Source organism: Arenimonas sp., assembly GCF_035721105.1.
Lineage (GTDB): Bacteria > Pseudomonadota > Gammaproteobacteria > Xanthomonadales > Xanthomonadaceae > Arenimonas.
The window spans coordinates 57,199-109,977 of sequence record NZ_DASTNG010000021.1; the positions used below are offsets into that span (position 1 = coordinate 57,199).

The following is a 52,779-nucleotide window of genomic DNA, read 5'->3' on the forward strand; positions in this document are numbered from 1 at the left end:
CGGCTGGTTGGGCCGGTGCACGGCCTGTCGAAGAACCACTGCCGGGTCTGCTGGACCGCGCCGCTGGCGCCGGACCAGGTCGACGCATCGCTGCAGGCCGAGTGGCGGGCGCTGGACGCGCCGCGCCGCATCGCCGATGGCCGCTTCCTCAGCCGGCCGGGGCTGTTCGCCTGGGATCGCATTGATGCCGCTTCGGCGCTGCTGGCCGACAGCCTGCCGGTCGACCTGGCCGGGCAGGGCGCCGATCTCGGCGCCGGTTTCGGCTACCTGGCCAGCGAAGTGCTGGCGCGCTGCCCGGGCGTCACCGGCCTCCATCTTTACGAGGCGGAGGCGCGCGCCCTGGCGCTCGCGCGCGAGAACCTCGCGGGGGCCCGGGTGCCGGTGGCCTTCCACTGGCACGACGTCACCCGCGGCCTGGGCGAGCGCTTCGACTTCATCGTCAGCAACCCGCCTTTCCACCAGGGCCGTGCGGATGATCCGGGCCTGGGCCAGGGCTTCATCGCCGCGGCCGCGGGCGCGCTGCGCGCCGGCGGCCGGCTGTGGCTGGTGGCGAACCGGCACCTGCCCTACGAAGCGGCGCTGGCGCGCGGCTTCACGGCGGTGCGCACGGTGCGCGAGGACGCGGGATTCAAGGTGATCGAAGCGATCAAGGCGGGCGTCTGATGAAGCTGGTGAAGCTGATCGCGAACCTGGGCTACGGCAGCCGCAAGCAGGTGCAGCTGATGTTCCGCGAGGGCCGCGTCACCGATCCCGCCGGCGACGTGCTGTACGCCGACGATGCCGTCGGCCACGACCAGGTGCGGATCGACGGCGAGCCGCTCGATCCGCCGCAGGGCCTGCTGGTCCTGCTGCACAAGCCCACCGGCTACACCTGCTCGACCAAGGACCCGGGGCGGGTGGTCTACGACCTGCTGCCGCCGCGCTTCCGCCTGCGCGACCCGCTGCTGTCCACCGTCGGTCGCCTGGATCGCGACACCTCGGGCCTGCTGCTGATGACCGACGACGGCGCGCTGCTGCACCGGATCACCTCGCCCAAGGCCCAGCTGGCGAAGGTCTACGAGGCAACGCTGGCGGCCGACCTGCGCGGCGACGAGGCCGCGGTGTTCGGCAGCGGCACGCTGATGCTGGAGTCGGAGAAAACGCCGCTGGCGCCGGCCGGTTTCGAGGCGCTGGGTCCGCGGCGCGCGCGCATCACCCTGGTCGAGGGCCGCTACCACCAGATCCGCCGCATGTTCGCGGCGGTCGGCAACCACGTCGAGACCCTGCACCGGCACACCTTGGGGGGGCTGGGGCTGGGCGAGCTGGCGCCGGGTGCTTGGCGGATCCTGGATGCTTCGGATCGTGAGCGCGTATTCGGGGGCTAAGGCCCGTTGGGGTAGTTGGCGTGTCCAACACGGATCAAAGCGGACAGAGCGGATAAGAGCCGATAAAGCAAAAGCTTTTGAGTGGATTTTCGCCGCTGGCATCACCCGGCGAAGACCCCAACCCATCCGCTCTTGCTCTATCGGCTTTTATCCGCTCTGTCCGCTTTGATCCGTGTTCAAAAAAAAAGCCTGCCCCGCCCGCCGTCAATCGCGGAAGTTGTCGAACTGCAGCGGCAGCTCGATGTCCGACTTGCGCAGGAGGGCCATGGCGTCCTGCAGGTCGTCGCGCTTCTTGCCGCTGACGCGGAGCTTGTCGCCGTTGATCTGGGCCTCGACCTTGAGCTTGGCTTCCTTGAGCGTGGCCACGATTTTCTTGGCCAGTTTCTGCTCGATGCCCTGCTTGATGGTGACCTTCTGGCGCGCGCCGGCCAGGTTCACCTCCGGCTCGGCCACGTCCAGGCAGCGGATGTCGATGCCGCGCGCGACCAGTCGGCCTCGCAGGATGTCGAGCATCTGCTTGAGCTGGAAATCGCTGGGGGCGTGCTGGGTGACGACGAATTCGCTGAGCTCGAACTTGGCGTCCGTGCCCTTGAAATCGAAGCGGGTGGAGAGCTCGCGGTTGGCGGTGTCCACGGCGTTGGTCAGTTCGTGCTTGTCGACTTCCGAGACGACGTCGAAGGAGGGCATGGCGAGGGCGCTGGCAGTGGGGATGGGCGGATTCTAGCCCAGGCTCGCCCCGGGGTCAGTCCTCACGGCGCTGACTGGATCCCGAACGGGGGGCGCCACATTCAAGACGAATTCAGATCCGCGGGAGCGATGATTCGCCCCGTGGAACGCTCCCGTCCACGGACCTGCCGAGGTACACCATGTCCCGTCTCAGACTTGCCACCGTGGCCCTGCTGCTTGCCGGTGCAACCGCCCTGCCGGCCGATGCCCAGAACAGTCGCCTGCCGGGCGCCGTGCGCGATGCCCAGGCCGCCGCCGAGACCCGCGAGCGCATCACCGTGCGCGAGGATCGCCGGGAACAGCGCCGCGAAGACCGTGGCGAGCAGCCCGGCGGCCGCACCGGCATCGTCAGCGATGGCCGCCGCGATGACCGCCAGGCGCGCCGCTCCGATCGCCGCGACGACCGCCGCGACTGGCGCGATGACCGCCGCGATGACCGCCGTGACTGGCGCGCCGACCGCCGCGATGACCGCCGCGACTGGCGCGACGACCGCCGCGATGATCGCCGCGACTGGCGCCACGACCGCCGGGACGACCGCCGCGACTACTACGTCCGCCATGACGATCGCCGCTGGAACGGCTATCGCTGGCAACCGCAGTACCGCTACCGCGCGCCGGTCCGCTACGTCTATCCGCGCGGCTACGCCCCGTACCAGTGGCGCGTCGGCCATCGCCTGCCGCGGCACTACTACGAGCGCAACTACTACGTCGACTACCGCGCCTACCAGCTGCCGCCGCCGCCCTACGGCTACCACTGGATCCGCGTCGACCACGACGTGGTCCTGGTCGCCCTGGCCACCGGCCTGATCCGCGACGTGCTGTACGGGCTGTACTACTGAGTCCCAGCGCGACGATGCACTGCCCGAGGGGCCGGCCATGCCGGCCCCTTTTTCATGGGCCCGCCCAAGTCCCTGTTCGACCCCGGCCATGCCGCGAGCCGGTCATCTGGCGCCGGCCCCACCGCGAAGACGAGGGTCACTTCCTGCTCAGTGAAGCCTTTTATTTCGCAAGAAGTGACCCTCGTCTTCGCGGCGCGTCCGGTGCGGAGCGTCCGGTGGGTTGGACGGAGTGCCCGTGACTGGAAGGCTCCGATGCTTGCGCGTGTCGATCCGGACCAAGGCGGGGCATTTTTCTTGCGGATCCGGCCTGGCTAACCCGGTCGAGGCCTTTCGCCAGAGCTCGCCTCCTATTCGCGTCCCTTCGGACACGGGCTGCGGCGCCGAGGCCAGCTTGGAAGACGGCCAGTTCGAAACGGCTCGCCGCCCGGCGGCGGGTGTGGGAGCAAGGCGAAGGGCGGCCCGCACTAACGAACCGTTTTGGCAGGCGGCTGCAAAGAGCCTTGGCGCTAGGAGGCGAGGTGCAAACAAGGGCCCCAGACGGGTTAGCCAAGCCGGAACCGCAAGAAAAATGCCCCGCTCCCGACCCGGATCGACACGCGCAAGCACCAGAGCGCGCTCCCACCTGCCTTCCGTCACGCGCGCAAACAGCCACGTACCGGCGGTGCCGTGGAAGCGAGGGTCACTTCCCGCGAAATAAAGGCTTCACTGAGTGGGAAGTGACCCTCGCTTCCACGGTGCCGACGGCGCCAGATCCCTCGCTCGAGCGGTGTCGCCGCCGCCCTGCTGGACTCAGGCGCCGAACAGCTCCGGCTGCGGCGGCAGTTCGTCGTGGCGACGGAAGTTGGCCAGGCCCACGCCCACCAGCCGGTAGCGGGTGCGTGCCGGCAGCTCCACCCGCGTGCGCAGCTCCAGCGCGATGGCGACCAGCTGCTGCAGCGAGGTCGGCGGCGACGGCGGCGTGTGGCTGCGGGTGAGGATGCGGAAGTCGGCGGTCTTGAGCTTGAGCACGACGGTGCGGCCGCTGCGGTCGCCCTCGCGCGAGGCCGCGGCCCAGGCCTTCGCGGCCAGGCGCTCGATCGCTTCGGTGGTCTGTTCCAGCGGCAGGTCGCGCTCGAAGGTGTCCTCGGCCGAAACCTGGGTGGTGGGGCGCTCGGATTCCACCGGGTGGTCATCGATGCCCAGCGACAGTTCGTGCAGGCGCCGGCCCCAGCGGCCGAAGCGTCGCTCCAGCTCGCGCAGGCCGTGTTCGCGCAGCTGGCCAACCGTGCGCACGCCCAGCGCCTCGAGCCGGCCTTCCATGACCTTGCCCACGCCCGGCAGCTTGCCGACCGGCAGCGGCGCCAGGAACGCCAGCACCTGCGCCGGCTTCACCACGAACTGGCCGTCGGGCTTGCGCCAGTCGCTGGCGATCTTGGCCAGGAACTTGTTCGGTGCGATGCCGGCCGAGGCGGTGAGCGCGGTCTCTTCGCGGATGGCGGCGCGGATCGCCTCGGCCACGGCGGTGGCGCTGGCCAGGCCGGTCTTGTTCTCGGTGACGTCGAGGTAGGCCTCGTCCAGCGACAGTGGCTCGATCAGGTCGGTATGGCGGGCGAAGATGCCGCGCACCTGGCGCGACACCGCCTTGTAGCGCGCGAAATCCGGCGGCACGAACACCGCCTGCGGGCACAGCTTCTCGGCCCGCAGCGCCGGCATCGCCGAGCGCACGCCGAACGTCCGCGCTTCATAGCTGGCCGCGCACACCACCGAGCGCGCCCCGCGCCAGGCCACCACCACCGGCCGGCCGCGCAGCGACGGGTCGTCACGCTGCTCCACCGACGCGTAGAACGCATCCATGTCCACGTGCACGATCTTGCGGGGCGGGGCCATGGCGCATTGTCGCCCAGCGGCGACGCGGCCGCAGCGGGCGGTCAGGCCGTGCGTTCGCGCAGGGCCGCGCGGTAGCGGCGGCTGCAGGGCAGGGTGCCGCCGTCGCGCAGGTGGATGCGGGCGTCGCCGGTGTCCAGCGGTTCGATGCTGGCCACGTGGTCGAGGTTGACGATGTGGCTGCGGTGCACGCGCTGGAAGCGGGCCGGGTCGAGCCGCGACTCGATCGCCGAGATGGTGCTGCGCAGCGGGTAGTCGCGGCCGCGCACCCGCAGGTTCACGTAGTTGCCCGAGGCCTGCAGCCATTCGATGTCGGCCGCCGCCACCAGGAACTCCCGGCCCAGCTTGCGCACCAGGAAACGCTCGGGCCGCTCGATCGGCTCCACCGGCGCGGCGTCGTCGTCCGGCGCCGCCAGCAGGCTGGCTTCGCCCTGCAGCCGGCGCAGCAGGAAGCGGTAGCCGGCCATCAGCAGCACCATGCCGGCGAAGGTGCGCACGTCCTTGAGGTATTCGTAGGCGAACTGCCGGCCCCAGGGGCCGAAGTCGTAGTGCTCGCCCGCGCTGGCGTAGATGGCCATGCGCAGCGCCACCATGCCCGCCACGTGCAGCCCGCTGAAGGCCACGCTGGCCAGCAGGTAGGCCGGCAGTCGCCGGCGCCAGGTGTCGAGGTGCAGCGGATAGCGCCGGGTGAACCAGGCCACCAGCGGCACCAGTACCAGGAACACCAGGTTGCTGCTGCCTTCCCAGATCCAGGGTTCGGCCGGGTGGTGGGCCAGGCCGGCCCGGCGCATCTCCATGCCCGTAGTCAGCGCATTGCCCACGATGCTCACCAGGACGGCGCCCAGCCAGTACCCCCACTCGACCCAGCGTCGGTAGGGCAGGAAGCGCTCGTAGGCGCCGGGGGCGGGGGGCGTGTTGGCCATCATCCGATTCTAGACAGCCCGTGGCACCGGTAGGCCACCCCCGTTCGTCCCCGCGGTCCGCGGTTCGTCCCCGGCCGTCCCCGACGCGTCCCTTTGCGCTGGCCGGGCGCGCCGCCCGGGCGCCAGGCTGGCCCCGAATCCACCGGAGCCGCCCATGGAACGCCGCCACGACCTCGACGCCCTGCGCGTCCTCGCCTTCCTCCTGCTGATCGCCTACCACTGCGCCATGCTCTACGTGGCCGAGTGGGACTGGCACCTCAAGAGCACCCACCTGGCCGAATGGCTGCAGTGGCCCATGCTGGCCATGAACCGCTGGCGCATGGCCCTGCTGTTCCTGATTTCCGGCCTGGCCATCGGCCTGTACCAGCCGGCCCGGCACCCCGGGCGCTTCGCCTGGGACCGCACCTGGCGCCTGCTGCCGCCGCTGCTGTTCGGCATGTTCGTGGTGGTGTCGGTGCAGGCCTATTGCCAGGGCGTGGTGAACGGCACCGTGCGCCCGGGCTACCTGGAATTCCTGTGGCGCTACTGGCAGGTGAAGCCCTGGCCCGAGGGCGGCTTCGACGGCGCCGAATACGGCATCACCTGGAACCACCTGTGGTACCTGGCCTACCTGTGGCCCTACAGCCTGCTGCTGGCGGCGCTGCTGCCGCTGCTCGAGTCGGGACCGGGCCGGCGCCTGCAGGCGGCCTTCGGCGGCCTGCGCGGTGGGGCCCTGGTGCTGCTGCCGGCGCTGCCGCTGGTGGTTTACCTCAATGTCCTGCTGCCGCGCTTCGAGCCCACCAACGACTTCATCCACGACACGTTCCAGCACGCCCAGTTCTTCACCGTGTTCCTCTACGGCTACGTGCTGGCGCGCTCGCGGGCCTTCTGGGACGAAGTGGTGAGGCTGCGGTGGCCGCTGGGCCTGGCCGCCGCCTCGATGTGCGTGGTCTACGTGGGCGGGCTGAAGTCGGACCTGGCGTTCGGCGAACCCGGGCTGGCGGCGATGCGGAGCCTGCGCGGCCTGCGCGGCCTGTTCGTCTGGACCACCCTGCTGGCCATCCTGGGCTGGGCGCGACACGGGCTGGACCGCCCGTTCCGCTGGCTGCCCTACGCCAGCGAGGCGGTGTTTCCCTGGTATGTCATCCACCAGAGCGCCACCGTGGTGGTGGCCTACTGGCTGGTGCCGCGGGCGCTGCCGGCGTGGCTCGAGGCCAGCCTGGTGGTGGCGGGCACGGTCGCGGCCTGCCTGCTCGGCAACGAGGTCGTGCGCCGCATTCCCTGGCTGCGGCCGCTGTTCGGGCTCAAGCGCCGGCCGCGCTCAGGCGGCGCGCAGCCGGAAGCGGTCGCGGTACTCGGCCGGGGTGAGTGAGGTCGCGCGCTTGAACAGCTTGCGGAAGCTGGACGCATCGCTGTAGCCGCAGCGCTCGACGATCTCCTCGAAGCTCAGCAGCGTGGTCTCGAGCAGCGCCTTGGCGCGTTCCACCCGCAGGTGCTGCACGTGCCCCAGCGGCGTGCTGCCGTAGTGCTGGCGGAAGTGCCGGAGCAGGCTGCGCTCGCTGGTGCCGCAGGCCTCGGCCAGTTCGGCGATGCTCAGTTCGCGGTGGAGTTCGCGGTGCAGGAAGTGTTCGGCCTTTTCGCTCAGCGAGTGCCGCGGCCGCTCGGTCAGCGCCAGGCTGATGTAGGGCGCCTGGCTCTGTCGGTCGGGGTCGATCAGCATCATGCGCGCGGTGTGCTGGGCCAGGGCCGGATCGACGCGCTTGGCCAGCAGCTGCAGGATGTAGCTCAGCACCGCGGTGCTGGCGCCGGTGGTGGTGACGCCGCCGTCTTCCACCACCATCCGCTCCACGTCGAGCTTCACCCGCGGGAAGCGCTGGCGGAAGGCGGCGTCGAGCCACCAGCTGGTGGTGGCGTGGCGGCCGTCGAGCAGCCCGGCCTCGGCCAGCAGGAAGGTGCCGCAGCAGTTGGCGGCGATCGGCACGCCGCGCAGGTGCATCGCGCGCAGCAGCGCGATTTCCGGGCCGAAGCCGGCGAGCTGGCCCACCATGTCGTCGGCGTTGGAGTGCATGTAGCCCGGCACCAGCAGCAGGTCGAGTGCGACGTCGGGCGAACGCACCGGGCCGATCGACAGCCCGCCGCTGCCCGTCACCGTGGCCTGGCCGCGGGCGCCGACCAGCACGGTTTCGAGCCGGAGGCGGGTGCCGGGGTCGCGCACTTCGGCCAGCTTCTGCGCGATGCGCAGGATGTCCATGGGCCCGGTGAGGCTGGACAGCACGGCGCCTTCGAGCGCCAGCAGGCCGACGGTGAAGCGCTGCTCATCGCGTGACATAGATGGCTCCGGAATGCTGGCGCAGCCAGTCGGCCAGGGCCTCCGGCACCGGCAGCGCGCCGGCGACGGCGTCGTCGCAGCCCACCAGCGCGATGCGGCCCGGGTGCCCGGCCGGCAGCGGCGTGGCCGAAGGCGCGACCAGCTCCGGCCGGCCCTGGGCGTCTTGGCTCAGCAGCCAGAGGCCCGGCGGCGGGACGGCGTCGCCGCGGCAGTGCGCGGAAAGGTGCAGGCGGACGTCGGCGCCGGTGAGCGGCAGCAGCCGCCAGTCGCCCCGGCTGGCGCTGAGGACGGCGTCGTAACGGCTGCCCTCGACGAAGACGGCGTCGTCGGCGGGCGGGGCGGCGCTGGCGGGGGCCAGGCCGGCGAGGGAAAGGAGGGCGACCAGCAACAGGCGCTTCATGGGTGGCTCCGTGCGAATCGGGCGTGGCCCGGGGTAGGCACAGCGTCCTCCCGCGCCTCCCCCCGGGGCAGTGGCGAAAACGACACCTTCCGGGTGAAAACGGACTTTACGCCTCCGGCGGGCGAAATCCGACCGGAAAATCACCGGGAACGCATTGGCCGGGCGGCCCGTTGCGACGCCCGGACAAGACACGGGCCGCTTGCGCGGCCCGTCGGGAGGAAAGCGGTGTGCAGCCTCAGTCGCAGCCTTCCGTGTAGTGCAGGTAGCCCACCACCGCGTCGCCGCCCAGCATCACCCGTTCGACCCGGCCGCAGTCGAGGATCGGCGGGCCGTTGCCGGCCGGCAGCCACAGCGGCTCGCCTTCGCCGGGCTGGCGGTCGTCGGCCGCCACGGCGGCGACGTCGTCGATCTTGCCGCTGCCCAGGTCGACGGTGCAGTCGAAGCGCGCATCGCCCGGATCACGCAGGCGCACGCCGGCCTTGCCGTGGTTCATCGGCCAGGCCGTGGTGACCGCGACGGTGACCACGCCGGCATCCTGCACGCAGCGCCCGATGGCTTCGTCCAGGTCGTCCAGGCGACGGCTCCAGTCGGTGTCGGGCTTGCCGGCGGCGTCGAACACCGGTGCGGCGTCCAGGTCCAGGCCCATCTCGGCGCTGCAGCAGCCGTTCACCGGCTCGCCGCCCGCGAAGCTGGCCTGGGCGATGAAGGGCAGGGCCGGCCCGTCGGCCATGGTGTCGAAGCACTGGCCCGGGGTGATCAGCGTCGCGACGGCTTCGGCGGGGCTGCCCTCGGGCGCGCCGGTGAAGCGATAGCTGCCGCCGTCGGACGCCAGCAGGCGGCCGTCGAGTTCGGTCTCGGCGTCGGGCGTCTTGAGCAGGGCGCTTTCGGCCGTGATGTCGAGCGACCAGAAGGGTTCGTTGCCGCGGCAGAGGAAGGCGCGCGGCACCATGGCGACGGCTGGCGCGGCGGGCACGGGTTCGGCGATCGGGGCCATCGGCGGCGGTGGCGGGACGTCGGCCGCGGGTGCGGGCGCCTCCTGTTGGCAGGCGGCAAGCGGGACCAGCAGGGCCAGGGTCAGCAGGCGCAGTTTCATCGGGGCAGTCTCCGGGGGGGGGGCGGGTCGCGAGCGAACCATGCCGCAGCGCCCCGGCCGCAGGCAAGCGAGCGCGACCGTCGCGGCAACCTCCCGGCCGCTGAACGGACCCGGATCGCTCCGCGGCGGCCGTCAACGCGGCGTCGGTCGGCGCGTTCTTGCAGGCATGGGCGGAATGGACCGCCCCGGATGGAGACGAACATGTTCAAGCCCCTGATCTGCACTGCCCTGGTCCTGGCCAGCGGCTTCGCTTTGGCCCAGGACGCCGGCGGTGACCGTGAGGCGCGCCGCGCCGAATGGCAGGCCAAGGCCGAGGCGCGCTTCGCCGAGGCCGACAAGGACCGCGATGGCCGGCTCGACAAGATCGAGGTCCAGGCCTTCGGCGACCGCATGGCCCGCAATTTCGACCGCATCGACGCCAATCGGGACGGCGAGCTCGAGCGCAGCGAGCTGGCCCAGGCCCGCCGCCATGCGGCCGCGCACCAGGGAGGCCAGCGCATGCGGACGATGCGCGCCTACCAGCGCGGTTTGTTCAAGGGAATGGACGATGACGGCAATGGCGCCATCAGTCGCGCCGAGCTCGGCGACAAGGCGCCGCGCCTGGCGCAGGAATTCGCCCGCATCGATGCCGACGGCAATGGCGAGATCACGGCGGAAGAGATGAAGGCGCATCGCCAGGCGATGCGGGCGGCCCACCGGGCCGCGCGCGCCCAGCCCAAGGGCTGAGTCGCGCGAACCCGGGGCGGCCGCAGGGCCGCCCCGGGACGTGTCGCGAACGCTTAGAAGCGGAGACCGGCGCTGATGCCGTAGATCAGCGGGTCGACCTCGGCGGTGCCGACGTTGCCCAGGGTCTCGACGGTCACCTCGGTGTCGAAGTCGAGCTTGCGGACGTCGGCGCGCACGAAGAAGGTGTCGGTGACGTACCAGTCGGCGCCGACGCTCAGGCTCAGGCCGTTGGCGGTGTCGCCATCGATGCCCAGGCCGGCCAGCGCGCCGCGGGTGCGCTCGCCGAAGACGTCGACGGTGCCGTAGCCAGCGCCCACGAACGGACGGATCGCGCCGTCGGTGTTGAAGTGGTAGTTCAGGCTCAGCGTGGTCGGGCGGTGCTCGACCGAGGCGATGGTGCCCAGGCCGTCGAGCGTGACGTTGTGGTCGAACGACTCCAGGCCGCTCCACAGCTCGACCGACAGGTTGTCGTTGAAGAAGTACGAGAAGCTGCCGGTGACCGCGAAGTCATCGTTGATGCTGGCGCCGGCGCCGGCCAGGGTGCCGTTGTCGGACTTCGGGTCGGTGTTCTGGTAGCCGACGGTGGCGGTGAAGGACTGGGCGTTGGCGCCGGTGGCGGCGAGCGCGCCGCCGAGGGCGAGGGCGATCAGGGCAAGACGGGACATGGGTGAGCTCCTTGCGAGGGTTATCGGGGGGCCGGTCATTACCGGTGCGTGAATGTTGGCCAGTGCCCCTTCAAGCCCCGGTGAGGCCCGCGTACAAGCCGCGTGAACCTTTTGGCCGGCTCGGGAACTTGGCCCCGGATCCGTGGTCCATGACCCAAGTCACTGTCACCAACCGCACGCGCAGGGCGTGCCGGCGGCCGCCAAACTGGCGTCGCTCTCCAAGGTGTCATTGCGCTCGGGCCAGCCTTGGCCTCGCCGGGATGTGGACAGCACGCATGTCCCGGATGTTTGCGCGCCCACAAGGCCCCCGTTAAGACGGGGGTTTTTTTTGGCCCCGGCGCCGTGCCGGAGCCCATGCCGGGGCCGCGCGGGGCCAGCGGTCCGGCCCGGCGCTTGGCCCGCATGGGGTAACGGGGGACAATGGCCGCAGACCCTTTGCAGACCCCCAGGTGGACCATGGCCGAGCTCAAGGAAGCGCGGGTGCCGGATATCGGCGACGACAAGGATGTGCCGGTGATCGAGCTGCTGGTGCAGCCGGGCGACCGGGTGAAGAAGGACCAGGGCCTGGTGACCCTCGAGTCGGACAAGGCGACGATGGAGGTGCCGGCGCCTTTCGACGGCGTCGTCCGCGAACTGAAGGTCAAGGTCGGCGATGAGCTGTCCGAGGGCTCGGTGGTGGCCTTGATCGAGCCGGCCGACGAAGCCGGGGCCCCGGCGCCGGCCAAGGCCGCGTCCGCCCCGTCGCGTCCCGCCCCCGAGGCCGCTCCCGCCGAGCAGGCGCCCGCGCCGCCGGCCGCGCCGGCTGCGCCCGCCCGCACGGCCCCGGCCGCGACCCCCGCGCCGACCCGCAGCAGTCCCCCGGTGCGTTTCGACGCCGACGCCCTGATGCCCGAGAAAGTGCCGCACGCCAGCCCGGCCGTGCGCCTGTTCGCGCGCGAACTGGGCGTGGACCTGGGCCAGGTCACCGGCAGCGCCCGCGCCGGGCGCATCAGCAAGGAAGACGTGCAGGCCTTCGTGAAGGCGGCGCTGGCCGGCGGCGGCGCGCCGCGTGCGGCCGGTGGCGGTGGCCTCGACCTGATCCCGTGGCCGAAGGTGGACTTCGGCAAGTTCGGCCCGGTCGAAAGCAAGCCGCTCTCGCGCATCCAGAAGCTCAGCGGCGCCAACCTGGCGCGCAACTGGGCCATGATCCCGCACGTCACCCAGTTCGACGACGCCGACATCACCGAGATGGAGGCCTTCCGCAAGAAGCTGGGCGAAGAGCACAAGGACACCAAGGTCACGCCGCTGGTGTTCCTGATCAAGGCCGCGGTCGCGGCGCTGAAGAAGTTCCCGAACTTCAACGCCTCGCTCGACGGCGACAACCTGGTGCTCAAGCAGTACTTCCACATCGGCATCGCGGTCGACACGCCCGATGGCCTGGTGGTGCCGGTGATCCGCGACGCCGACCGCAAGGGCCTGCTCGAGCTGGCGCGCGAACTGGGCGAGATCAGCGCCAAGGCCCGCGACAAGAAGCTCACCTCGGCCGACATGCAGGGCGGCTGCTTCTCGATCAGCTCGCTGGGCGGCATCGGCGGCACCGCGTTCACGCCGATCATCAATGCGCCGGAAGTCGCCATCCTCGGCGTCTCGCGCAGCGCGATGAAGCCGGTCTGGAACGGCAAGGATTTCGACGCCCGACTGGTGCTGCCGCTGAGCCTGAGCTACGACCACCGCGTCATCGACGGCGCCGCCGCCGCGCGCTTCACCGCCTACCTGGCGCAGGTGCTGGGCGACTTGCGCCGGCTGCTGGTCTAAGCGCGACGGATGCGGATGTCCGCCGCCACCGCTGCCGCCGACGCCCCCGCGCGCGGCTGGATGGCCCGGGAGCTGTTCCAGGCAGGCGACGTGGTGGTCACGACCGGAGGGCTGGCAGCCGCGGTGGCCGCGCTGCTGGCGGCCTGGCTGCTGTCCTGGCTGTTCCGGCGCGCGCTCACCCGCCTGTCCGGACAGGCCGCGGCGCGCGACCGGCAGGCGGCGATCTACACCGTCGGCCGCATCGTCCACTACCTGCTGCTGGTCGTGGGCCTGCTGTTCGCGCTCGAGTTCATCGGCCTGCCGGCCAGCCGGTTCGCGGTGTTCGCCGGCGCGGTGGGCGTGGGCCTGGGCTTCGGCCTGCAGGCGATCTTCAACAACTTCATCTCCGGGCTGATCCTGCTGTTCGACCGCAGCCTCAAGGTCGGTGACTTCGTCGAGCTCGAGTCCGGCGTGCACGGCGAAGTCAGCGACATCAACATCCGCGCCACCCGGATCACCACCAACGACAACATCGAAATCCTGGTGCCGAACTCCGAGTTCGTCACCGGCCGGGTCGTCAACTGGACCCACAACGAAGTCTCCCGGCGCCTGCGCATCCCGTTCGGCGTGGCCTACGGCAGCGACAAGGAAACGGTGAAGGCGGCCGCGCTCGAGGCCGCGTCCGCGGTGCCGTTCACGCTGTCGCAGGACGGGCCGCGACGGCCGCAGGTGTGGCTGGTCGGCTTCGGCGACTCCAGCCTCGACTTCGAACTGGTGGTCTGGCTGACCGCCGAAGCCACCAAGCGGCCGTCGGCGGTGAAGGCGGCCTACAACTGGGAGCTGGAATCCGCGCTGGCCAGGCACGGGCTGGAGATCCCGTTCCCGCAGCGCGACCTGCACCTGCGCAGCGCCTTCGGCCTGCAGGACCAGCAGGCCTGGGCCGCGCTGGGCCGCGCGCCGCCGCGGCCCGGCCGGCCGCCAGGCAACGAACCGGCGCCGCGCGCCGGCGGCAATGACGCCAAGGAAGAGGTCGAGCGCGAGATCGCGCAGGCCCCGTCCGATCCCGACGACGAGGGTGGGTCCACGCCGCCCTCCACGAACAGGAGCCCCTGATGTCCTCACGAGATCCCAGCCGCACCCGACTCGCCGTCCGCAAGGCCACCCGCGCCGACATCCCCGGCATCGTCGCGCTGTCGGCCCGCACCTACGGCGAGCGCATGGCCTACACGCCCGAGATGGTCGGCGGCCAGCTGGCGCAGTTCGCCGAAGGGCAATACGTGGCCGAGTACGACGGCGTGATCGTCGGCTACTGCGCCACCTTCCGGATCGACGGCAAGTCGGCGCTGGCGCCGCACGCCTGGCGTGAGATCACCGGCAGCGGCTTCGCCTCGCGGCATGCGCCGGACGGCGACTGGCTCTATGGCATGGAGGTCTGCGTCGATCCCGAGCGCCGCGGCCTGCGCATCGGCCGTCGCCTGTACGACCGCCGCAAGCGCCTGTGCCTGCAGCTGGGCCTGAAGGGCATCGTCTTCGGCGGCCGCCTGCCGGGGCTGGCGCGACGCATGAAGCAGTACGGCAGCGCCGAGGCCTACGTCGCCGCGGTGCGGGAAGGCCGGCAGCGCGACCTGGCGCTGTCGTTCCAGCTGGGCAATGACTTCGAGGTGATCGGGGTGTTGCCCGACTACCTGCCGTCCGACCACGAATCGCTGGGCTACGCGGCGCACCTGGCCTGGCGCAATCCCAGCTTCTCCGACCACCCGGCCATCCGCAGCGCCCAGCGCAGCGGCGACCTGCCCGACGCGGTGCGGGTGGCGACGGTGCAGTACCAGCAGCGCAGGATCCGCAGCTTCGAGGAATTCGCCACCCAGATCGAATACTTCGTCGACATCGCCGCCGACTACCGCAGCGACTTCGTGGTGTTCCCGGAGCTGATCACGCTGCAGCTGCTGTCGATCGAGAACCAGCCGCTGTCGCCGGCCGACTCCATCCGCACGCTCACCAAGTACACCGCGCAGTACCGCGACCTGATGCACCGGCTGGCGGTGTCGTACAACATCAACATCATCGGTGGCTCGCATCCCACGCAGATGGACGACGGCGACATCCACAACATCTGCTACGTCGCGCTGCGCGACGGTTCGGTGCACGAGCGCGAGAAGCTGCACCCGACGCCGAACGAGGTGCACTGGTGGAAGATCGCCGGCGGCGACAGCGCCGAGGCCATCGCCACCGACTGCGGCCCGATCGGCGTGATGATCTGCTATGACTCCGAGTTCCCCGAGCTGGCCCGGCACCTGGTGGACCAGGGCGCGATGATCCTGTTCGTGCCCTACTGCACCGACGTGCGCCAGGGCCACCTGCGGGTGCGCTACTGCTGCCAGGCGCGCGCGGTCGAGAACCAGGTCTACGTGGTCACCTCCGGCAACGTCGGCAACCTGCCGGGCGTGAACAATTTCGACATCCAGTACGCGCAGAGCTGCATCATCACGCCCTGCGATTTCCCGTTCGCGCCCGAGGGCATCGCCGCCGACACCACGCCGAACGCCGAGCAGGTCGCGTTCGCCGACCTGCGGCTCGACGACCTGATGCAGGCGCGCGCCTCCGGCACCGTGCAGAACCTGCGCGATCGCCGCCACGACCTCTACCAGACCAGTTGGAAACGCCGCGGCTGAGCCGCGGCAGACAAGGACATCCCATGGCCAAGACTTTCGAACTCAAGGTGCCGGACATCGGCGACGACAAGGACGTGCCCGTGATCGAGCTGCTGGTGCAGCCCGGTGACGTGGTGAAGCAGGACCAGGGCCTGGTCACGCTCGAGTCCGACAAGGCCACCATGGAGGTGCCCGCCAGCGCCGGCGGCCGGATCACCGCGCTCAAGGTGAAGGTCGGCGACACCGTCTCCGCCGGCGACGTGATCGCCATCGCCGAGGCCGAAGCCGAGGCGCCTTCAGGCGCCAAGCCTTCGCCCTCCGCCCCGGTCGGAACGCCTTCAGCCGAGAAGTCTTCGCCCACTCCCCCTGTAGGAGCGCCTTCAGGCGCGAAGCCTTTGCCTCCGGCAAAGCAGGGATCCGCGCCTGAAGGCGCTCCTGCGTCGGGGGTCCCGGCGGACGTCGAGTGCGAGATGCTGGTGCTGGGCGCCGGCCCGGGCGGCTACACCGCGGCCTTCCGCAGCGCCGACCTGGGCCTGGACACCGTGCTGGTGGAGCGCTACGAATCGCTGGGCGGCGTCTGCCTCAACGTCGGCTGCATCCCGTCCAAGGCCCTGCTGCATGCCGCCGAGGTGCTGGTCGAGGCCCGCCATGCGGCCGACTTCGGCATCGACTTCGGCACGCCCAGGATCAACCTCGACAAACTCCGCGGCCACAAGGACAAGGTGGTCGGCCAGATGGTGAAGGGGCTGGCCGGCATGGCGAAGCAGCGCAAGGTGCGCACGCTCACCGGCGAGGGACGCTTCGTCTCGCCCCACGAGCTCGAAGTGCGCACGCAGGAGGGCGTCAAGCGCGTGCGCTTCGGCCAGTGCATCATCGCCGCCGGTTCGCAGCCGGTGAAGCTGGGCGGGTTCCCCTGGGACGACGCCCGCGTCATGGACTCCACGGACGCGCTGATGCTGGTCGATATCCCGAAGACCCTGCTGGTCGTCGGCGGCGGCATCATCGGCCTGGAGATGGCCTGCGTGTACTCCGCGCTGGGCAGCGCGGTCACCGTGGTCGAGTTCATGGACCAGCTGATGCCGGGCGCCGACAAGGACCTGGTGAAGCCGCTGGCCGACCTGCTCAAGAAGCGCGGCGTGGCCGTGCACCTGGGCTGCAAGGTGGCCAGGGTCGACGCGAAGAAGGACGGCCTGCACGCCAGCTTCGAAGGCGCTTCGGTGCCGTCGGACACGAAGTATGACCGCGTGCTGGTCTCCGTCGGCCGCACGCCCAACGGCGGCAAACTCGATGCCGACAAGGCCGGCGTCACCGTCACCGAGCGCGGCTTCATCCCGGTCGACAAGCAGATGCGCACCAACGTGCCGCACATCTTCGCCATCGGCGACCTGGTCGGCCAGCCGATGCTGGCCCACAAGGCCACGCACGAGGGCAAGCTGGCCGCCGAGGTCGCGGCCGGTCACAAGAAGGAGTGGGTGGCGCGCGTGATCCCGTCGGTGGCCTACACCGATCCGGAGATCGCCTGGGTCGGCGTCACCGAAACCGAGGCCAAGGCCAAGGGCCTGGCGGTGGGCGTGGCGAAGTTCCCGTGGGCCGCGTCGGGCCGCGCGGTCGGCATCGGCCGCACCGAGGGCTTCACCAAGCTCATCTTCGATGAACACACCGAACGCGTGATCGGCGCCGGCATCGTCGGCGTCCACGCCGGCGACCTGATCGCCGAACTCGCCCTGGCGATCGAGATGGGCTGCGAGGCCAGCGACATCGGCCACACCATCCACCCGCACCCGACCCTGAGCGAATCGGTGGCCATGGCCGCCGAAATCCAGGAAGGCACCATCACCGACCTCTACCTCCCCAAGAAAAAGTAAACAAGACGAACCAGGTTCATTTTCTTTTCCCGTGAGACTCGACCTGGCACAGGCCGGGTCTCACGGGAAAAGAAAATGAACCTGGTTCGGCTTGTTCAGGTTCGGCTTGTTCAGCTGAAGGCGAGCCAGCATAGGGTGCAGATGACGACGAGGGCGATGACGTTGAGCATCGCGCCTTCGCGGAACATGCGCGGGGCGTCGACGAGGCCGCTGCCGTAGGCGATGGCGTTGGGGGCGGTGGCCACCGGCAGCATGAAGGCGCCGCTGGCGGCCAGCACGGCCGGGAACATCAGCAGGGCCGGGTCCACGCCGATCGCCACGCCGGTGGCGGCCAGGATCGGCATCATCAGCACCGCCGTGGCGGTGTTGCTGGCGATCTCGGACATCATCAGTACCGCACCCACCACGATCACCAGCAGCAGCGGCAGCGGCAGCGCGCCCAGGCCCGACAGGTGCCCGGCGAGCGCACCGCTCAGGCCCGAGGACTGGAACGCGGTGGCCAGCGCGATGCCGCCGCCGAACAGCACCAGCGCGCCCCAGGGAATGGTCTCGGCGGTCTCCCAGTCCAGCAGGCGCCCGCCGCGGCCGTCGGGCACCACGCACATCAGCACCACCGCCAGCAGCGCCACCGCGGCGTCGTTGGCGCCGGGCAGCGCCAACAGCGCGCTCCAGCCGCCGAACGGTTCGGTGCGGAACACCCAGGCCAGCGCGGTCAGCGCGAACACGACGAGCACCCGGCGTTCGCCCGCGGTCCACGGACCGCTGTCGGGCAGCACCGCGGCGGGCGTGCCGGCCAGTCCGCGGCCCAGCCACCAGCCCACCATCGGCAGCATCAGCAGCACCACCGGGAGGCCGATCGCCATCCAGTCCAGGAAGCCGTAGCGGGTGCCGGTGGCCTCGGCATAGACCTGCATGAAGACCAGGTTCGGCGGCGAGCCGATCGGCGTGCCCAGGCCGCCGATGCTGGCGGAGTAGGCGATGGCGAGTATCAGCGGCGCCTGCAGCCGCTTGTCCGGATAGTAGTGCAGCACCGCCAGCGCCACCGGCAGCATCACCAGGGTGGTGGCGGTGTTCGAGATCCACATGCTGACCAGGCCGCAGGCGGCGATGAACCCGTACAGCAGGCTTCGCCCGCTGCCGCCGCCGAAGGCGCGCACCATGCCCAGGGCCAGCCGGCGGTGGGCGCCGCTGCGCTCGAGGGCGCGCGAGAGCATGAAGCCGCCGCCCAGCAGCAGGATCAATTCGTGGCCGTAGCTCTGCGCGACCTCCTTGGCCGACAGCACGCCCAGCACCGGGAACACCGCCAGCGGCAGCAGGGCCGTCACCGGCGCGCGCACCGGCTCGAGCACCCACCACAGCGCACACCAGCCGGTCATGCCCAGGGTCACGGCCAGGGCGTGCGTGCTGCCCTGCGAGGTCGCCAGGAAATAAAGTGCGGCCGCCAGCAGCGGCCCGGCCGGCAGCGCAAGCCGGCGCAGCATCAGCCCGGTCCGTCCTTCGCGGGCGGCAGCGCGGGACGCTGCGACGGGTCCAACGCCAGCGCCGCCTTCGCCATCAGGTGCGCGCTGACCGGCGCGGTCATGAACAGGAACAGCGTGATCAACAGCTCGCGCAGGCTGGGCTGGCCCATCGCCAGCTGCCACAGCATCGCCGCCAGCAGCACGCCGCCGACGCCCAGCGTGCTGGCCTTGGTCGGGCCATGCAGGCGCTTGTAGAAGTCGTCGAGCTTGGCCATGCCCCACGAGCCCACCAGCGCGAATCCGCCGCCCAGCAGCAGCAGCGCGCAGACCAGGTATTCGGTCACGGCGCTCATTCGATGATGTCCCGTCGGATCACGAACTTCGACAGCACCACCGTGCCCACGAAGCCCAGCATGGCGATCACCACCGCGGCCTCGAAGTGGATGCTGCTGCCCTGGCGCAGGCCCACCAGCACGAGCACCGCGATCGTGTTCACGTACAGCGTGTCGAGCGCCAGGATGCGGTCGGGCAGCGACGGCCCGCGCAGCAGCCGGTAGAGGTTCATCAGCATCGCCAGCGCGAACAGGCCCAGCGTGATGTCGAGGCAGGTCTGGATCACGGGAAGATCTCCCTGAGCGGGGTCTCGTAACGCTGCTTGATCTGCGCGATGGTCGCGGCGGCGTCGTCGAGGTGGAAGCAGTGCACCAGCAGGTGGCGGCCGTCCGGCGCCAGCTCGGCCGACAGCGTGCCCGGCGTCATGGTGATGATGCCGGCCAGCGCGGCGATGCCGTGCGGGTTGCGGATATCGAGCGGGATCCAGACGAAGCCGGGGTGGATGAGTGATTCGCGACCCAGGATGCGCCACGCCACGTCGAGGTTGGACATGACGATGTCGCCCAGCACGCGCAGCCCCAGCCGCGCCGCCAGCAGCGGGCGCCGCACGCCGGCGGATTCGGTGCGCAGCTTCTGGGCCGCCAGCGGCAGCACCACCGCCAGCACCGCGGCCAGCAGCAGGTGCGCGGGGTCGAGCGTGGCCGCCAGCAGCAGCCAAACGACGAATACCGCCAGGCTCAGCAGCGGGGCGGGGAACCAGGCCTTCATGGCGACACCCCCGGCTGCGGCTGCGCGCCGCGCACCTGTTCGATGTAGCCGGCCGGCGCCATCACCTGCTTGCCGGCGTCCTGCGCATAGCGCAGCGCCGGCCCGGCGAACACCGCCAGCAGCACGCCCAGCGCCAGCAGCGCCACGGTCGCGCCCACTTCGCTCCGGCGCAGCGCCGGGACCCGGCCGGGCGCCGGCACGTCACCGCCCTCGCGCCAGAACAGGTGGCTGCCCGCGGTCGCCAGCGCGACCAGGCCCAGCAGGCTGGTGACCAGCAGCACCGGCCACAGCCACGTCGCCTGCGCCGCCGGCACGGCGGCCAGCAGGCTGAACTTGCCGATGAAGCCCGACAGCGGCGGCAGCCCGGCCACCGACAACGCGGCCACCAGGAACAGCGAACCCAGCAGCGCCTTCGGCCCCATCCGGTCGATCTTGCGCAGGCTGTCGCCGGCGTTGTCGCGCTGCTTGCGCACCAGGTCGGCCAGCAGGAACAGCGCGCCACCCACCAAGGTGCTGTGCACCAGGTAGTACAGGCCGGCGCCCACCGCTTCCGCACTGGCCAGGCCCAGCGCGATGAACAGCGTCGCCGCCGACCCCAGCACCAGGTAGGCCGCCAGCAGCCGCAGCGACGGCGCCGCCAGCGCGCCCAGCGTCGCCAGCACCAGCGTGGCCGTGCCCAGCGGCAGCAGCCAGGGCCAGGCCAGGCCCGCCAGTTCGCCGGCCTCGGCGCCGAACACCAGGCTGAAGACGCGCAGCACCGCGTACACGCCCAGCTTGGTCATGATCGCGAACATCGCCGCCACCGCCGCCGGGCTGCGCGCATAGGTTTCCGGCAGCCAGAAGTAGAGAGGCAGCAGCGCCGCCTTGGCGCAGAACATCACCAGCAGCAGGCCGCCCGCCGCCCTGAGCATCGCCACGTCGCCCGCCGGCGCCTGGCCGATCCGGTGCGCCAGCTCGGCCATGTTCAGCGCGCCGGTGAGGCCATAGATGAAGCCCAGCGCCACCAGGAACAGGGTCGAGGCGGTGATGTTGAACGCGACGTACTGCAGGCCGCTGCGCATCTGCAGCCCGCGCCCGCCGCTGAGCAGCAGGCCGTAGGACGCGATCAGCAGCACCTCGAAGAACACGAACAGGTTGAACAGGTCGCCGGTGAGGAAGGCGCCGTTCAGGCCCATTAGCTGCAGCTGGAACAGCGCATGGAAATGCGGCGCGCGCCGGTCCCAGCCGCCGAAGGCGAACACCAGGCAGGGCAGGGCCAGCAGCGCCGTGGCCAGCAGCATGATTGCCGACAGCCGGTCGCCGACCAGGGCGATGCCCAGGTGCGCGGCCCAGTTGCCGACCAGGTAGACGCGGGTGCCGCCGTCGTCGGCCTGCAGCGCCAGCGCGGCGGCGATGCCGACCAGGCCCAGGCACGACAGGCTGCCGATCCAGCGCTGCACCCGGGCCCGCCGCGTGCCCAGCACCAGCAGCAACAGGCCGGCGAACAGCGGCAGCAGGATCGGCGCAACCAGCAGGTGCGGGCTCACGGGCGATCCTCCGGCCGCGGCTCGTCGCCGTCGACATGGTCGGTGCGGCTGTCACCGCGGCTGCGGATCGCCACCACCAGCAGCACCGCCGTCATCGCGAACGCGATCACGATGGCGGTCAGCACCAGCGCCTGCGGCAGCGGGTCGGTGTGGTTGGCCAGCGTGGGCGCCACGCCTTCGGCCAGGATCGGCGGCTTGCCCACCACCAGCCGGCCCATGCTGAAGATCAGCAGGTTCACCGCGTACGACAGCAGGGTCAGGCCCAGGATGACGTCGAAGCTGCGCGCCCGCAGCAGCAGGTACACGCCGCCCGCGACCAGCACGCCGATGAAGCTTGAAAGCGCCAGTTCCATCAGCCGCGCCTCCGCAAGGTCGGGGCGCGCACGCTGCCCATCATCCCCAGCATCAGCAGGGTGCCGGCGGCCACCACCAGGTAGACGCCGGTGTCGAAGGCCATGGCGCTGGCCATGGGCAGTTTGCCGAGCAGGGGCACGGCGACGTAGTCGGTATGGCTGGTCATGTAGGGATAGCCGAGCAGCCAGCTGCCCAGGCCGGTGAGCAGCGCCACCCCCAGGCCCAGGCCGATCACGCGCGGGTAGTCGAAGCCCAGCCGCTGCTCGACGTAGTCGGTGCCCGACAGCACGTACTGCAGCAGCATCGGCACCGCCAGCACCAGGCCGGCGATGAAGCCGCCGCCGGGCAGGTTGTGGCCGCGCAGGAAGAGGTAGAGCGAGACCGCCAGCGCCAGCGGCAACAGCAGGCGCGCGACCAGGTTCGGGATCAGCAGCGGATCCGGCTCGCCGCCGATCACGCGCTCGGGCAGCAGGCGCGCGCGCCGCAGCAGCGCGTGCACCACCAGGCCGGCGATGCCGAACACGGTGATCTCGCCCAGGGTGTCGAAGCCGCGGAAGTCGACCAGGATCACGTTCACCACGTTGCTGCCGCCGCCCTCGGGCAGCGACCGCACGAGGATCTCCGACGACACGGTCTCGAGCGGGCGGGTGATCACCGCGTACACCAGCGCCGCGGTGCCGCCGCCGGCCGCCAGTGCGACCAGCGCATCGCGCCAGCGGCGCAGGCGCGAGCGCTCGACCGGCGACTCCTCGGGCAGGTAGTTCAGCGCCAGCAGCATCAGCGCGATGGTGACCATTTCCACCAGCAGCTGGGTCAGCGCCAGGTCCGGCGCGGACAGCAGCACGAAGGCCAGGCTGACCGCCAGGCCCACCGCGCCCATCACCACCAGCGCCAGCAGGCGCCGGCGGTGGAGCACCACGGTCGCCAGCGTGGCCGCCACGCCGATCGCCCACACCAGCCAGCCCAGTGGCGGCATCGGCTGCGACGCGCCCGGCGCCAGCGAACCGGCCAGGAAGGGCGTGGCGCCCATCACCAGCGCCGACAGCACCATCAGGCCGAGGTAGCGCTGCAGGCTGCCGTTCTCGAGGGTGGCCGTGAGCTTCGCGGCCCAGCCGGTCGCGCGCTCGAACTTCCATTCGAACACCCGTCGCCCCAGCGAGTCGTAGCTGATGCCGTACAGGTCGATCAGCTTGCGGATGCCGAAGTAGAGCGCGATGCCGGCCGCCAGGCCGAACAGGCTCATCATCAGCGGCACGTTCAGGCCATGCCAGATCGCCAGGCTGTAGGCCGGCACGTCCTCGCCCAGCACGCCGGTGGCGGCGGCATGCAGCACCGGCGCAATGGTCAGCGCCGGCACGATGCCCACCGCCAGGCACACCACCACCAGCACCTCGACCGGAATCCGCATCCAGCGCGGCGGCTCGTGCGGGGTCTTCTCGACCCGCGCCGGGCCTTTGCCGAAGAAGGTGTCGTGCACGAAGCGCAGGCTGTAGGCGACGCCGAACGCACCCGCCAGCACCGCCGCCCCGGCTATGCCCAGGCGCATGAACTGGTGGCCCTCGACCTCCAGCGCCTCGGTGAAGAACATTTCCTTCGACAGGAAGCCGTTGAGCAGCGGCACGCCCGCCATCGCCAGCGAGGCGATGATGGCCAGCGCGCCGGTGTAGGGCATCAGCTTGAACAGCCCGCCCAGCCGGCGCATGTCGCGGGTGCCGGTCTCGTGGTCGATGATGCCCGCGGCCATGAACAGCGAGGCCTTGAAGGTGGCGTGGTTGATGATGTGGAACAGGCCCGCCACCACCGCCATCGGCGTCGACAGCCCGAACAGCAGCGTGATCAGGCCCAGGTGCGAGATGGTGGAGTAGGCCAGCAGGCCCTTGACGTCGTGCTGGAAGATCGCGTGCCAGCTGCCTACCACCAGCGTGATCGCACCGATGCCGCTGACCACGTAGAAGAACAGGTCGCTGCCGGCCAGCGCCGGATGCAGGCGCGCCAGCAGGAACACGCCGGCCTTCACCATCGTCGCCGAATGCAGGTAGGCCGACACCGGCGTCGGCGCCGCCATCGCGTGCGGCAGCCAGAACTGGAACGGGAACTGCGCGCTCTTGGTGAACACCGCCAGCAGCACCAGGCCCAGCGCCGCCGGGTACCACGGGCTGGCCAGGATCTGCGGGCCGGCGGCCAGCACCACGTCGAGTTCATAGCTGCCGGCGATGCGGCCCAGCAGGATCACGCCGCCCAGCAGCGCCAGGCCGCCGGTGCCGGTGATCGCCAGCGCCATGCGCGCGCCCTCGCGGGCGTCGCTGCGGTGGTTCCAGAACCCGATCAGCAGGAAGGAGCTGACGCTGGTGAGCTCCCAGAACACCGCCATCAGGATCAGGTTGCCGGCCACCACCAGGCCCAGCATCGAGCCCATGAACAGCAGCAGGTAGCTGAAGAAGCGCGGCATGCTGTCTTCTTCGCTCAGGTAATAGCGGGCGTAGAGCACGATCAGGCCGCCGATGGCCAGCACCAGGCCGGCGAACATCCACGCCAGGCCGTCGAGCCGCAGCGACAGCGCCAGCCCCAGGGTGGGCACCCACTCGGTGAGGCTGCGGACGCCTTCGCCCGACATCACGGCCGGCGTCAGCAGCGCCAGCAGCACCAGGCTCGCGGCCGGCGCCAGGCCGGCCAGCCAGGCGGCGGTGCGCCGGCGTTCGCGCGGCAGCAGGCCGATGGCCAGGGCCAGGACGAAGGGAATGGCTAGCAGTGCCTCGAGCATCGCGTTCCTTGCTGTTCGGCGCGCCACGGCCAGCGGCGCGGAGCGGCGGTCGGGTCCCGCGCCGCGGGCGGCGGCGGACGGCCCGCAAGTCTAACCCAAGCCATTGTCGCGTCCGCGTCGCAGGCGCGGCGCTATGCTTCGGGCATGAGCATGACGACGCCGGGCACGGTCCCGGACTGGCTGGTCTTCGGCCTGAGCGGCCAGGTCGGCGAGGCATTCGCAGGGGCGCTGGCGGCGTCGGATCCGCCCTGCGTGGCGCCGTCGCGGCAGCCGCGTCCGCCGCGGCCCGGCGTGCGCTGGGTGCTGGCGGGCCTGGGCGATTTCACGGCGCCGGGCGGCCGCGTCGCCGCCATCGCCAGCCTCGGGCCGCTCGATGCGTTCGTCGACTGGCTGGCACGCTCGCCGGTCGCGCCGGCCCGGGTCGTCGTGCTGGGTTCGACCAGCGTGCACGGCAAGCGCGACTCGCCCGATGCCGCCGAGCGCGCCCTGGCGCTGGCCCTGCGCACCGCCGAGCTGAGGCTGGCGGCGCTTGCGGCCGAACGCGGCTTCGCCCTGACCGTGCTGCGCCCGACGCTGATCTATGGCAACGGACGCGACCGCAGCCTCAGCCGGCTCGTGGCCGTCGCGCGCCGCTGGCGGGTGCTGCCGCTGCCGGCGACGGCGCGCGGGCTTCGCCAGCCGGTGCACGTGGAAGACGTCGCCACGGCGGTCCTGGCCTGCCTGCGCGAGCCGCGCCCGCGGCCGGGCTTCTTCGACCTGCCGGGCGGCGAGGCGCTGCCTTTCGACCAGATGGTCGTGCGGGCGCTCGCGGCCGGCGCGCCCGGCGCGCGGCGGCTGCGGGTGCCGGCGCCGCTGTTCCGGCTGGCGGTCCGGGGGCTGCGGCTGCTCGGGCGCGCGCCCGGCCTGGGCGAGGGCTTCCTGGCGCGGCTGGACCAGGACCTGGTGTACGACGGCGCCCCGGCCCGGGCCGCCCTGGGCCATTCACCGCGCGGGTTCCGGCCCGGCGCGGAGGCGTTTCCGGCGCGTGTTGCGGCGCAGCATCAGGAACCGTGATCCCGACCATACGCGGGAGCATTGCCAAATCCTAACGAACAATTAATATGCCTAGAGGAAATGCTCTAGAGTCTGGGGGGAGCCAGAACCGTCATGAAGAACAATTCCTTTGCGGCGTTACTCCACCCGCCCCTTGATGCCACCGCATTTGGTGGTGCCCCGATTACCGCACGCAAGCCCTGACCCGAGGATCCACCCATGAAGAAACTGCATGCAAACCACGGGCGGGCCGCTCGTGCCCCGCTGGCCGCCGCCATCGCGCTTGGCCTGGTGCTTGCGCCGGCCGCCCACGCCTTCGAGTTCTCGCGCGGCGAGCTCACCGGCAGCTTCGACACCACGGTGTCCTACGGCTATTCCTGGCGCGTCGAGGACCAGGACACCAACCTGATCGCCAAGTCCTGGTTCGATCCGCTGCTGTGCGCCCAGAACTTCCCGCTCGGTGCCATCCCGGTCGGCGCCGGCCGCTGCACCTCGACCGGCGGCGTGCCGGGCGCGCCCAGCCAGATCGCCGCGCCGGGCCGCTTCTCGGCCAACCGCGACGACGGCAACCTCAAGTACGACAAGGGCGACGCCATCTCCAGCGCCCTCAAGATCACCTCCGAAGTCAGCCTGAACTGGGGTGACTGGGGCGCGTTCGCCCGCGGCACCTTCTTCCACGACTTCGAGAACGAAGGCCGCGACGACCTCACCCAGATCGCGCAGGACCGCATCGGCCAGCGCTTCCGCATGCTCGACATGTTCGTCTACAAGAACTTCGAGCTGGGCGACGAAGGCCAGCTGGGCGGCACCGTCCGCTTCGGCCGCCAGGTCGTGAGCTGGGGCGAGGGCACCTTCATCCAGAACGGCATCAACGTCATCAACCCGGTCGACCTGTCCGCGCTGCGCGTGGCCGGCGCCGAGCTGAAGGAAGCCTTCCTGCCGATCGACATGGTCTGGGGCTCGATCAACCTGTCCGAGAACGTGGCCCTCGAGGCCGTGTACATGTTCGAGTTCGAGGAAATCGAAGTCGACGCCGCCGGCACCTACTTCAGCTCCAACGACTTCGGCACCCCGGGCGGCACCTACGTGATGCTGGGCTTCGGCACCACGCCGCAGCCGGTCTACAACCCCGAGAACTTCTTCTCCACCTGCTACAACGGCCCGGCCGGCTTCGCCAGCTCCGACCGCTTCGCCGACCTCGCCGCGATCTATGGCCCGGCCACCGCCGGCCAGATCATCGCCATCGGCTGCGGCAACGCCGTCGGCCGCATCGAGGACCGCGCCGCCAGCGACTCCGGCCAGTACGGCATGGCGCTGCGCTGGTACGCCGAGGCGCTGAACGAGACCGAGTTCGGCTTCTACTTCCTGAACTACCACAGCCGCGTGCCGCTGCTTTCGGGCCGCGCCGTCAACAACCCGGTCGTCGGCGCCGCCAGCGGCCGCTTCTTCGTCGAGTACCCGGAAGACATCCAGCTGTACGGCATGAGCTGGAACACCACGCTGCCGGGCGGCGTCGCCTGGCAGGGCGAGATCAGCTACCGCCCGAACGCGCCGCTGCAGGTCGACGACGTCGAGCTGCTGTACGCCGCGCTTACCCCGCTCAACCCGTTCATCCCGGTGCCGGCGCTGCAGTTCAACAGCCAGCTGGGCAGCTATGCCCTGGGCCAGGAAGTGCGCGGCTGGCGCGAGCATGAAGTCAGCCAGATCCAGATGACCTTCACCAAGGCCTTCGCCGAGGTGCTGGGCGCCAACCAGCTGGCGATGGTGGCCGAAGTCGGCGCGACCGAGGTCTGGGACCTGCCCGAGCAGTCCGTGCTGCGCTACGAGGGTGAAGGCACCGACACCGGCGGTGGCTGCGACGTCGCCGACGTCGCCGCGGCCGGCTTCCCGGGCCTGGGCGCCCTGCAGTTCGGCTGCCTGCGCAACCCGCAGACGCTGACCGGCGGCTTCCCGACCTCGTTCTCGTGGGGCTACCGCCTCGCGGCCCGCGCCGACTACGCCAGCGCCTTCGGCACCGCCCTCACGGTGTCGCCGCGCGTCGCGTTCAACCATGACGTCAGCGGCACGACCCCGGGGCCGGGCGGCAACTTCCTCGAGGATCGCAAGTCGCTGACCCTCGGCGTCGAGGCCAACTACCTCAACAAGCTGGTGTTCGACCTCAGCTACACCTCGTTCGGCGGCGCCAAGCAGTACAACCAGATCCACGACCGCGACTTCGCGTCGTTCACCGTCAAGTATTCGTTCTGACGCCACAGGGAGGCAGAGGATGAAAATCATCAAGAAGCACGCGTTGACCGCATTGGTTGGCGCCATGGTGCTGGGCACCGGCGTCGCACAGGCCGCGGTCAGCGCGCAGGAAGCGGCCAAGCTCGGCCAGAGCCTCACCCCGGTGGGTGGCGAGAAGGCCGGCAATGCCGCCGGCACCATCCCGGCCTGGGATGGCGGCATCGTCCGTCCGCCCGCGGGTTTCCGCGTCGGCACCTTCCACGTCGATCCGTACGCGGCCGACAAGCCGCTGTACTCGGTCACCCGGGCCAACGTCGCGCAGTACGGCGAAGTGCTCTCGGCCGGCCAGAAGGCGATGTTCGCCAAGTACCCGACCTACCGCATGGACGTGTACCCGACCCGCCGCAGCGCCTCGTTCCCGCAGCGCACCTATGACTTCACCAAGCGCAACGCCACCCAGTGCAAGCTGGTCGCCGACGGCGAAGGCATCCAGAACTGCGCCGAGGGCATTCCGTTCCCGATCCCGCAGAACGCGCAGGAAGTGATCTGGAACCACAAGCTCAAGTACAAGGGCCTGTCGGTGGTCAGCTACTCCAACCAGGCGGCGCCGACCGCCGGCGGTGCGTTCACGCTGATCAAGGTGCGCGAGGAAATCCTGGGCCTGTACTACAAGCCGGGCAACACCTCCGAGAACATCAACAACATCCTGCTGTACTTCAAGCAGGAAGTGCTCGGCCCGGCCCGCCTGGCCGGCCAGGTGCTGCTGGTGCACGAAACCCTGAACGCGGCCGCCGCGCCGCGCCAGGCGTGGGTGTACAACCCGGGCCAGCGCCGCGTGCGCCGCGCCCCGAACGTCGCCTACGACAACCCGGGCACCGCGTCCGACGGCCTGCGCACCAACGACATGACCGACATGTTCAACGGCGCCATGGACCGCTTCAACTGGACGCTGGTGGGCAAGAAGGAAATGCTGGTCCCGTACAACGCCTACCGCGCGCACAGCGACAAGACCAAGGTCCGCGACCTGATCCGCCCGGGCCACCTCAACCCTGACTTCATGCGCTACGAGCTGCACCGCGTGTGGGTGGTCGAGGCCAAGCTCAAGGAAGGCCAGCGCCATATCAACAGCCGCCGTACGTTCTACGTGGACGAGGACAGCTGGCAGATCATGGCCGTGGACCACTACGACGGCCAGGGCAACCTGTGGCGCTACTCCGACGCGCCGTCGGTGAACTACTACGAGGTCCCGACCTTCTGGTCCACCCTCGAGACCCACCACGACCTCAAGTCCGGCCGCTACATCGTCGGCCTGCTGGACAACGAGGACAAGCCGCGCGACTTCGGCTACCAGAGCACCCCGGCGAACTACTCGCCGCAGAACCTGCGTACCGCGGGCGTGCGCTGATCCCAAGCGGTTGATCACCAGCCGCGCCCGAAAGGGCGCGGCTGCGTTCAGGGGCCTGCGAATGGCGCAGGCCCAGGTGGAGGAAGAAATGCCAGCGATTCCCCTTCGTGGCGCGCGCCTCACCGGCGCCCTGCTGTTGGCCCTGGCGCTGCCGCTGTCCGCGCAGTCGCCCGAGCCCGAAATTCCCGCCGAGGACGCCATGGCCGACCAGGCCGATGCCGATCCCGGCCTGGCCGATGCTCCGGAGGAATCCGTCGAGCCGGCCGCCACCGTCGCGGCCACCGATCCGGTGCTGCTTGACGCCGAGATCATGCCCCGCGCCAGCCGCTCCTTGCTGCTCGATGCGGTGCACACCAATGCCGGTTACTTCGCCGTGGGCGAACGCGGCCACATCCTGGTCTCCGAGGACGGCGCGTCCTGGACCCAGGCCAAGGTGCCCACACGCGCCACCCTGACCACCATCGCCAGCGCCGACGGCATCCTCTGGGCCGCCGGCCACGACGGCGTCATCGTCCATTCCACCGACGGCGGCCAGACCTGGACCCGTCGCCGCGCCGCGCCGTGGAGCTACGACCTCGTCGATCCCAGCGAAGGCGTGCCGGTGCTGGACCTGTTCTTCACCGACGCCCGCCACGGCTTCGCGATCGGTGCCTACAGCCTGATGCTGGTCACCAACGATGGCGGCGTCACCTGGACGCCCCGCACTGTCCTCGACCGCAAGCCGGCCGAGCCGGAGCCGGCGGCCGAGGACGATGTCGCCGCCACCGACGACTGGACCTTCAGCGAAGACGACCTGATGCTCGACGCCGAGCTCGATCCGCACCTCAATGCGATGACGCGCGCCGGTTCCGGTGCCCTCGTCATCGCCGGCGAGCGCGGCGCCTTCCTGCGCTCGCGCGACGGCGGCGAGACCTGGGAAAGCAAGCGCCTGCCCTACGAGGGCTCGATGTTCGGCGTGCTGGCCTGGGAAGACGACCACATCCTGGTGTTCGGCCTGCGCGGCAACGTGCTCGAGTCGCGCGACCTGGGCGACAGCTGGACCGAGGTCGAGACCGGCATCACCACCAGCCTGATGGGCGGCTACGCCCTGCCGGGCGGCGGCGCCGTCCTGGTCGGCGCCAACGGCGCCATCCTGACCCGCCCCGACGCCGCGTCGCCCTTCACCACGACCGCATTCGAGATGCGCACCGGCGAAACGCCGCTGCTCTCGGGCGTGCTGCCGGTGGACGACGCCGGCTACCTCGTGATCGGCGACAAGGGCGCCGACCTGTACCGCCCGAAGTGACGGAGACGCAATGAGCCTGCCCAACGCCCAACCCGGTCCCTTCGCCCGCTTCGCCGAGAACCTCGTCTTCGGCAACCGGCCGCTGATCCTCATCGTCTTCACGGCGATCACCCTGGCGATGCTTTACTTCGCCTCGCAGCTGAAGGTGGACGCGGGCTTCAAGAAACAGGTGCCGCTGCAGCACGAGTACATGCAGACCTTCCAGGACTACGAGGCCGAGTTCGGCGGTGCCAATCGCGTCCTGGTCGCCGTGATCGCGAAGGATGGCGACATGTTCGACCAGGAGTTCATGAAGACCCTGGAGAACATCACCAACGACGTCATCAACCTCGAGTCCACCGACGACGCCCGTTCGCGTTCGCTGTTCACGCCGAACGTGCGCTTCATCGAAGTGGTCGAGGACGGCCTGTCGGGCGGCAACGTCATCCCGCAGACCTTCACCCCGAACGTCGAGGGCTTCACCTCGACGCCCGAGGATTTCCAGGCCATCCGCGGCAACATCGTCAAGGCCAACATCGTCGGCCGCCTGGTCGCCAAGGACTGGTCCGGCGCCATGATCTGGGCCGACCTGATCCCGGAAAGCGACGTCAACAAGGTCGACTACCAGGCCGTCGCCGACCAGTTCGAGGCCATCCGCACCAAATACGAGGACGAGAACCACAGCGTCCACATCATCGGCTTCGCCAAGGTCGTCGGCGACATCAGCGACGGCGCCCGCTCGGTCATCAAGTTCTTCGCGGTCACCATCGCCTTCACCTGGCTGCTGCTGTTCCTGTACTCCACCTCGGGCAAGCTGGCCTCTCTCACCGTGGCCGCGGCCCTGGTGTCGGTGGTCTGGATGCTGGGCGCGCTCAAGCTCATGGGCTTCGGCATCGACCCGATGAACATGCTCACGCCCTTCCTGATCTTCGCCATCGCGGTCAGCCACGGCGAGCAGATGATCAACCGCTTCCGCGGCGAGATCTTCTTCGGCGGGCTGGAAGAGGGCACGGTCGAGGAGCTGCGCGCCCGGTCCAAGGATGCGGTCGAGCCGCTCGAGGCCGCGCGCCTGTCCTTCCGCATGCTGCTGGTCCCGGGCACCGTGGCCCTGATCGCTGGCTGCATAGGCTTCGGCGCGATCATGGTCATCCCCATCGACATGGTGCGCGAGCTGGCGATCACCGCCACGGTCGGCGTGGCGCTGACCATCCTCACCGACCTCGTGCTGCTGCCGGTGCTGCTGAGCTACACCCGCCTGCGCAACATCGACCGCAAGCGCGAGTTCCGCCTGCGCCAGCTCACGCGCTTCGACAAGATCTGGGCGGCGCTGTCGCGCCTCTCCAAGCCCGGCCCGGCCGCGGTGGTGATCGTCATCGGCGCCGTGGTCTGGTTCTTCGCCTGGCAGCACGGCAACAAGGTGATGATCGGCGATGCCCAGAAGGGCGTGGCCGAGCTGCGCCCGGACGCCCGCTACAACCAGGACGCGGTGCTGATCGCCGAGCGCTTCGCGCTGGGCGTGGACATCATGAACGTGATCGCCGAGGCGGCGCCTTCGGCCTGCACCACCAGCTTCAACGCCATGGAGACCATCGACCGGTTCGCCTGGCACATGGAGAACGTCGAGGGCGTCGAGCAGGTGATCACGCTGCCGGCCGCCGCCAAGATCGTCAACGCCGGCTGGAACGACGGCTCGGTGCGCTGGCGCATCCTGCCGCGTGACCCGGACACCCTGCGCCAGGCAACCCAGAGCTTCGAGACCGACTCGGGCCTGCTCAACGCCGACTGCAGCGCGATCCCGATCACTATCTTCACCTCCGACCACCAGGCCACCACCATCGACCGCGTGGTCGATGCGGTGAAGGCCTTCCGCGAGGCCAACGACGCCTACGTGCCCGGCAACCTGCGCCTGCAGCTGGCCGAGCAGGCCGCCGCCGACCCGAACTTCAGTTCGGACCAGGTGAACCTGCGGCTGGCCACCGGCAACGTCGGCGTCGCCGCGGCCACCAACGACACGGTGCGCGAATCCGAGCACATGATCCTGTACCTGCTGTACGCGGCGGTGTTCGTGATGTGCTGGCTCAGCTTCAAGAACCCGCTGGCGGCGCTGTGCGTGCTGCTGCCGCTGGTGCTGGTGACCGAACTGGGCCATTCGCTGATGGTCGAGCTGGACATCGGCATGAAGGTCAACACGCTGTGCGTCGTGGCGCTGGGCGTGGGCATCGGCGTCGACTACGGCATCTACATCTTCGCGCGCATGCGGGAGTCGATGCTCCAGGGCCGCACGGTCGCCGAGAGTTACTTCGTGGCGCTCAAGACGACCGGCATCGCGATCTTCTACACGGCGCTGACGCTGGCCGTGGGCGTGGCGATGTGGATCTTCTCCGACCTGAAGTTCCAGGCCGACATGGGCATCATGCTCACCTTCATGTTCGTGGTGAACATGCTGGCGGCGATCATCTTCCTGCCGGCGCTGTGCCGCTGGCTGCTGCGCCCGGGCGAGAAGGACACCTGGACCGCCAAGCTCTGACCGCGGCGCTCCCGGCAAGGCCAGAAGGCGGGCTTCGGCCCGCCTTCTCTTTTTCCAGCCGCAGTCGTCTGCAGGGCGCGTGCGCACGGCGCCCGCGCGGCGCGATCAGAGCTCTTCGGGCGGGGGAAGGGGGCGGGCCTTGGCCCGGCTGCACAGGGCGATCAGCAGGATGCCGGCCAGCGTCATCGCGCCGCCAAGCCACAGCTTCGGTCCCGGGCGGTCGCCCCAGGCCAGTACGCCCAGTGCAACGGCGAACACCGGGGTCAACAGCAGCCACGGCATCACCTGGGCCACGGCGTGGCGCTGCAGCAGCGAGTAGTACAGCCCGTGGCCGAGCAGCGAGGCCACGATCGCCGCGTAGGCCACTCCGAACCAGGCCTGCCCGCTGAAGCCCGACAGCGCCGCGAAGCCGCCGGGCTCGAGCCACAGGCTCAGCGCCAGCATCGGGCCGACGCCCAGCACGGCCGTCCAGGCCTGCATGCCGTAGCGGTCGACGCCGCCCAGCCCGCGCATCAGCACCGTGCCCACGGCCAGGAAGAAGGCCGACACCAGCATCAGCACCAGCGACGCGGGGTTGTCGAGCACCAGCGGATCGAAGCCCAGCACCAGCACGCCGCCGAAGCTCAGCGCCACCGCCGCGCCCGTGCGCCAGGCGAAGCGCTCGCCCAGCAGCAGCCAGGCCAGCAGCACCGACATCGGCACGTAGCTCTGCATCACGATGGCCGGCGAGGACAGGTCGCCCGCCAGCTTGATCGCCCAGAAACTCAGGCCGAAGTGCAGCACGCCCATGCACAGCGCGGTGGCCACCAGCCGCGGCCACTGGCCGGGACCGGGGCGCCGCAGGAACGCGCCCAGCAGCAAGGCCAGCAGCAGCAGGCGCAGGCCGGTGAACAGCAGCGGCGGCATCTCGCGCAGCGACAGCGCGGACGCCAGGAAGTTGCCGGCCCAGGCCAGGCAGACCAGCAGCGCAAGGACGAGGTCGCGTAAAGGCATCGGCGATTCCGGGTCGGCGGCGAAGAGGGCCGGCGGTGCCGGCGGGACTGGGTTGCCGCATGCGCCCGGCTCGGGCAGAGTCGGCGGGCGCATCACGCGCACAAGTATCCAATGGGGAGAGTTTCAATGGAACAGATGGCTGCCCTGGGGGGCATGATCCTGGTGATCTTCGCAGTAGCGATGGTGGTCGGCCTGTTGGTCGCCGGCCTTATCCTGAAGTTCAGCGTGCGCTTGCTGCAGGGTTTCTCGCCTGGCTTCGGCAAGTCGGTGCTGGTGGTGTTCCTGGCCGGCGTGGTTGGCTTCATCATCAACATCGTGCTGGCCTCCGTGGTGGGCTCCGGCATGCCCGACCCGAGCGTGATGGGCACTGACGAAGCCGCGATGGCGGGCGCCATGATGGGCTCGCTTGGCGTGATGGCCATTGGCCTGGTGGCCTCGTTGTTCATCAACGCGTTCTTCATCAACCTGATGATCAAGGCGCCGGATGGCCAGGCGATCGGCTACGGCCGTTCCTGCCTGGTGGCCTTGCTGTATCTGGTGGCCATGGTCGTGATCGGCATCATTGCCGGCATTGGCCTGGGCATCCTGATGGCGGCCATGGGCATGGGCGCCGCGGCGATGGGCGGCTGATCCCGTCGCGACGGCAACACGGAAACGGGCGCCCAAGGGCGCCCGTTTTCCTTCCCGCGATCCCTATCTGTAGGAGGGCCTTCAGGCCCGAAGCTTTTCGCCAAAAAGCTTCGGGCCTGAAGGCCCTCCTGCAAAGGGCGTGGCTCAGTGCGCCCAGCCGAGCTTGCGGTAGAGCTTGTCGAGGGTCCAAAGCGGGCCCACCAGCAGGTAGCTCAGGTCGGTGAGGAAACTCGGCTTGCGGCCTTCGATCTTGTGGCCGATGAACTGCCCGATCCAGGCGACCACGAACACGCCGATCGCCAGCCACAGCAGCCCGCCCGACCCCAGCGCCTGCCACAGCGCGCGGTTGAGGAAGCCGAAGGCGACGAACACCACCAGCATGCCGATGGCCAGCGGCCGCGACAGTCGCCAGTACCAGGCCCAGGCCAGGAACATGCCCACCGCCATCCACGCGCCCTGGTTCACCAGCGTCAGCGGCACCGGGATCACCCACAGCAGGGCCGTCACCGACCAGACGATGGCGGGCACGCAAAGCAGGTGGATGACCTGGTTGGTGGGATGGACGTGGTCGCCCGAATAGCTCGACAGCCAGCGGTCGACGGGACGCCGCGGGTCGATCGTGTCGGCAAGGTCGGGGGAAGTCGCCATGGCCAGTCTCCGGTGGGGCTTTGACGCCCCATCATAGCCCCGGCCCCGGGGCCCGGCATCAGTCCAGGCGCAGGTCGGCCAGCCGGTCCAGCGCCTCGGCGTACTTGCGGCGGGTGCCCTCGATGACGTCGGCGGGCACGCGCGGGCCGGGGGCGGTCTTGTCCCAGTCCAGGGTCTCGAGGTAGTCGCGCACGAACTGCTTGTCGTAGCTCGGCGGGCTGCTGCCGACCCGGTACTGGTCGGCGGGCCAGAAGCGCGAGGAGTCGGGCGTCAGCATCTCGTCCATCACGTGCAGCACGCCGTGCTCGTCCAGGCCGAACTCGAGCTTGGTGTCGGCGATGATGATGCCGCGACCGAGCGCGTATTCGGCCGCGAACCGGTAGATCGCCAGGGTGGCGTCGCGCACCTGCATCGCCAGGTCGGCGCCGACCAGCGAGACCACGTGGGCGAAGCTGACGTTCTCGTCGTGGTCGCCCACCGCCGCCTTGGTGGACGGCGTGAAGATCGGTTCCGGCAGCTGCTGCGCCTGCTGCAGGCCGGCCGGCAGGGCGATGCCGCAGAGCGCGCCGCTGCGCTGGTAGTCCTTCCAGCCGCTGCCGATCAGGTAGCCACGGGCGATGGCCTCCACCGGCACGGGCTTGAGGCGCTTGGTTACCACCGCGCGCCGGGCGTACAGGGCCGGATCGACGCCGGCCGGCAGCACGCCGGCCACGTCCTCGTGGGTGAGGTGGTTGGGCACCAGGTGCGCGGTCTTGTCGAACCAGAAGTTGCTGATCTGGCACAGCATCTCGCCCTTGCCCGGGATCGGGTCGGGCAGCACCACGTCGAAGGCCGAGAGGCGGTCGGTGGCGACCATCAGCAGGCGGTTGCCCGGCAGCTCGTAGACGTCGCGGACCTTGCCGCGATGGAGCAGGGTCAGGCCGGGCAGGTCGGAGGTGTGCAGGGTGGTGGGCACGGCGGGCTCGCGGGCACGGGGGAGGGCGCCATTGTAAGTCGCCCGGCCGCGCCTTGACGCCGGGTTCGGCGGACCCGCTGCTAGAATCCGGCCCATGACTCCGACCGCCCTGCTCCTGCTCGCCAACCTCGCGGCCGCCGCGCCGGCGCCCGACCTGCCCGCCCGGCCCGCGAAGCTGGGCCTGTGCGTCGCCTGCCACGGCGAGGACGGCACCGGCCGTGCGCCCGGCACCCCGCACATCGGCGGCCAGGACCGGCTGTACCTGGAGCGTTCGCTGGCCGACTACCGCAGCGGCAAGCGCCAGCAGGTGCCGATGACCAGCCTGGCCAATGCGCTGCAGCCGCGCGACATCGAGGCGCTGGCGGCCTGGTACGCCGCCCAGCCCGGCTTCAAGGGACGGACCTCGCCATGAGGTGGTACGGCAAGCTGCTCGGCTTCGTGGCCGGCTGGCTGCTGGTCAGGCACCCCGCCGGCGCGGCGCTGGGCCTGGTGCTGGGCCATGCGCTGGACGCGGACTGGTTCCGCACGACCCGGGACGATCCCTACGAAGTGCTGGGCCTGACCCCCGACGCCAGCGACGGCGAACTCGAGCGCGCCTACCGCCGCCTCATCGCCCAGTACCACCCCGACCGGCTCGGCGGCGTCGCCCCCGACCTGCGCGAGCAGGCCGAGGAAAAGGCGCGCCAGATCAATGCCGCCTACGAACGCGTCCAGAAGCAACGCCGCAAGTAGGCCGACCCCAGGGGAAGGGCCGGCCCCCTTGCGACGTCGCCGTGCTCAGAACCGGTAGTTCAGCGTCAGCCGCACGCTCTGGACCTCGAAGTCGCGATTGCCGCGCCGGAAGTCGGTGCCGTCGGGATTGACCAGCAGGAAGGGATTGGTCGCGGCCGCGGGACCCTGCGCGCGCACGCGGTAATCCCCGTCCCGGAGGTCCGAGCGCAGGTACTCCAGGCCCACCGTGAACGCGTCGCCGACCCGACGCTCGTAGCCCAGGCCGTACTGCGCGCCGGACGCGTCGCTGTCGCCGTTGGCGACGAAGGTGTTCACGCCGTTGCTGGTGCTGAAGTCATTGCTGACCGACGCCCAGGCGTAGCCTGCGGTGGCGTAGAGCAGGTTGCGGTCGTCGCCGAAACTCAAGCCCACGCGGCCGCGCACGGCGTAGCTGGTGTCGAGCTCGCGGCGCATGGCGTAGAAGGCCGGCGTGGTGCTGAAGGCGGTGACGCTGTCGGACAGGCCGCCGCGGGAGACTTCGCCCAGCACGCCGTAGACCAGCGCGCCGTCCTGCCAGTCGTAGCCAAGGCGCAGGCCGAAGTCGACGTTGTCGTCGTCCTCGTTGTCGCGGCAGCCGTCGGCGGGGGTCGGTCCGTTGGCGCTGCCGCCGCAGAACCCGGGCGAGAACGCGTCCGCACCGGCGGACGTGCGCACGGTGTCGCCGAAGGCGCCGTCGAGGTCGGTGTCGAACAGGATGGTTTCACCGCGGGCGTCGGACTGGGTGGACGGGCCGGCATGGCCGCCGACGTAGGCGCCGTTCCAGCCCGATTGGGCGTGGGCGGCGCCCGCGGCACCGAGGCCGAGGCTGACGAGCAGGGCGAGGGGGGTCTTCATGGCGGGACTCCTGGGGCAGGGGTGGGGGGCGTCGAACCGATATCGACCCCTGCCTTTACGCGCGCCGGCAGGACCGCGGATGCACCTGCAGCGACCGTGGACGCCGGCCGCTAGAATGGGCCGTCCGCGGGCCGCGCCCGCCGCTGTCGGATCCCGCCATGTCGAACTGCATCATCGCCCCGTCCATCCTGTCGGCCAATTTCGCCAAGCTGGGCGAAGAAGTGGATGCCGTGCTGGCCGCCGGCGCCGATTGGGTGCACTTCGACGTGATGGACAACCACTACGTCCCCAACCTCACCATCGGCCCGCTGGTCTGCGAGGCGCTGCGCAAGCACGGCGTCACCGCGCCGATCGACGTGCACCTGATGGTGAAGCCGGTGGACCGCATCGTCCCCGATTTCGCCGCCGCCGGCGCCAGCGTCATCAGCTTCCACCCCGAAGCCAGCGAGCACGTGCACCGCACGATCCAGCTGATCAAGGCCCAGGGCTGCCAGGCCGGCCTGGTGCTGAACCCGGCGACGCCGCTGGACGTGCTGGACTACGTGCTGCCCGAACTCGACCTGGTGCTGCTGATGTCGGTGAATCCCGGCTTCGGCGGCCAGGCCTTCATCCCGTCGGCGCTGGACAAGCTCAAGCGCGTGCGCGACCGCATCGACAAGCTCGGCAAGCCGATCCGGCTCGAGATCGACGGCGGCGTCAAGGCCGACAACATCGCCGCCATCGCCGCGGCCGGCGCCGACACCTTCGTCGCGGGGTCGGCGATTTTCAACGCGCCTGACTATGCCGGTGTCATCGCGCGCATGCGCGAGGCGGTTGGCTCCGTCAGGAGGGGGTAAGCGTCTGAACGCGGATCAGAGCGGATCAAAGCCGATAAGAGCGGATACAAGAAGGTTTAAGCGCGGGTGGGGGCGATCGCGACCCACGCGCTTCAGCGCAATTCGAAAAGCACGAAAGGCACGAAAAGGGGTCAGAGTGCATTTCCGTTTCAAACGGAAATGCACTCTGACCCCTTTTTTGTTGCTGTCCGGAGGGATCTGCGCCAAGCCCTCGCTCTCAACCTCCTTTGGCTTTATCCGCCTTTATCGGCTTTGATCCGCTCTGATCCGCGTTGAATCACGCCCCTCACATCGGAGCGAGGGTCACGACGTAGCGCAGGGGCCCCCGCGGGGCGGTGGCGTCGAAGGGCCAGCAGGTGACGAGGACCAGTTGGTCGGTGCCCGACGTGGCGATGCGGGTGGTGCGTGAATCCACCACGTCGCGTGCGGTCACCCGGTAGCGGCGGAGGCCGTCGCCGGTTTCCAGCGAGACCCAATCGCCGTCGCGCACATCGCGCAGCCAGGCGAAGTGCGTGTCGCGATGGCCGCTAATGATGGTCGTGCCCGGCGCGCCGGGTACGGCGCTCGATTCCGCCCAGCCAGGTCCGAAGGCCAGCGGCCGGCCGGCGTCGCCGGCCAGCACGACCTGCGAGACCCCCAGCCGGGGCGCGTGCAGCCGCGCCACCGGATGGGTGTCGGCCCAGGGCCAGGGCCGGTGCGCGCCGCCGTCGGCGACGCGCCCGGTCCAGGCCTGGTCGAGCAGCTGTTGCGCCAGCAGTGCCTTGGCCGGCAGCCAGGCGGCGTGGCCGCCCAGCGCCAGCGCGGCGAGCATCAGCCCCCGGCCCAGCCAGCGACGGCGCGCCGGTGGTGGGACTTCCTTGTCCCGAGGGTGCATCCGTGATGCCTGGCTGGCGAACATCGAAATCACGGCGCCTCCTGCGCCGTCCGCGGGGAAACCAGGGGGAAGGGCCGGCGCCGCAGCAGCGGGCTGGCGTCGGTGGGCACGAAGTGCCAGTGCATGTGGCGCAGCGCGCATTCGGTCGAGCGCGGGCCCGGATCGGGCACCGGCGGCAGCGCGGGCAGCGGGGAAAGATCACGACGTTCGACGATCAGGACCATGGCAAACCTCCGGGGGGTCAGGCCTGCGCGGGATCGCGCAGGAGGCAGAGCAGGGCAGTGCAGGCGATCCAGGCCAGCAGGCGGGTGGCCATGGCTCAGGCCCTCGCGCGCAGCAGCAGCAGGGAGGCCAGGGCCAGCACCGCCGCCAGCAGCAGCTCGCGCAGCCAGCCCAGGCTGCCTTGCGCGAACTGCAGGGAGCCGTCCGGCGTCGCGTTCATCATCCGGGTGCTGCCCATCGCTTCGTCCTGCGGGCGCGCCGGCGTCTTGTCGACCGCGACCAGGCTGGTGAAGCGGCTGACCAGGCCGTGGCGCAGCGCGGTCTCGACGATCTGCGGGCGGAGGGTGGCTTCGTCGCCGCTGCGGCGCAGTTCGTCCTCCAGCGTGTCGATGCGTGCGCGAGCCCAGAGCCGGCCGACGCCCGGCGCCGGTGCACCGCCCGACAGCGGCAGCTGCCGCACCCAGGGCTGCGGGCGCAGGCCGCGCACGGTCACCGCGCCTTGCAGCCGGTCGACGCGGGCCACCACCTGCAGCGCTTCGCCTTCGTACAGGTCGGGGATACGCGCCGGATGCATCTCGGCGGCGCCCGGCCAGTCCAGCGCGATGTCGCGCATGGCCGGACGGTCCAGCCTGGCCAGCAGCCCGTCCATCACTTCGGCGACTTCCTGCACGTCGCGCACCAGGGTCTGGGTGCCGCGGCCGGCCTCCGCGGCCTTGCGCAGGAAGTGGCCGTTGGGCGCGCTGCCGATGCCGACCGGGAACAGGCGCGACTCACCGCGCTCGGTCTCGATCATGCGCAGCAGCTCGTCCTCGTTGCCGATCGCGGCGTCGGTGGCCAGCACCACCTGGCGCAGGAAGCCGGCGGGCGCCTGCCCGGCCAGCGCCGCGCGCAGGGCCGGCAGCATCTCGGTGCCGCCCTCGGCGCGCAGCGAGCGCACGAAGCTGCGGGCGCGGGCGACGTTGCCCGGCTCGGCCGGCACCGCGTCCGGGAACAGCAGGTCGAAGCTGTCGTCGAAGCGCACCACGTTGAAGCGATCGCCCGGCCGCAGGCGGGACAGCGCGCGATCGGCGGCCTCGATGGCCTGTTCCATCGACGCGCCCGACATCGAGCCGGAGTTGTCGATCACCAGGATCAGTTCGCGCGGCAGCGGCGCCACCGGCAGGGTCGGCGGCACCAGCATCAGCATCGCGAAGGACTCGCCGTCCACGGTGTCGGTGAACACGGCGCTGCGCGGCGACCGGCTCGGCACCGGCGCCCACTGCAGGATGAAGTCGCGGTCGCTGGCCTCGACCAGGGCGTCCAGCGTGGCCCGGTAGGTGCCGCCTTCGGCCGACACGGTCACCGCATGGCTGGGGCTGGTGACGCGCTGCAGCGGCAGGCCCGGTTCGATCTCGACGCTCAGCGCCACGGTCGGCGGCAGCGCACTGCCGCGGTCCTGGGCCCGGTCGGCGGTGGGCAGCGCCTCGGCGCGGCTGGCCGCATCCGGCGCGGTGAAGCGGGCTTCGCCGCCCTCGTAGCGCGGCGTCAGCGTCAGCGGCAGGTGCAGCGAGAAGACGCCGTCGCGGAAGGCGACCGGCTGCCAATAGCGCACCTCGATCTCGATCTCCTCGCCGGGGCCGATGTTGGCGACCGCGGTCTGGAACAGGTTCGGCCGGTTCTGCGACACCAGGCTGGCGCGCTGGCCCTGGGCCGCCGCGGCCTGGTAGATGGCCTCGGCTTCCGCCTTTTCGTGGATCTCGCCGACGATCAGGCGCTCGCCGACCCGCAGGGTCAGGGCGCCCACCGCGCCGTTCTCGGGCAGCGGCAGCAGGTAGCGGCCCTCGCGCCACTCGCTGGCGTCGTTGCGGTAGGTCTGGCGCACCGTGACCTCGGCCAGCAGGCCGCGCACCTGCATGTCCACCGTGGTGTCCATGGCGAGCGTGGCGACCCACTCGTCGCCGATCTTCATCATCATGCCTTCCGGCTCGGGCTCCGGGTCGACCTCGCTGGCGCGGGCCGGCGCACAGGCGAACACCAGCGCCAGCACCAGGGTGGCGACCAGGTAGAGCCAGATCAGCGGCTGCAGGGGCGCCGCGCGGCGACGGAAGAGGCGGGGCTTGCGGGTTTCTCGGGCGTGCATGGCGGTGCTCCTTGGGGACGCTGCCATTTCATTCCCGCCGACGGCCCGCAGCCGGGCCGGGATCGGGCAGGGCGCGGACGAGTTGTGGCGATTTGCGGGCAGGCGATTGCCGCCGCCCCGTGCGCTGGCCTAGGCTGGCCGCCATGTCACGCACCGTTGCCATCGTCGAAGACGAACCCGCCATCCGCGCCAACTACGCCGAGGCCCTGCGCCGCCACGGCTACGCGGTCCAGCCCCACGCCAGCCGCGGCGAGGCCCAGGCCGCGTTCGCGCTGAAGCTGCCCGACCTGGTGATCATCGACGTCGGCCTGGGCGACGAGCCGGAGGGTGGCTTCGACCTGTGCCGCGAACTGCGCGCGCGCTCGGCGACGCTGCCGATCCTGTTCCTGACCGCGCGCGATTCCGACTTCGACGTGATCTCGGGCCTGCGGCTGGGCGCCGACGACTACCTGAGCAAGGACACCAGCCTGCCGCAGCTCACCGCGCGCATCCACGCGCTGTTCCGGCGGCTCGATTCGCTGGCGGCGCCGCAGGCGCGCGACTCGGTGTTCCGCCTGCGCGGCCTGACCCTGGAGCTCGAGCGCATGCGCGTGTGCTGGCAGTCGGCCGAGGTCGCGCTGACGGTCACCGAGTTCTGGATGGTGCACGCCATGGTCCGCTACCCCGGCCACGTGAAGTCGCGCGAGCAGCTGATGCGCGAAGCCCAGGTGGTGGTGGACGACGCCACCATCACCTCGCACATCAAGCGCATCCGCCGGAAGTTCCAGGCGCTGGACCCGGCCTTCGACGAGATCGACACCGTGCACGGCGCCGGCTACCGCTGGCGCGCCTGACGTGACCCTGCGCGGCAAGCTGCTGCTGCTTTCGCTGTCGGTGCTGGCGCTGCCGTGGGCAGGCTGGAAGTTCGTGCAGCAGCTCGAGTTCCTGCTGCGCCAGGGCCAGGAGCAGGCGCTGCTGGCCTCGGCCGAGGCCCTGGCCCGCGCGGTGGCGGTGCGGCCGGGCAGCCTGCCGCCCGCCGGCGAGGGCTGGTTCGCGCACCGGCTGGCCTATGCGCCGCGCCTGGACGGCGAGGCCGGCGACTGGCAGGGCGCCGCCGTCGATCCCTACGCGTTCGGGTCGCCGTCGCCCTGGCTGCGCCTGAGCCTGGCGCGGAGCAATGACCGCCTGCACCTGCTGCTGGACGTGCGCGACACCAGCCGCCAGCGCGGCGAGGCGCACTGGCCGGGCGACCTGGAGTTCGACCGCCTGCGGCTGCGCCTCGCCGGCCCGTCCGGCGAGTTGCGCCTGCGCCTGGCCAACAGCGAGTCCGGCGCACTGCGCGTGGCCGGCGAGGACGGGCTGCCGCCGCCGATCCGGATCGAGGGCTACTGGCGCGAGCACGCCGAGGGCTACACGATCGAACTGGCGCTGCCGCAGGCCTTCGAGGTGCGTGCGCTGGGCGTGGAGGCGCGCGACCTCGACGCCGCCGGCCAGCGCCGGCTCGCGGGCACCCTGGACGAGGGCGGTGCGCTGGCGCTGCGGCCGCTGCACGGCTATGTCGGCGGCCTGGAGCCGACGCTGGCGGCGCTGGCCCCGCCCGGCATGCGGGTGGTGCTGGCCGATCGCGCCGCCTGGGTGATGGCGCGCGCCGGTGCGCTGGGCGCCGACGACACCGAGAACGACCTCCTGCCCTGGCGCCGCGGCCTGTACCGCGCGCTGCTGTTCCGCGACATCCTGCCCACCGCCGACGACACCGCCGATGCCCGCCGCGTGCTGCGCACCGAGGTCGCCGGCGCCATCGCCGGCCAGCCCGGCACCGCCTGGCGCCGCGATCCGTCCGGCGCGCGCCTGCTGCTGTCGGCGGCGGTGCCGGTGCGGGTCGATGGCCAGGTCCGCGCCGCCCTGCTGATCGAGCGTTCGAACTCGGAAGTGCTGCTGCTCACCGACCGGGCGTTCTCGGGCCTGCTGGGCGTGAGCCTGGTGGTGTTCCTGGCCTCGTTCGGCCTGCTGTTCCTGTTCGCCTCGCGGCTGGGCTCGCGCATCCGCCGCCTGCGCGACGCGGCCGAGCAGGCGCTGGATCGCGAGGGCCGGGTCACGCATTTCCCGGTCACCGCCGCGCGCGACGAGGTCGGCGACCTCTCGCGCAGCTTCGCCAGCCTGCTCGAACAGATCGCCGGCTACACCGACTACCTGCGATCGCTGTCGGGCAAGCTCTCGCACGAGCTGAACACGCCGCTGGCGATCGTGCGCACGTCGCTCGACAACCTCGACTCGGCCGACCTGCCCGCGGAGGCGCGCCCCTACGTCGGCCGCGCCCGCGACGGCATCGAGCGCATGGGCACGCTGGTGCGCACGATGAGCGAAGTGACCCGCATCGAGCACGCGATCAGCGCCGCCGAGGCCGAGCGCTTCGACCTGCGCGCGCTGCTGGCCGACTGCGCCGAGGGCTACCGCGCGCTGCTGGCGCCGCGCGCCTTCCACCTCGACCTGCCCGACGCGCCGCTGCCGCTGCACGGCTCGCCGGAGCTGGTGGTGCAGGCGCTGGACAAGCTGGTCGACAACGCGCGCGGCTTCTGCCCGCCCGAGGGCTGGGTGCGGCTGTCGCTGGCGGCGGACGCCGAGGGCGCGCACATCACGCTGGCCAACGCCGGCCCGCTGCTGCCCGAGGCGATGCAGTCGCGGCTGTTCGACTCGCTGGTGAGCCTGCGCGCGAAGCCGCAGCGCCACGAGGGCGGCACCCATCTCGGCTTCGGCCTTCACATCGCCAAGCTCATCACCGAACTGCACCGCGGCCACGCCGAGGCCCGCAACCTGCCGGGCGGCGACGGCGTCGCCTTCACGTTGCACCTGCGCGGCATCGGCTGATCCCCGGATCTCCCGCAGGAGGGCCTTCAGGCCCGAAGCTTTCCGGCGAAAGGCTTCGGGCCTGAAGGCCCTCCTGCGGAGGGGCCGTGTTTATACTTGGCGCCTGTCCGCCTGGGTCCACCCCGTGATTTCCGCCGAAGAGTTCAAGCGCCTGGCCGCCGAAGGCCATAACCGCATCCCCGTCGTGCGCGAGGTCCTGTCGGACCTCGACACGCCGCTGTCGGTGTACCTGAAGCTGGCCGACGGCCCGCACACCTACCTGTTCGAATCGGTCGAAGGCGGCGAGACCTGGGGCCGCTACTCGATCATCGGCCTGCCCGCGCGCCGCACCTACACCTTCCGCGACCACACCCTGGAAGTGCGCGAGCACGGCGAGCTCACCGAGACCCGCGAGCTCGAGGATCCGCTGGCCGAAGTCGATCGCCTGCGCGAATCCTTCAAGGTGCCGCGCATGCCCGACCTGCCGGCCTTCACCGGCGGCCTGGTGGGCTATTTCGGCTTCGAGACCATCGGCTGGATCGAGCAGCGCCTCGCCGGCGGCACCAAGCCCGACCAGCTCGGCTCGCCCGATGCGCTGCTGCTTCTGAGCGAGGAAGTGGCGGTCTTCGACAACCTCAAGGGCCGCCTGTACCTGATCGTGCACGCCGACCCGGCCGAGCCGCAGGCCCATGCCAAGGCCGTGCGCCGGCTCGACGAGCTGGTGTACCGCCTGCGCCACTCCGGCCGCAGCTACCCCGACGTGCTCGATCCCTCGCTGCTGAGCGAGCAGGACTTCGTGTCCGGCTTCACCAAGGAAGGCTTCCTGGCCGCGGTGGAGAAGTCGAAGGAATACATCCGCGCCGGCGACATCTTCCAGGTGGTGCTGAGCCAGCGCATGAGCGTGCCGTTCCGCGCACGGCCGGTCGACGTCTACCGCGCGCTGCGGGCGCTGAACCCGTCGCCCTACATGTATTTCCTCGACCTGGGCGGCACCCAGGTCGTGGGCAGCTCGCCCGAGATCCTGGTGCGCCTGCAGGGCGGCGAGATCACCGTGCGCCCGATCGCCGGCACGCGCCCGCGCGGCGCCACCGCCGAGGCCGACGCCGCGCTCGAGGCCGAGCTGCTGGCCGACCCGAAGGAGCGCGCCGAGCACCTGATGCTGATCGACCTGGGCCGCAACGACGTCGGCCGCGTCGCCGAGCCGGGCAGCGTCACCGTGCCCGACCGCTTCATCATCGAGCGCTACTCGCACGTGATGCACATCGTCAGCGAAGTGCGCGGGCAGGTGCGGCCGGGCGTCGGCTTCGCCGAGGTCATCAAGGCCACGTTCCCGGCCGGCACCGTCAGCGGCGCGCCCAAGATCCGCGCGCTCGAGGTCATCCGCGAGCTCGAGCCGGTCAAGCGCAACATCTATTCCGGCGCCGTTGGCTACCTCAACTGGTGGGGCGACGCCGACACCGCCATCGCCATCCGCACCGCCGTGATCCAGGACGGCCGCCTGCACGTGCAGGCCGGCGCCGGCATCGTCCATGACTCCGATCCCGAAAAGGAATGGGACGAGACCATGAACAAGGGCCGCGCGCTGTTCCGTGCCGTGGCCCAGGCCGCCGGCGGGCTCTGACCCCGCCAAGACAAGGAGTTGCCGATGAACCGGATCCAGACCGTCCTGCTGGCCCTGCTGGCCCTGGCCGCCACCACCGCCTCGGCCCAGATGAACGCGCTGCCGCCGCAGCGCCACCTGCTGGTCTACGGCGAAGCCGAGGCGCGGGCCATCCCCGACCGTTTCAGCATCAAGATCTCCTTCGACGAGGTCGATCCTAGCGCCGACATCGCCCGGCGCAAGGTCGAGGCCAGCGTCGCCCGCGTGCTCGAGGCCCTGGAAAAGGCCGGCGTGCCCGAGGGCGAGATCATCGCGACCTCGATGGACATCGAGCCGCGCGAACGCTACGACGCCAAGTCCGAGGAGGACGTGTACGAAGGCATGGGCGTGTCCCGAGACATCAGCGCACGCTTCTCCGACCTCGATGCGCTGGAGGCCTTCATCGGCGGGCTGGAAACGTCCAAGTCGCTGCAGGTGTCGGGCATCACCACCGCGCTGTCCTCGGAGGCGGCCCTGAAGGCGGCGCTGCGCGAGAAGTCGATCGCCGCCACCCGCGCCAAGGCCGAGGAAATGGCCAAGGCCTTCGGCGTCCGCCTGGCGGGCGTCTACAGCGTGTCCGACGTGGCGCCGCAGTTCAGCTACGGCATCCAGCCAGGCAGCTGGTCCGGGGGCTACCAGTGGTCGAGGGCCTCTGGCCAACTGGACGCGATCACGGTCACCGGCGCGCGCATCGACCGCTCGGTCTCGCTGCGCGCGGGCTATGTCACCTTCAACGACAAGATCTACGCGGTGTTCCTGATCGCCGACTGATGGCTGCGTCCGGCGCCAGTTTCCTGCAGCGACTGGGCGAGCGCCTGCGGCCGCGCAGCGCCGGCCTGCGCGCCTGGCTCGGCCTGAGCTATGGCCTGCTGGCGATCGCGCTGGTGGGCGTGCTGTCGGTGCTGGTGGAAAGCGCCGCCAGCGACAAGCTCGAGGAAGACATCGGCCTGCGCTTGGCCGGCAACGCCGTGGCCCTGGCCGACCGCATGGACGAGGGCCTGTACGAGCGACTGAACGACATGCGCACCATGTCGCTGCTGCCCGGCATCGCCGACCCGGCGGCGAACCAGGACAGCCTGCGGGCCATGTTCGACATGATGCAGCTGACCTACCCCGACTACGCGTGGATCGGCATCACCGGCGCGGACGGCCAGGTGCGGGTGGCCAGCCGCGGCCTGCTCGAAGGCGTGAGCATGTCGGAGCGGCCCTGGTTCAAGGCCGGCCTGCGCGAGCCTTTCGTGGGCGACATCCGCGATGCCGTGCTCCTGCAGAAGTACATCCAGCCCTCGGGCGACGGCCCGCTGCGGCTGATCGACGTGGCCGCGCCGGTCCACGACGACTTCGGCGTGGTGGTGGGCGTGATGGGCGCGCACCTGTCCTGGGACTGGGCCGAGCGGCTGCGCCAGGACCTGATGGAGAGCCTGGTCGCGCATGATCCGGTGGAGGTGTTCGTGCTCAATGCGGACGGGGTGGTCGTGCTTGGCCCGAAGGGGTGGCGCGACCAGGCCGTCGCGCTCGACAGCTTCGCGCAGTCCCGCGCGCGGTCCTCGGGCTTCGTGCTCGAGGACTGGCCCGACGGCCGGGCCTATCTCACCGGCTTCGCCAAGACCCGCGGGCGCCCGCTGTTCGACAGCCTGGGCTGGGTGGTGTTGGTGCGCATGGATGCCGACGTCGCCTTCGCCCCGGTCAGCGAACTGGGGCGGCAGATCTGGCTGGTGTCGGGCGCCCTGACCCTGGTCTTCCTGCTGGTCGCCTTCGTGCTGGCCCGGCAGATCGGACAGCCGCTGCAGGCCCTGGCCAATGCCGCGCGGCGGATCCAGGCCGGCGACCCCGAGGCGGGCTTCCCGCGCGAGCGCGGCTACCGCGAGGCGCGCGAACTGACCGGCGCACTGCGCGCCCTGGTCGAGGAACTGACCACGCACGAGCGCGAGCTGACCGCGCTGACCCAGCAGCTCGAGCAGCGCGTGCGCGAACGGACCGTCGAGTTGAGCGACGCCAATGCCCAGCTCGAAGTGCTGGCCATGACCGACGGCCTCACCGGCCTCGCCAATCGCCGCCACTTCGGCGACCAGCTGGCGCGCGAAGTGACGCGCTGCGCCGAGAAGGGCAAGCCGCTGGCGCTGGTCACGATGGATATCGACCACTTCAAGGCCATCAACGACACCTACGGCCACCCGGCCGGCGACGCCGTGCTGCGCCGGGTGGCGATGCTGCTGGAGGAACAGGTGCGCGGCGGCGACCTGCTGGCGCGCGTCGGCGGCGAGGAGTTCGCCGTGCTGGCGCTGGAAACGCCGATGTCCGAGGCCCTGCCGCTGGCCGAGCGCCTGCGCGCGGCCATCGAGGGCGCCGGCCCCATCGCCGTCGGTCGCGACGCCGTGCCGGTCACCATCAGCCTTGGCGTGGCCGTGCTCTGGTCGCGCCAGGGTGACCTGCTCAAGGCCCCCGAGCGCCTGCTGGCCGCCGCCGACGATGCGCTTTACCGGGCCAAGCGCAACGGCCGCAACCGGGTGGAAGTGGCGGCGCCCTAGCGCCCGGGGCCTTATACTCGGCAGCCCATTGGCCAGGCCCGTGTCCCCATGCTGTTGATGATCGACAACTACGACAGCTTCACCTACAACCTCGTGCAGTACTTCGGGGAGCTGGGGCAGGACGTGAAGGTGGTGCGAAACGACGACCTGACGGTCGCCCAGATCGCCGCGCTCAAGCCCGACCACATCGTCATTTCGCCCGGGCCGTGCACGCCGAACGAGGCCGGCGTGTCGCTGGAGGTGCTGGAGAAGCTGGCCGGCCAGGTGCCGATCCTGGGCGTCTGCCTGGGCCACCAGAGCCTGGGCCAGGCCTTTGGCGGCGAGGTGGTGCGGGCGCGCACGATCATGCACGGCAAGACCTCGCCGATCCGCCACCGGGGCGTCGGCGTGTTCGCCGGCCTGCCGGATCCGTTCGAGGCCACCCGCTACCATTCGCTGGTGGTGCGCCGGGAGTCCCTGCCGGACTGCCTGGAGATCACCGCCTGGACCGAGCACGCCGACGGCTCGATCGACGAGATCATGGGCCTGCGCCACAAGACCCTGGCGGTCGAGGGCGTGCAGTTCCACCCGGAGTCGATCCTGACCCAGCACGGGCACGACATGCTCCGGAACTTCATCCGGGGAGACCGGGCCTGAAGGCCCGCCTACAGAGCGCATGAGCATGACGATCACCCCGCAGGACGCGCTGCAGCGCGTCATCGAGAACCGCGAGATCTTCCACGACGAGATGGTCGGGCTGATGCGCCAGATCATGGGCGGCGAAGTCTCGCCCGTGGTCACGGCCGCGATCCTGTCCGGCCTGCGCGTGAAGAAGGAAACGGTCGGCGAGATCGCCGGCGCCGCGCGGGTGATGCGCGAGTTCGCCGCCAAGGTGGTGGTGCCCGACGCCCACAACTTCGTCGACATCGTCGGCACCGGCGGCGACGGCGCCCACACCTTCAACATCTCCACCGCCAGCATGTTCGTGGTGGCCGCGGCCGGCGCCAAGGTCGCCAAGCACGGCAACCGCAGCGTGTCGTCCAAGTCCGGCAGCGCCGACGTGCTCGAGGCCCTGGGCGCGGTGATCGAGCTGCAGCCCGAACAGGTCTCGGCCTGCATCGCCGAGACCGGCATGGGCTTCATGTTCGCGCCCATCCACCACCCGGCCATGAAGAACGTGGCCCCGGTGCGCAAGGAAATGGGCGTGCGCACGATCTTCAACATCCTCGGTCCGCTGACCAACCCGGCCGGCGCCCCGAACATCCTGATGGGCGTCTTCCATCCCGACCTGGTCGGCATCCAGGTGCGCGTGCTGCGCAAGCTGGGCGCCAAGCGCGCCCTGGTGGTCTGGGGCCGCGACGGCATGGACGAGATCTCGCTGGGCGGCGCCACCATGGTCGGCGAGCTGCGCGGCGACGACGTCATCGAGTATGAGATCCACCCCGAGGACTTCGGCATCTCGATGGCGGCCAGCCGCAATCTGCGGGTCGAGAACTCGGAAGAGTCGATGGCGCTGCTCAAGGAAGCGCTGGACGGCAAGGACGGCCTGCCCAAGGAAATCGTCGCCCTCAACGCCGGTGCCGCGCTCTACGCGGCCGGCCGCGCCGTGTCGATCGCCGACGGCATCGACCAGGCCCGCAAGGTCATCGCCGCCGGCAAGGCGCGCGCCAAGCTCGATGAATTCGTCGCCACCACCCGCCGCCTGGGCGGGAAGTAGGGCGCCATGGCCGGCACCGGGTTCGCGTCCACGCCGCCACCGCCTTACTTCGCGGTGATCTTCACCAACCAACGGGCCGATGGCGGCGACGCGGCCTATGTCGCGACCGCCGACCGCATGGTCGAACTGGCGGCCGCGCAGCCCGGCTTCCTGGGCGTGGAGAGCGTGCGCGGCGCCGACGGCCTGGGCATCACCGTCAGCTACTGGCGCGACGAGGCCGCGATCCAGGCCTGGCGCCGCCACGGCGAACACACGCTGGCGCGCGAGCGCGGGCGCAACGAGTGGTACCAGCATTTCGAACTGCGCGTGGCGAAAGTCGAGCGCGCCTACGGCGGCCCCGTCCGCCAGGAAGGACCATGAGCGACATCCTGCAAACCATCCTGCGCCGCAAGGCCGAAGAAGTGGCCGAACGCGCCGCGCGCGTGCCGCTGGCCGAGCTCGTCGCCCGCTGCGAGGGCCTGCCGCCCGCGCGCGGTTTCGCCGCCGCCCTGCAGGCGAAGATCGCCGCCGGCCTGCCGGCCGTGATCGCGGAAGTGAAGAAGGCCAGCCCGAGCAAGGGCGTGATCCGTCCCGACTTCCGCCCGGCCGACATCGCCGCCAGCTACGCGCGCGGCGGCGCCGCCTGCCTGTCCGTGCTCACCGACGTCGACTTCTTCCAGGGCGCCGACGAGTACCTGGTCCAGGCCCGCGGCGCCTGCACGCTGCCGGCGCTGCGCAAGGACTTCACGGTGGACGCCTACCAGGTGTACGAAGCGCGCACGCTGGGCGCCGACTGCATCCTGCTGATCGTCGCGGCGCTGGATGACGCCCGCCTGGCCGACCTGTCGCACCTGGCGATGGACCTGGGCATGGACGTGCTGGTGGAAGTGCACGACATCGACGAGCTCGAGCGGGCGCTGCAGGTCGGGGCGCCGCTGGTGGGCATCAACAACCGCAGCCTGCGCACCTTCGACGTGACGCTGCAGACCACGCTGGACCTGAAGCAGGCCGTGCCCGGCGACCGCCTGCTGGTCACCGAAAGCGGCATCGCCACGCCCGGCGACGTGGCGCTGATGCGCGGGAACGGCGTGCACGCTTTCCTGGTCGGCGAGGCCTTCATGCGGGCACCCGATCCCGGCGCCGAGCTGGCGCGCCTGTTCGCCTGAGCCGCCGATGCCCGCCACGACCGTCCTGTTCGATTTCGACGGCACCCTGGTGCGGGGCGACTGTGCGGCATCCTGGCTGCGCGGCCAGCTGCGCAGCGATCCGTTCCGCCGGCTCGCGGCCGGGCTGAGCTTCCCCTTCCTCGCGCCCGGTTTCGCCTGGTGGCGCAGTGCGTGGCTGCCGGCCAGCTTCTACACCTGGCTGGCGACCGTGGGTCGCACGCAGGAGGCGCTGGTGGAGGCGCGCGAGGACTTCCTGCGCGACTGTGCGATGCGCCGCGACGAGCTGCTGATCCCGCCGGCGGTGCGCCGCCTGCACGCGCACCTGGCGGCGGGCGACGAGGTGGTGATCGTCACGGGGGCGGAGGCCAGCCTGGCGCGGGAGCTGTGGCGGGCGCTGGGCCAGCCGGACGTGCCGGTGGTCGGTTCGTCGGTGAAGCAGGCCTTCGGGGGCTGGATCGGGCAGGAGCACACGATCGGTCCGCGCAAGATCGCGGCGCTGGCGCGCCGGGGCATCCATCCGCCGTTCGCGGCGGTCTACAGCGACAGTTTCTGGGACCTGCCCCTGCTGTGCGAAACGGCGCGCCCGGTCCTGGTCCGCCCCGACCCGCGCAGTCTCTCCCGCGTCCACAAACGCCTCCGCGGCGCCTTCGAAACCCTCCTCTGAGACCCCCGTTCCTATCTCTGCACCGTGGCATGGTCACGGCGCTGCCGTGCGCCCTGCGCACGAAGGGCCGCACGCCGGGACCTCCCGGCAGCGCCGCCGCCCACACAGAGGGTTCTTTGGCCCGACTAGGAAGCGTCGTCCTGACCACCTATGTCGGCCGTTCCGGCCTCCTGCCTCCACTGCCAAAGAACCCTCTGTGCGTGCGACGTCGCCCCGGAGGTCCGTCGCACACCGCCACGCGAGCAAGAGCAAGGGCAGAAGCGATTGCATCGGGCGTACTTACCGAACGCGCGACTTGATGGTTCATCGATTTCCAGGGAGCTCGCTCACGCCATGGCTGAGCGCAGGGACATGACCCAGGACTTCGCGGTCACGCGTGCTCTCGCTCTTGATCTCGATCCGGTGTGCGACGGACCTCCGGGGCGACGTCGCACGCTGCACTAGTCCTTCTGAAGTGAAGGGCAGGAAGCCCGTAACGGCCGACGTTTGCTGCCAGGGATGGCGCTAGCAAGACGGCGGGCAGAAGGACTAGTGCAGCGGGCGGCGGCGC

At 70.7% G+C, this 52,779-nt stretch carries 49 protein-coding genes (1 of these 49 only partly in view); 28 read left to right on the forward strand and 21 right to left on the reverse strand.

The window, feature by feature from the left end; translation table 11 throughout:
* Together VFQ84_RS02780 and VFQ84_RS02785 are read left to right on the forward strand one after the other, a co-directional pair.
* Positions 1-663 carry the 3' portion of a class I SAM-dependent methyltransferase gene (locus VFQ84_RS02780; protein WP_325129089.1) on the forward strand. Its footprint begins 330 nt before the window's first position, so 663 of the gene's 993 nt are visible here — the last part of the coding sequence; the start codon falls outside the window, past its left edge; the stop codon is at positions 661-663.
* On the forward strand, positions 663-1,364 hold the full coding sequence (locus VFQ84_RS02785; protein WP_325128995.1) for a pseudouridine synthase: 702 nt from the start codon (positions 663-665) through the stop codon (positions 1,362-1,364). The genes VFQ84_RS02780 and VFQ84_RS02785 overlap by 1 nt, the downstream gene beginning before the upstream one ends.
* A 204-nt stretch (positions 1,365-1,568) precedes the next feature.
* Here VFQ84_RS02785 and VFQ84_RS02790 read toward each other — a convergent pair whose 3' ends face one another.
* Entirely contained in the window at positions 1,569-2,051 is a 483-nt protein-coding gene (locus tag VFQ84_RS02790) for a YajQ family cyclic di-GMP-binding protein (protein WP_325128997.1), read from the reverse strand.
* Between the two features lie 179 nt (positions 2,052-2,230).
* Between VFQ84_RS02790 and VFQ84_RS02795 the strand changes: the two genes are divergently transcribed.
* Positions 2,231-2,929, forward strand: coding sequence for an RcnB family protein (locus tag VFQ84_RS02795; RefSeq protein WP_325128999.1), 699 nt, complete (start codon positions 2,231-2,233; stop codon positions 2,927-2,929).
* Between the two features lie 789 nt (positions 2,930-3,718).
* On the opposite strand, the gene dinB is transcribed toward VFQ84_RS02795, so the two are convergent.
* Both dinB and VFQ84_RS02805 read right to left on the reverse strand, forming a co-directional pair.
* Entirely contained in the window at positions 3,719-4,795 is a 1,077-nt protein-coding gene (dinB, locus tag VFQ84_RS02800; protein ID WP_325129001.1) for a DNA polymerase IV, read from the reverse strand.
* A 41-nt stretch (positions 4,796-4,836) separates the two neighbouring features.
* On the reverse strand, positions 4,837-5,718 hold the full coding sequence (locus VFQ84_RS02805) for a LytTR family DNA-binding domain-containing protein (protein WP_325129003.1): 882 nt from the start codon (positions 5,716-5,718) through the stop codon (positions 4,837-4,839).
* Between the two features lie 151 nt (positions 5,719-5,869).
* On the opposite strand from VFQ84_RS02805, the gene VFQ84_RS02810 reads away from it, so the two are divergent.
* Entirely contained in the window at positions 5,870-7,066 is a 1,197-nt protein-coding gene (locus tag VFQ84_RS02810) for an acyltransferase family protein (RefSeq protein ID WP_325129005.1), read from the forward strand.
* Here VFQ84_RS02810 and VFQ84_RS02815 read toward each other — a convergent pair.
* From VFQ84_RS02815 to VFQ84_RS02825, 3 genes are all read right to left on the reverse strand, one after another.
* On the reverse strand, positions 7,016-8,023 hold the full coding sequence (locus VFQ84_RS02815) for a GlxA family transcriptional regulator (protein WP_325129007.1): 1,008 nt from the start codon (positions 8,021-8,023) through the stop codon (positions 7,016-7,018). The two genes, VFQ84_RS02810 and VFQ84_RS02815, sit on opposite strands and share 51 nt — an antisense overlap.
* Positions 8,010-8,423 carry a hypothetical protein gene (locus tag VFQ84_RS02820; RefSeq protein WP_325129009.1) on the reverse strand — a complete coding sequence of 138 codons (414 nt, stop codon included), beginning with the start codon at positions 8,421-8,423 and terminating at the stop codon, positions 8,010-8,012. Before VFQ84_RS02820 ends, VFQ84_RS02815 begins: the two co-directional genes overlap by 14 nt.
* 235 nt (positions 8,424-8,658) lie before the next feature.
* A complete protein-coding gene (locus VFQ84_RS02825; protein WP_325129011.1) occupies positions 8,659-9,516 on the reverse strand; it encodes a hypothetical protein in 858 nt (285 codons plus the stop codon).
* A 201-nt stretch (positions 9,517-9,717) separates the two neighbouring features.
* Between VFQ84_RS02825 and VFQ84_RS02830 the strand changes: the two genes are divergently transcribed.
* A complete protein-coding gene (locus VFQ84_RS02830) occupies positions 9,718-10,242 on the forward strand; it encodes a hypothetical protein (protein ID WP_325129013.1) in 525 nt (174 codons plus the stop codon).
* Between the two features lie 53 nt (positions 10,243-10,295).
* On the opposite strand, the gene VFQ84_RS02835 is transcribed toward VFQ84_RS02830, so the two are convergent.
* Positions 10,296-10,907 carry an OmpW/AlkL family protein gene (locus tag VFQ84_RS02835; protein ID WP_325129015.1) on the reverse strand — a complete coding sequence of 204 codons (612 nt, stop codon included), beginning with the start codon at positions 10,905-10,907 and terminating at the stop codon, positions 10,296-10,298.
* Between the two features lie 456 nt (positions 10,908-11,363).
* Here VFQ84_RS02835 and aceF point away from each other — a divergent pair, with 456 nt between their 5' ends.
* From aceF to lpdA, 4 genes are read left to right on the forward strand one after another with little or no spacing between them, the layout of a single operon-like run.
* The gene (aceF, locus tag VFQ84_RS02840) at positions 11,364-12,701 is read left to right on the forward strand and encodes a dihydrolipoyllysine-residue acetyltransferase (RefSeq protein WP_325129017.1); all 1,338 of its coding nucleotides are present in this window, start codon (positions 11,364-11,366) and stop codon (positions 12,699-12,701) included.
* A gap of 15 nt (positions 12,702-12,716) precedes the next feature.
* Positions 12,717-13,793: a mechanosensitive ion channel family protein gene (locus tag VFQ84_RS02845; protein WP_325129019.1), complete on the forward strand. Its 1,077-nt coding sequence runs from the start codon at positions 12,717-12,719 to the stop codon at positions 13,791-13,793.
* Complete coding sequence (locus tag VFQ84_RS02850; protein WP_325129021.1) at positions 13,793-15,352, forward strand: carbon-nitrogen hydrolase family protein; 1,560 nt, start codon at positions 13,793-13,795, stop codon at positions 15,350-15,352. Before VFQ84_RS02845 ends, VFQ84_RS02850 begins: the two co-directional genes overlap by 1 nt.
* 23 nt (positions 15,353-15,375) lie before the next feature.
* A complete protein-coding gene (gene lpdA / locus VFQ84_RS02855) occupies positions 15,376-17,196 on the forward strand; it encodes a dihydrolipoyl dehydrogenase (RefSeq protein ID WP_325129022.1) in 1,821 nt (606 codons plus the stop codon).
* 110 nt (positions 17,197-17,306) lie between these two features.
* On the opposite strand, the gene VFQ84_RS02860 is transcribed toward lpdA, so the two are convergent.
* Genes VFQ84_RS02860 through VFQ84_RS02890 form a run of 7 tightly spaced genes read right to left on the reverse strand, consistent with a single transcriptional unit; the run spans position 17,307 to position 24,398 of the window.
* Complete coding sequence (locus tag VFQ84_RS02860) at positions 17,307-18,677, reverse strand: SLC13 family permease (protein ID WP_325129023.1); 1,371 nt, start codon at positions 18,675-18,677, stop codon at positions 17,307-17,309.
* Entirely contained in the window at positions 18,677-19,009 is a 333-nt protein-coding gene (locus VFQ84_RS02865; RefSeq protein ID WP_414636990.1) for a Na+/H+ antiporter subunit G, read from the reverse strand. Before VFQ84_RS02865 ends, VFQ84_RS02860 begins: the two co-directional genes overlap by 1 nt.
* Positions 19,006-19,227 (reverse strand): K+/H+ antiporter subunit F, encoded by a 222-nt coding sequence (locus tag VFQ84_RS02870; RefSeq protein ID WP_325129091.1) that lies wholly within the window; start codon positions 19,225-19,227, stop codon positions 19,006-19,008. Before VFQ84_RS02870 ends, VFQ84_RS02865 begins: the two co-directional genes overlap by 4 nt.
* 44 nt (positions 19,228-19,271) lie before the next feature.
* Complete coding sequence (locus VFQ84_RS02875; protein ID WP_325129025.1) at positions 19,272-19,757, reverse strand: Na+/H+ antiporter subunit E; 486 nt, start codon at positions 19,755-19,757, stop codon at positions 19,272-19,274.
* A complete protein-coding gene (locus VFQ84_RS02880; RefSeq protein ID WP_325129027.1) occupies positions 19,754-21,283 on the reverse strand; it encodes a monovalent cation/H+ antiporter subunit D in 1,530 nt (509 codons plus the stop codon). The genes VFQ84_RS02875 and VFQ84_RS02880 overlap by 4 nt, the downstream gene beginning before the upstream one ends.
* Positions 21,280-21,636 (reverse strand): Na+/H+ antiporter subunit C, encoded by a 357-nt coding sequence (locus tag VFQ84_RS02885; RefSeq protein ID WP_325129029.1) that lies wholly within the window; start codon positions 21,634-21,636, stop codon positions 21,280-21,282. Before VFQ84_RS02885 ends, VFQ84_RS02880 begins: the two co-directional genes overlap by 4 nt.
* Complete coding sequence (locus VFQ84_RS02890) at positions 21,636-24,398, reverse strand: monovalent cation/H+ antiporter subunit A (protein ID WP_325129030.1); 2,763 nt, start codon at positions 24,396-24,398, stop codon at positions 21,636-21,638. The genes VFQ84_RS02885 and VFQ84_RS02890 overlap by 1 nt, the downstream gene beginning before the upstream one ends.
* A 144-nt stretch (positions 24,399-24,542) precedes the next feature.
* Between VFQ84_RS02890 and VFQ84_RS02895 the strand changes: the two genes are divergently transcribed.
* The 5 genes from VFQ84_RS02895 (at position 24,543) to VFQ84_RS02915 (ending at position 32,852) form a co-directional block, all read left to right on the forward strand.
* Entirely contained in the window at positions 24,543-25,451 is a 909-nt protein-coding gene (locus tag VFQ84_RS02895; RefSeq protein WP_325129032.1) for an NAD-dependent epimerase/dehydratase family protein, read from the forward strand.
* 198 nt (positions 25,452-25,649) lie between these two features.
* Positions 25,650-27,677: a DUF1302 domain-containing protein gene (locus VFQ84_RS02900; RefSeq protein ID WP_325129034.1), complete on the forward strand. Its 2,028-nt coding sequence runs from the start codon at positions 25,650-25,652 to the stop codon at positions 27,675-27,677.
* A gap of 19 nt (positions 27,678-27,696) precedes the next feature.
* Positions 27,697-29,061: a DUF1329 domain-containing protein gene (locus VFQ84_RS02905; RefSeq protein ID WP_325129036.1), complete on the forward strand. Its 1,365-nt coding sequence runs from the start codon at positions 27,697-27,699 to the stop codon at positions 29,059-29,061.
* A 61-nt stretch (positions 29,062-29,122) separates the two neighbouring features.
* Entirely contained in the window at positions 29,123-30,346 is a 1,224-nt protein-coding gene (locus VFQ84_RS02910) for a YCF48-related protein (RefSeq protein WP_325129038.1), read from the forward strand.
* A gap of 10 nt (positions 30,347-30,356) precedes the next feature.
* The gene (locus VFQ84_RS02915; protein ID WP_325129040.1) at positions 30,357-32,852 is read left to right on the forward strand and encodes an efflux RND transporter permease subunit; all 2,496 of its coding nucleotides are present in this window, start codon (positions 30,357-30,359) and stop codon (positions 32,850-32,852) included.
* A 105-nt stretch (positions 32,853-32,957) separates the two neighbouring features.
* On the opposite strand, the gene VFQ84_RS02920 is transcribed toward VFQ84_RS02915, so the two are convergent.
* Complete coding sequence (locus tag VFQ84_RS02920; RefSeq protein WP_325129042.1) at positions 32,958-33,845, reverse strand: DMT family transporter; 888 nt, start codon at positions 33,843-33,845, stop codon at positions 32,958-32,960.
* Between the two features lie 126 nt (positions 33,846-33,971).
* Between VFQ84_RS02920 and VFQ84_RS02925 the strand changes: the two genes are divergently transcribed.
* Positions 33,972-34,475 (forward strand): hypothetical protein, encoded by a 504-nt coding sequence (locus tag VFQ84_RS02925; protein ID WP_325129044.1) that lies wholly within the window; start codon positions 33,972-33,974, stop codon positions 34,473-34,475.
* 144 nt (positions 34,476-34,619) lie between these two features.
* Here the strand turns inward: VFQ84_RS02925 and VFQ84_RS02930 are convergent, their stop codons facing one another.
* Both VFQ84_RS02930 and VFQ84_RS02935 read right to left on the reverse strand, forming a co-directional pair.
* Positions 34,620-35,123 (reverse strand): DUF962 domain-containing protein, encoded by a 504-nt coding sequence (locus tag VFQ84_RS02930; RefSeq protein ID WP_325129046.1) that lies wholly within the window; start codon positions 35,121-35,123, stop codon positions 34,620-34,622.
* Positions 35,124-35,181: 58 nt separating this feature from the next.
* Positions 35,182-36,078: a phosphoribosylaminoimidazolesuccinocarboxamide synthase gene (locus VFQ84_RS02935; RefSeq protein ID WP_325129048.1), complete on the reverse strand. Its 897-nt coding sequence runs from the start codon at positions 36,076-36,078 to the stop codon at positions 35,182-35,184.
* 94 nt (positions 36,079-36,172) lie between these two features.
* On the opposite strand from VFQ84_RS02935, the gene VFQ84_RS02940 reads away from it, so the two are divergent.
* A complete protein-coding gene (locus tag VFQ84_RS02940; RefSeq protein WP_325129050.1) occupies positions 36,173-36,490 on the forward strand; it encodes a c-type cytochrome in 318 nt (105 codons plus the stop codon).
* The gene (locus VFQ84_RS02945; protein WP_325129052.1) at positions 36,487-36,810 is read left to right on the forward strand and encodes a J domain-containing protein; all 324 of its coding nucleotides are present in this window, start codon (positions 36,487-36,489) and stop codon (positions 36,808-36,810) included. Before VFQ84_RS02940 ends, VFQ84_RS02945 begins: the two co-directional genes overlap by 4 nt.
* Before the next feature lie 45 nt (positions 36,811-36,855).
* Here VFQ84_RS02945 and VFQ84_RS02950 read toward each other — a convergent pair whose 3' ends face one another.
* Positions 36,856-37,683, reverse strand: a complete 828-nt coding sequence (locus VFQ84_RS02950) for an outer membrane protein (RefSeq protein ID WP_325129054.1) — start codon at positions 37,681-37,683, stop codon at positions 36,856-36,858.
* 158 nt (positions 37,684-37,841) lie between these two features.
* Here VFQ84_RS02950 and rpe point away from each other — a divergent pair, with 158 nt between their 5' ends.
* Positions 37,842-38,519, forward strand: coding sequence for a ribulose-phosphate 3-epimerase (gene rpe / locus VFQ84_RS02955; RefSeq protein WP_325129056.1), 678 nt, complete (start codon positions 37,842-37,844; stop codon positions 38,517-38,519).
* A 286-nt stretch (positions 38,520-38,805) separates the two neighbouring features.
* Here the strand turns inward: rpe and VFQ84_RS02960 are convergent, their stop codons facing one another.
* The 3 genes from VFQ84_RS02960 to VFQ84_RS02970 form a co-directional block, all read right to left on the reverse strand.
* A complete protein-coding gene (locus tag VFQ84_RS02960) occupies positions 38,806-39,393 on the reverse strand; it encodes a class GN sortase (RefSeq protein WP_325129058.1) in 588 nt (195 codons plus the stop codon).
* A 29-nt stretch (positions 39,394-39,422) separates the two neighbouring features.
* Positions 39,423-39,617 carry a hypothetical protein gene (locus VFQ84_RS02965; protein WP_325129060.1) on the reverse strand — a complete coding sequence of 65 codons (195 nt, stop codon included), beginning with the start codon at positions 39,615-39,617 and terminating at the stop codon, positions 39,423-39,425.
* Positions 39,618-39,712: 95 nt separating this feature from the next.
* Entirely contained in the window at positions 39,713-41,734 is a 2,022-nt protein-coding gene (locus tag VFQ84_RS02970) for a marine proteobacterial sortase target protein (RefSeq protein ID WP_325129062.1), read from the reverse strand.
* 143 nt (positions 41,735-41,877) lie between these two features.
* Between VFQ84_RS02970 and pdsR the strand changes: the two genes are divergently transcribed.
* The 10 genes from pdsR to VFQ84_RS03020 all read left to right on the forward strand — a co-directional run bounded on the left by pdsR (position 41,878) and on the right by VFQ84_RS03020 (position 52,229).
* Complete coding sequence (gene pdsR / locus VFQ84_RS02975) at positions 41,878-42,567, forward strand: proteobacterial dedicated sortase system response regulator (RefSeq protein ID WP_325129064.1); 690 nt, start codon at positions 41,878-41,880, stop codon at positions 42,565-42,567.
* A 1-nt stretch (position 42,568) separates the two neighbouring features.
* A complete protein-coding gene (locus VFQ84_RS02980) occupies positions 42,569-44,578 on the forward strand; it encodes an ATP-binding protein (protein ID WP_325129066.1) in 2,010 nt (669 codons plus the stop codon).
* 124 nt (positions 44,579-44,702) lie between these two features.
* Positions 44,703-46,178 carry an anthranilate synthase component I gene (trpE, locus tag VFQ84_RS02985; RefSeq protein ID WP_325129068.1) on the forward strand — a complete coding sequence of 492 codons (1,476 nt, stop codon included), beginning with the start codon at positions 44,703-44,705 and terminating at the stop codon, positions 46,176-46,178.
* A 24-nt stretch (positions 46,179-46,202) separates the two neighbouring features.
* Positions 46,203-46,967 carry an SIMPL domain-containing protein gene (locus tag VFQ84_RS02990; RefSeq protein WP_325129070.1) on the forward strand — a complete coding sequence of 255 codons (765 nt, stop codon included), beginning with the start codon at positions 46,203-46,205 and terminating at the stop codon, positions 46,965-46,967.
* A complete protein-coding gene (locus tag VFQ84_RS02995) occupies positions 46,967-48,724 on the forward strand; it encodes a diguanylate cyclase (protein ID WP_325129072.1) in 1,758 nt (585 codons plus the stop codon). The genes VFQ84_RS02990 and VFQ84_RS02995 overlap by 1 nt, the downstream gene beginning before the upstream one ends.
* A gap of 48 nt (positions 48,725-48,772) precedes the next feature.
* Complete coding sequence (locus VFQ84_RS03000; protein ID WP_325129074.1) at positions 48,773-49,360, forward strand: aminodeoxychorismate/anthranilate synthase component II; 588 nt, start codon at positions 48,773-48,775, stop codon at positions 49,358-49,360.
* Positions 49,361-49,385: 25 nt separating this feature from the next.
* On the forward strand, positions 49,386-50,420 hold the full coding sequence (trpD, locus tag VFQ84_RS03005; RefSeq protein ID WP_325129076.1) for an anthranilate phosphoribosyltransferase: 1,035 nt from the start codon (positions 49,386-49,388) through the stop codon (positions 50,418-50,420).
* Positions 50,421-50,426: 6 nt separating this feature from the next.
* Positions 50,427-50,780, forward strand: coding sequence for an antibiotic biosynthesis monooxygenase (locus VFQ84_RS03010; RefSeq protein WP_325129078.1), 354 nt, complete (start codon positions 50,427-50,429; stop codon positions 50,778-50,780).
* Positions 50,777-51,565 (forward strand): indole-3-glycerol phosphate synthase TrpC, encoded by a 789-nt coding sequence (gene trpC / locus VFQ84_RS03015; RefSeq protein ID WP_325129080.1) that lies wholly within the window; start codon positions 50,777-50,779, stop codon positions 51,563-51,565. Before VFQ84_RS03010 ends, trpC begins: the two co-directional genes overlap by 4 nt.
* A 7-nt stretch (positions 51,566-51,572) precedes the next feature.
* Positions 51,573-52,229 carry an HAD family hydrolase gene (locus VFQ84_RS03020; RefSeq protein ID WP_325129082.1) on the forward strand — a complete coding sequence of 219 codons (657 nt, stop codon included), beginning with the start codon at positions 51,573-51,575 and terminating at the stop codon, positions 52,227-52,229.
* Positions 52,230-52,779 lie beyond the last annotated feature (550 nt).

Coding starts and splice junctions, on each gene's coding strand:
- VFQ84_RS02815 (WP_325129007.1), bottom strand. CDS start 8,023: ATGTCACGCGATGAGCAGCGCTTCACCGTCGGCCTGCTGGCGCTCGAA.
- VFQ84_RS02910 (WP_325129038.1), top strand. CDS start 29,123: ATGGCGCAGGCCCAGGTGGAGGAAGAAATGCCAGCGATTCCCCTTCGT.
- VFQ84_RS02785 (WP_325128995.1), top strand. CDS start 663: ATGAAGCTGGTGAAGCTGATCGCGAACCTGGGCTACGGCAGCCGCAAG.
- pdsR (WP_325129064.1), top strand. CDS start 41,878: ATGTCACGCACCGTTGCCATCGTCGAAGACGAACCCGCCATCCGCGCC.
- VFQ84_RS02940 (WP_325129050.1), top strand. CDS start 36,173: ATGACTCCGACCGCCCTGCTCCTGCTCGCCAACCTCGCGGCCGCCGCG.
- VFQ84_RS02965 (WP_325129060.1), bottom strand. CDS start 39,617: ATGGTCCTGATCGTCGAACGTCGTGATCTTTCCCCGCTGCCCGCGCTG.
- VFQ84_RS02885 (WP_325129029.1), bottom strand. CDS start 21,636: ATGGAACTGGCGCTTTCAAGCTTCATCGGCGTGCTGGTCGCGGGCGGC.
- VFQ84_RS02990 (WP_325129070.1), top strand. CDS start 46,203: ATGAACCGGATCCAGACCGTCCTGCTGGCCCTGCTGGCCCTGGCCGCC.
- VFQ84_RS02810 (WP_325129005.1), top strand. CDS start 5,870: ATGGAACGCCGCCACGACCTCGACGCCCTGCGCGTCCTCGCCTTCCTC.
- VFQ84_RS02850 (WP_325129021.1), top strand. CDS start 13,793: ATGTCCTCACGAGATCCCAGCCGCACCCGACTCGCCGTCCGCAAGGCC.
- VFQ84_RS02870 (WP_325129091.1), bottom strand. CDS start 19,227: ATGCTGATGAACCTCTACCGGCTGCTGCGCGGGCCGTCGCTGCCCGAC.
- dinB (WP_325129001.1), bottom strand. CDS start 4,795: ATGGCCCCGCCCCGCAAGATCGTGCACGTGGACATGGATGCGTTCTAC.
- VFQ84_RS02950 (WP_325129054.1), bottom strand. CDS start 37,683: ATGAAGACCCCCCTCGCCCTGCTCGTCAGCCTCGGCCTCGGTGCCGCG.
- VFQ84_RS02875 (WP_325129025.1), bottom strand. CDS start 19,757: ATGAAGGCCTGGTTCCCCGCCCCGCTGCTGAGCCTGGCGGTATTCGTC.
- VFQ84_RS02825 (WP_325129011.1), bottom strand. CDS start 9,516: ATGAAACTGCGCCTGCTGACCCTGGCCCTGCTGGTCCCGCTTGCCGCC.
- VFQ84_RS02915 (WP_325129040.1), top strand. CDS start 30,357: ATGAGCCTGCCCAACGCCCAACCCGGTCCCTTCGCCCGCTTCGCCGAG.
- VFQ84_RS02930 (WP_325129046.1), bottom strand. CDS start 35,123: ATGGCGACTTCCCCCGACCTTGCCGACACGATCGACCCGCGGCGTCCC.
- aceF (WP_325129017.1), top strand. CDS start 11,364: ATGGCCGAGCTCAAGGAAGCGCGGGTGCCGGATATCGGCGACGACAAG.
- VFQ84_RS03000 (WP_325129074.1), top strand. CDS start 48,773: ATGCTGTTGATGATCGACAACTACGACAGCTTCACCTACAACCTCGTG.
- trpD (WP_325129076.1), top strand. CDS start 49,386: ATGACGATCACCCCGCAGGACGCGCTGCAGCGCGTCATCGAGAACCGC.
- VFQ84_RS02895 (WP_325129032.1), top strand. CDS start 24,543: ATGAGCATGACGACGCCGGGCACGGTCCCGGACTGGCTGGTCTTCGGC.
- VFQ84_RS02830 (WP_325129013.1), top strand. CDS start 9,718: ATGTTCAAGCCCCTGATCTGCACTGCCCTGGTCCTGGCCAGCGGCTTC.
- VFQ84_RS02790 (WP_325128997.1), bottom strand. CDS start 2,051: ATGCCCTCCTTCGACGTCGTCTCGGAAGTCGACAAGCACGAACTGACC.
- VFQ84_RS02905 (WP_325129036.1), top strand. CDS start 27,697: ATGAAAATCATCAAGAAGCACGCGTTGACCGCATTGGTTGGCGCCATG.
- VFQ84_RS02890 (WP_325129030.1), bottom strand. CDS start 24,398: ATGCTCGAGGCACTGCTAGCCATTCCCTTCGTCCTGGCCCTGGCCATC.
- VFQ84_RS02995 (WP_325129072.1), top strand. CDS start 46,967: ATGGCTGCGTCCGGCGCCAGTTTCCTGCAGCGACTGGGCGAGCGCCTG.
- VFQ84_RS03010 (WP_325129078.1), top strand. CDS start 50,427: ATGGCCGGCACCGGGTTCGCGTCCACGCCGCCACCGCCTTACTTCGCG.
- VFQ84_RS02925 (WP_325129044.1), top strand. CDS start 33,972: ATGGAACAGATGGCTGCCCTGGGGGGCATGATCCTGGTGATCTTCGCA.
- VFQ84_RS02795 (WP_325128999.1), top strand. CDS start 2,231: ATGTCCCGTCTCAGACTTGCCACCGTGGCCCTGCTGCTTGCCGGTGCA.
- VFQ84_RS03020 (WP_325129082.1), top strand. CDS start 51,573: ATGCCCGCCACGACCGTCCTGTTCGATTTCGACGGCACCCTGGTGCGG.
- VFQ84_RS02920 (WP_325129042.1), bottom strand. CDS start 33,845: ATGCCTTTACGCGACCTCGTCCTTGCGCTGCTGGTCTGCCTGGCCTGG.
- VFQ84_RS02805 (WP_325129003.1), bottom strand. CDS start 5,718: ATGATGGCCAACACGCCCCCCGCCCCCGGCGCCTACGAGCGCTTCCTG.
- VFQ84_RS02845 (WP_325129019.1), top strand. CDS start 12,717: ATGTCCGCCGCCACCGCTGCCGCCGACGCCCCCGCGCGCGGCTGGATG.
- VFQ84_RS02900 (WP_325129034.1), top strand. CDS start 25,650: ATGAAGAAACTGCATGCAAACCACGGGCGGGCCGCTCGTGCCCCGCTG.
- VFQ84_RS02860 (WP_325129023.1), bottom strand. CDS start 18,677: ATGCTGCGCCGGCTTGCGCTGCCGGCCGGGCCGCTGCTGGCGGCCGCA.
- lpdA (WP_325129022.1), top strand. CDS start 15,376: ATGGCCAAGACTTTCGAACTCAAGGTGCCGGACATCGGCGACGACAAG.
- trpC (WP_325129080.1), top strand. CDS start 50,777: ATGAGCGACATCCTGCAAACCATCCTGCGCCGCAAGGCCGAAGAAGTG.
- VFQ84_RS02945 (WP_325129052.1), top strand. CDS start 36,487: ATGAGGTGGTACGGCAAGCTGCTCGGCTTCGTGGCCGGCTGGCTGCTG.
- VFQ84_RS02970 (WP_325129062.1), bottom strand. CDS start 41,734: ATGCACGCCCGAGAAACCCGCAAGCCCCGCCTCTTCCGTCGCCGCGCG.
- VFQ84_RS02835 (WP_325129015.1), bottom strand. CDS start 10,907: ATGTCCCGTCTTGCCCTGATCGCCCTCGCCCTCGGCGGCGCGCTCGCC.
- VFQ84_RS02865 (WP_414636990.1), bottom strand. CDS start 19,009: ATGAGCGCCGTGACCGAATACCTGGTCTGCGCGCTGCTGCTGCTGGGC.
- VFQ84_RS02960 (WP_325129058.1), bottom strand. CDS start 39,393: ATGCACCCTCGGGACAAGGAAGTCCCACCACCGGCGCGCCGTCGCTGG.
- VFQ84_RS02820 (WP_325129009.1), bottom strand. CDS start 8,423: ATGAAGCGCCTGTTGCTGGTCGCCCTCCTTTCCCTCGCCGGCCTGGCC.
- rpe (WP_325129056.1), top strand. CDS start 37,842: ATGTCGAACTGCATCATCGCCCCGTCCATCCTGTCGGCCAATTTCGCC.